The sequence below is a fragment of the Alkalibaculum sporogenes genome (assembly GCF_009362815.1).
In the GTDB taxonomy this organism is placed as follows: Bacteria; Bacillota; Clostridia; order Eubacteriales; family Alkalibacteraceae; genus Alkalibaculum_A; species Alkalibaculum_A sporogenes.
Genome location: NZ_WHNX01000012.1, coordinates 57,672 through 109,457 on the forward strand (window position 1 = coordinate 57,672; position 51,786 = coordinate 109,457).

General features: G+C 35.1%; 67 protein-coding genes and 1 pseudogene (1 of these 68 cut by a window edge). 24 read left to right on the forward strand and 44 right to left on the reverse strand.

The features are described from left to right. The 23 genes from GC105_RS09080 to GC105_RS09190 form a co-directional block, all read right to left on the reverse strand. On the reverse strand, nucleotides 1-2,001 hold the 5' portion of the coding sequence (locus GC105_RS09080) for a hypothetical protein (RefSeq protein WP_152803917.1). The gene continues 783 nt to the left of window position 1, outside the view; only the first 2,001 of its 2,784 coding nucleotides appear in the window; its start codon is at nucleotides 1,999-2,001; its stop codon lies off the left edge, out of view. Between the two features lie 12 nt (nucleotides 2,002-2,013). Then, nucleotides 2,014-2,376, reverse strand: a complete 363-nt coding sequence (locus GC105_RS09085; RefSeq protein ID WP_152803919.1) for a DUF6711 family protein — start codon at nucleotides 2,374-2,376, stop codon at nucleotides 2,014-2,016. A gap of 5 nt (nucleotides 2,377-2,381) precedes the next feature. After that, complete coding sequence (locus tag GC105_RS09090; RefSeq protein ID WP_152803922.1) at nucleotides 2,382-5,024, reverse strand: phage tail tape measure protein; 2,643 nt, start codon at nucleotides 5,022-5,024, stop codon at nucleotides 2,382-2,384. Beyond that, entirely contained in the window at nucleotides 5,014-5,262 is a 249-nt protein-coding gene (locus tag GC105_RS09095) for a hypothetical protein (RefSeq protein WP_152803924.1), read from the reverse strand. Before GC105_RS09095 ends, GC105_RS09090 begins: the two co-directional genes overlap by 11 nt. Nucleotides 5,263-5,306: 44 nt before the next feature. Then, a complete protein-coding gene (locus GC105_RS09100) occupies nucleotides 5,307-5,705 on the reverse strand; it encodes a hypothetical protein (RefSeq protein WP_152803926.1) in 399 nt (132 codons plus the stop codon). Between the two features lie 13 nt (nucleotides 5,706-5,718). After that, the gene (locus GC105_RS09105; protein WP_152803928.1) at nucleotides 5,719-6,114 is read right to left on the reverse strand and encodes a phage tail tube protein; all 396 of its coding nucleotides are present in this window, start codon (nucleotides 6,112-6,114) and stop codon (nucleotides 5,719-5,721) included. A 3-nt stretch (nucleotides 6,115-6,117) separates the two neighbouring features. Next, nucleotides 6,118-6,465 carry a minor capsid protein gene (locus tag GC105_RS09110; protein WP_152803930.1) on the reverse strand — a complete coding sequence of 116 codons (348 nt, stop codon included), beginning with the start codon at nucleotides 6,463-6,465 and terminating at the stop codon, nucleotides 6,118-6,120. Further along, nucleotides 6,462-6,941, reverse strand: a complete 480-nt coding sequence (locus GC105_RS09115) for a hypothetical protein (protein WP_152803932.1) — start codon at nucleotides 6,939-6,941, stop codon at nucleotides 6,462-6,464. Before GC105_RS09115 ends, GC105_RS09110 begins: the two co-directional genes overlap by 4 nt. Continuing rightward, nucleotides 6,941-7,225: a hypothetical protein gene (locus tag GC105_RS09120; RefSeq protein WP_152803934.1), complete on the reverse strand. Its 285-nt coding sequence runs from the start codon at nucleotides 7,223-7,225 to the stop codon at nucleotides 6,941-6,943. The genes GC105_RS09115 and GC105_RS09120 overlap by 1 nt, the downstream gene beginning before the upstream one ends. Continuing rightward, on the reverse strand, nucleotides 7,219-7,704 hold the full coding sequence (locus GC105_RS09125) for a DnaT-like ssDNA-binding protein (protein WP_152803936.1): 486 nt from the start codon (nucleotides 7,702-7,704) through the stop codon (nucleotides 7,219-7,221). Before GC105_RS09125 ends, GC105_RS09120 begins: the two co-directional genes overlap by 7 nt. Beyond that, the gene (locus GC105_RS09130; RefSeq protein WP_152803937.1) at nucleotides 7,688-7,945 is read right to left on the reverse strand and encodes a hypothetical protein; all 258 of its coding nucleotides are present in this window, start codon (nucleotides 7,943-7,945) and stop codon (nucleotides 7,688-7,690) included. The genes GC105_RS09125 and GC105_RS09130 overlap by 17 nt, the downstream gene beginning before the upstream one ends. Nucleotides 7,946-7,948: 3 nt before the next feature. Continuing rightward, entirely contained in the window at nucleotides 7,949-8,797 is an 849-nt protein-coding gene (locus GC105_RS09135) for a hypothetical protein (RefSeq protein WP_152803939.1), read from the reverse strand. Between the two features lie 21 nt (nucleotides 8,798-8,818). Further along, nucleotides 8,819-9,466, reverse strand: a complete 648-nt coding sequence (locus GC105_RS09140; protein WP_152803941.1) for a hypothetical protein — start codon at nucleotides 9,464-9,466, stop codon at nucleotides 8,819-8,821. A gap of 41 nt (nucleotides 9,467-9,507) precedes the next feature. After that, a complete protein-coding gene (locus GC105_RS09145; protein ID WP_152803943.1) occupies nucleotides 9,508-10,026 on the reverse strand; it encodes a hypothetical protein in 519 nt (172 codons plus the stop codon). A gap of 121 nt (nucleotides 10,027-10,147) precedes the next feature. Continuing rightward, nucleotides 10,148-10,564, reverse strand: coding sequence for an HD domain-containing protein (locus GC105_RS09150; RefSeq protein WP_152803945.1), 417 nt, complete (start codon nucleotides 10,562-10,564; stop codon nucleotides 10,148-10,150). Beyond that, nucleotides 10,561-10,767, reverse strand: a complete 207-nt coding sequence (locus GC105_RS09155; RefSeq protein WP_152803947.1) for a hypothetical protein — start codon at nucleotides 10,765-10,767, stop codon at nucleotides 10,561-10,563. Before GC105_RS09155 ends, GC105_RS09150 begins: the two co-directional genes overlap by 4 nt. After that, nucleotides 10,764-12,392: a phage minor capsid protein gene (locus tag GC105_RS09160; RefSeq protein WP_152803949.1), complete on the reverse strand. Its 1,629-nt coding sequence runs from the start codon at nucleotides 12,390-12,392 to the stop codon at nucleotides 10,764-10,766. The genes GC105_RS09155 and GC105_RS09160 overlap by 4 nt, the downstream gene beginning before the upstream one ends. A gap of 132 nt (nucleotides 12,393-12,524) precedes the next feature. Beyond that, the gene (locus GC105_RS09165) at nucleotides 12,525-13,928 is read right to left on the reverse strand and encodes a phage portal protein (protein WP_152803951.1); all 1,404 of its coding nucleotides are present in this window, start codon (nucleotides 13,926-13,928) and stop codon (nucleotides 12,525-12,527) included. 8 nt (nucleotides 13,929-13,936) lie between these two features. Further along, nucleotides 13,937-15,205 (reverse strand): PBSX family phage terminase large subunit, encoded by a 1,269-nt coding sequence (locus GC105_RS09170; protein WP_152803953.1) that lies wholly within the window; start codon nucleotides 15,203-15,205, stop codon nucleotides 13,937-13,939. Further along, nucleotides 15,183-15,731, reverse strand: a complete 549-nt coding sequence (locus GC105_RS09175; protein ID WP_152803955.1) for a terminase small subunit — start codon at nucleotides 15,729-15,731, stop codon at nucleotides 15,183-15,185. Before GC105_RS09175 ends, GC105_RS09170 begins: the two co-directional genes overlap by 23 nt. 63 nt (nucleotides 15,732-15,794) lie before the next feature. Then, nucleotides 15,795-16,232 (reverse strand): hypothetical protein, encoded by a 438-nt coding sequence (locus tag GC105_RS09180; RefSeq protein ID WP_152803956.1) that lies wholly within the window; start codon nucleotides 16,230-16,232, stop codon nucleotides 15,795-15,797. A gap of 112 nt (nucleotides 16,233-16,344) precedes the next feature. After that, on the reverse strand, nucleotides 16,345-16,884 hold the full coding sequence (locus tag GC105_RS09185) for a hypothetical protein (RefSeq protein ID WP_152803958.1): 540 nt from the start codon (nucleotides 16,882-16,884) through the stop codon (nucleotides 16,345-16,347). Nucleotides 16,885-17,037: 153 nt separating this feature from the next. Then, nucleotides 17,038-17,547: a hypothetical protein gene (locus tag GC105_RS09190; RefSeq protein ID WP_152803960.1), complete on the reverse strand. Its 510-nt coding sequence runs from the start codon at nucleotides 17,545-17,547 to the stop codon at nucleotides 17,038-17,040. 113 nt (nucleotides 17,548-17,660) lie between these two features. Here GC105_RS09190 and GC105_RS09195 point away from each other — a divergent pair, with 113 nt between their 5' ends. Beyond that, the gene (locus GC105_RS09195) at nucleotides 17,661-18,437 is read left to right on the forward strand and encodes a DUF4393 domain-containing protein (protein ID WP_152803962.1); all 777 of its coding nucleotides are present in this window, start codon (nucleotides 17,661-17,663) and stop codon (nucleotides 18,435-18,437) included. A gap of 1 nt (nucleotide 18,438) precedes the next feature. Here GC105_RS09195 and GC105_RS09200 read toward each other — a convergent pair whose 3' ends face one another. The 19 genes from GC105_RS09200 to GC105_RS09270 all read right to left on the reverse strand — a co-directional run bounded on the left by GC105_RS09200 (nucleotide 18,439) and on the right by GC105_RS09270 (nucleotide 29,676). Continuing rightward, nucleotides 18,439-18,621 carry a hypothetical protein gene (locus GC105_RS09200; RefSeq protein ID WP_152803965.1) on the reverse strand — a complete coding sequence of 61 codons (183 nt, stop codon included), beginning with the start codon at nucleotides 18,619-18,621 and terminating at the stop codon, nucleotides 18,439-18,441. A gap of 60 nt (nucleotides 18,622-18,681) precedes the next feature. After that, nucleotides 18,682-19,068 (reverse strand): hypothetical protein, encoded by a 387-nt coding sequence (locus GC105_RS09205; protein WP_152803967.1) that lies wholly within the window; start codon nucleotides 19,066-19,068, stop codon nucleotides 18,682-18,684. A 27-nt stretch (nucleotides 19,069-19,095) separates the two neighbouring features. Continuing rightward, complete coding sequence (locus tag GC105_RS09210) at nucleotides 19,096-19,338, reverse strand: hypothetical protein (RefSeq protein WP_152803971.1); 243 nt, start codon at nucleotides 19,336-19,338, stop codon at nucleotides 19,096-19,098. A 3-nt stretch (nucleotides 19,339-19,341) separates the two neighbouring features. Beyond that, on the reverse strand, nucleotides 19,342-19,494 hold the full coding sequence (locus tag GC105_RS16845; protein WP_193708348.1) for a hypothetical protein: 153 nt from the start codon (nucleotides 19,492-19,494) through the stop codon (nucleotides 19,342-19,344). A 5-nt stretch (nucleotides 19,495-19,499) separates the two neighbouring features. After that, the gene (locus tag GC105_RS09215) at nucleotides 19,500-20,012 is read right to left on the reverse strand and encodes a RusA family crossover junction endodeoxyribonuclease (RefSeq protein WP_343030002.1); all 513 of its coding nucleotides are present in this window, start codon (nucleotides 20,010-20,012) and stop codon (nucleotides 19,500-19,502) included. A gap of 298 nt (nucleotides 20,013-20,310) precedes the next feature. Then, the gene (locus GC105_RS09220) at nucleotides 20,311-22,524 is read right to left on the reverse strand and encodes an AAA family ATPase (RefSeq protein ID WP_152803981.1); all 2,214 of its coding nucleotides are present in this window, start codon (nucleotides 22,522-22,524) and stop codon (nucleotides 20,311-20,313) included. Next, nucleotides 22,521-24,101, reverse strand: a complete 1,581-nt coding sequence (locus GC105_RS09225) for a DEAD/DEAH box helicase (protein ID WP_152803983.1) — start codon at nucleotides 24,099-24,101, stop codon at nucleotides 22,521-22,523. The genes GC105_RS09220 and GC105_RS09225 overlap by 4 nt, the downstream gene beginning before the upstream one ends. A gap of 2 nt (nucleotides 24,102-24,103) precedes the next feature. Beyond that, complete coding sequence (locus GC105_RS09230; RefSeq protein ID WP_152803985.1) at nucleotides 24,104-24,571, reverse strand: DUF669 domain-containing protein; 468 nt, start codon at nucleotides 24,569-24,571, stop codon at nucleotides 24,104-24,106. Beyond that, on the reverse strand, nucleotides 24,572-25,645 hold the full coding sequence (locus tag GC105_RS09235) for an ATP-binding protein (protein ID WP_343030003.1): 1,074 nt from the start codon (nucleotides 25,643-25,645) through the stop codon (nucleotides 24,572-24,574). An 11-nt stretch (nucleotides 25,646-25,656) separates the two neighbouring features. Then, a complete protein-coding gene (locus GC105_RS09240; protein ID WP_152803989.1) occupies nucleotides 25,657-26,949 on the reverse strand; it encodes an AAA family ATPase in 1,293 nt (430 codons plus the stop codon). Nucleotides 26,950-26,997: 48 nt separating this feature from the next. Continuing rightward, complete coding sequence (locus GC105_RS16850; protein WP_193708349.1) at nucleotides 26,998-27,156, reverse strand: hypothetical protein; 159 nt, start codon at nucleotides 27,154-27,156, stop codon at nucleotides 26,998-27,000. Between the two features lie 34 nt (nucleotides 27,157-27,190). Next, the gene (locus GC105_RS17470) at nucleotides 27,191-27,319 is read right to left on the reverse strand and encodes a hypothetical protein (RefSeq protein ID WP_281350104.1); all 129 of its coding nucleotides are present in this window, start codon (nucleotides 27,317-27,319) and stop codon (nucleotides 27,191-27,193) included. Between the two features lie 43 nt (nucleotides 27,320-27,362). Next, nucleotides 27,363-27,506, reverse strand: coding sequence for a hypothetical protein (locus GC105_RS16855; RefSeq protein ID WP_193708350.1), 144 nt, complete (start codon nucleotides 27,504-27,506; stop codon nucleotides 27,363-27,365). Nucleotides 27,507-27,527: 21 nt separating this feature from the next. Next, on the reverse strand, nucleotides 27,528-27,776 hold the full coding sequence (locus GC105_RS09245) for a hypothetical protein (RefSeq protein WP_152803991.1): 249 nt from the start codon (nucleotides 27,774-27,776) through the stop codon (nucleotides 27,528-27,530). Beyond that, nucleotides 27,766-27,957 carry a hypothetical protein gene (locus GC105_RS09250; RefSeq protein ID WP_152803993.1) on the reverse strand — a complete coding sequence of 64 codons (192 nt, stop codon included), beginning with the start codon at nucleotides 27,955-27,957 and terminating at the stop codon, nucleotides 27,766-27,768. Before GC105_RS09250 ends, GC105_RS09245 begins: the two co-directional genes overlap by 11 nt. Beyond that, nucleotides 27,954-28,190 carry a hypothetical protein gene (locus tag GC105_RS09255; RefSeq protein WP_152803995.1) on the reverse strand — a complete coding sequence of 79 codons (237 nt, stop codon included), beginning with the start codon at nucleotides 28,188-28,190 and terminating at the stop codon, nucleotides 27,954-27,956. The genes GC105_RS09250 and GC105_RS09255 overlap by 4 nt, the downstream gene beginning before the upstream one ends. A 15-nt stretch (nucleotides 28,191-28,205) precedes the next feature. Then, nucleotides 28,206-28,604 carry a hypothetical protein gene (locus GC105_RS09260; RefSeq protein ID WP_152803997.1) on the reverse strand — a complete coding sequence of 133 codons (399 nt, stop codon included), beginning with the start codon at nucleotides 28,602-28,604 and terminating at the stop codon, nucleotides 28,206-28,208. Continuing rightward, nucleotides 28,582-29,436 (reverse strand): ParB N-terminal domain-containing protein, encoded by an 855-nt coding sequence (locus GC105_RS09265; protein ID WP_152803999.1) that lies wholly within the window; start codon nucleotides 29,434-29,436, stop codon nucleotides 28,582-28,584. Before GC105_RS09265 ends, GC105_RS09260 begins: the two co-directional genes overlap by 23 nt. A 24-nt stretch (nucleotides 29,437-29,460) precedes the next feature. After that, nucleotides 29,461-29,676 (reverse strand): helix-turn-helix transcriptional regulator, encoded by a 216-nt coding sequence (locus tag GC105_RS09270; RefSeq protein WP_152804001.1) that lies wholly within the window; start codon nucleotides 29,674-29,676, stop codon nucleotides 29,461-29,463. A gap of 135 nt (nucleotides 29,677-29,811) precedes the next feature. Between GC105_RS09270 and GC105_RS09275 the strand changes: the two genes are divergently transcribed. From GC105_RS09275 to GC105_RS09325, 11 genes are all read left to right on the forward strand, one after another. Next, nucleotides 29,812-30,177 (forward strand): helix-turn-helix domain-containing protein, encoded by a 366-nt coding sequence (locus tag GC105_RS09275; protein ID WP_152804003.1) that lies wholly within the window; start codon nucleotides 29,812-29,814, stop codon nucleotides 30,175-30,177. A 2-nt stretch (nucleotides 30,178-30,179) separates the two neighbouring features. Further along, nucleotides 30,180-31,319 carry an ImmA/IrrE family metallo-endopeptidase gene (locus tag GC105_RS09280; protein ID WP_152804005.1) on the forward strand — a complete coding sequence of 380 codons (1,140 nt, stop codon included), beginning with the start codon at nucleotides 30,180-30,182 and terminating at the stop codon, nucleotides 31,317-31,319. Between the two features lie 16 nt (nucleotides 31,320-31,335). Next, nucleotides 31,336-32,844 (forward strand): recombinase family protein, encoded by a 1,509-nt coding sequence (locus tag GC105_RS09285; protein WP_152804007.1) that lies wholly within the window; start codon nucleotides 31,336-31,338, stop codon nucleotides 32,842-32,844. A 235-nt stretch (nucleotides 32,845-33,079) separates the two neighbouring features. Continuing rightward, nucleotides 33,080-34,078 carry an ABC transporter ATP-binding protein gene (locus tag GC105_RS09290; protein ID WP_152804008.1) on the forward strand — a complete coding sequence of 333 codons (999 nt, stop codon included), beginning with the start codon at nucleotides 33,080-33,082 and terminating at the stop codon, nucleotides 34,076-34,078. Nucleotides 34,079-34,080: 2 nt separating this feature from the next. After that, nucleotides 34,081-35,079, forward strand: a complete 999-nt coding sequence (locus tag GC105_RS09295) for an ABC transporter ATP-binding protein (protein WP_152804010.1) — start codon at nucleotides 34,081-34,083, stop codon at nucleotides 35,077-35,079. 40 nt (nucleotides 35,080-35,119) lie between these two features. After that, nucleotides 35,120-36,712, forward strand: a complete 1,593-nt coding sequence (locus tag GC105_RS09300) for an ABC transporter substrate-binding protein (protein WP_152804012.1) — start codon at nucleotides 35,120-35,122, stop codon at nucleotides 36,710-36,712. A 115-nt stretch (nucleotides 36,713-36,827) separates the two neighbouring features. Next, the gene (locus tag GC105_RS09305; RefSeq protein WP_152804014.1) at nucleotides 36,828-37,847 is read left to right on the forward strand and encodes an ABC transporter permease; all 1,020 of its coding nucleotides are present in this window, start codon (nucleotides 36,828-36,830) and stop codon (nucleotides 37,845-37,847) included. Further along, on the forward strand, nucleotides 37,848-38,684 hold the full coding sequence (locus GC105_RS09310) for an ABC transporter permease (RefSeq protein WP_152804016.1): 837 nt from the start codon (nucleotides 37,848-37,850) through the stop codon (nucleotides 38,682-38,684). 16 nt (nucleotides 38,685-38,700) lie between these two features. Next, on the forward strand, nucleotides 38,701-39,777 hold the full coding sequence (locus GC105_RS09315; RefSeq protein ID WP_152804018.1) for a M24 family metallopeptidase: 1,077 nt from the start codon (nucleotides 38,701-38,703) through the stop codon (nucleotides 39,775-39,777). A 1-nt stretch (nucleotide 39,778) separates the two neighbouring features. Further along, on the forward strand, nucleotides 39,779-40,363 hold the full coding sequence (locus tag GC105_RS09320) for a peptidylprolyl isomerase (protein WP_152804020.1): 585 nt from the start codon (nucleotides 39,779-39,781) through the stop codon (nucleotides 40,361-40,363). A 130-nt stretch (nucleotides 40,364-40,493) separates the two neighbouring features. Next, on the forward strand, nucleotides 40,494-41,042 hold the full coding sequence (locus GC105_RS09325) for a helix-turn-helix domain-containing protein (protein ID WP_193708351.1): 549 nt from the start codon (nucleotides 40,494-40,496) through the stop codon (nucleotides 41,040-41,042). A 440-nt stretch (nucleotides 41,043-41,482) separates the two neighbouring features. Here the strand turns inward: GC105_RS09325 and GC105_RS09330 are convergent, their stop codons facing one another. Beyond that, entirely contained in the window at nucleotides 41,483-41,836 is a 354-nt protein-coding gene (locus GC105_RS09330; RefSeq protein ID WP_152804023.1) for a nucleoside triphosphate pyrophosphohydrolase family protein, read from the reverse strand. Between the two features lie 365 nt (nucleotides 41,837-42,201). Here GC105_RS09330 and GC105_RS16860 point away from each other — a divergent pair, with 365 nt between their 5' ends. Then, complete coding sequence (locus GC105_RS16860; protein WP_193708352.1) at nucleotides 42,202-42,369, forward strand: hypothetical protein; 168 nt, start codon at nucleotides 42,202-42,204, stop codon at nucleotides 42,367-42,369. 51 nt (nucleotides 42,370-42,420) lie between these two features. Here GC105_RS16860 and GC105_RS09335 read toward each other — a convergent pair whose 3' ends face one another. Then, nucleotides 42,421-43,443 (reverse strand): potassium channel family protein, encoded by a 1,023-nt coding sequence (locus tag GC105_RS09335; protein ID WP_152804025.1) that lies wholly within the window; start codon nucleotides 43,441-43,443, stop codon nucleotides 42,421-42,423. Nucleotides 43,444-43,653: 210 nt separating this feature from the next. Here GC105_RS09335 and GC105_RS09340 point away from each other — a divergent pair, with 210 nt between their 5' ends. The 11 genes and pseudogenes from GC105_RS09340 to GC105_RS09375 all read left to right on the forward strand — a co-directional run. Further along, entirely contained in the window at nucleotides 43,654-44,475 is an 822-nt protein-coding gene (locus GC105_RS09340) for an ABC transporter substrate-binding protein (RefSeq protein ID WP_152804027.1), read from the forward strand. Nucleotides 44,476-44,543: 68 nt separating this feature from the next. Further along, nucleotides 44,544-45,203, forward strand: coding sequence for an amino acid ABC transporter permease (locus GC105_RS09345; protein WP_246169805.1), 660 nt, complete (start codon nucleotides 44,544-44,546; stop codon nucleotides 45,201-45,203). An 11-nt stretch (nucleotides 45,204-45,214) separates the two neighbouring features. Continuing rightward, nucleotides 45,215-45,967: an amino acid ABC transporter ATP-binding protein gene (locus GC105_RS09350; RefSeq protein ID WP_152804029.1), complete on the forward strand. Its 753-nt coding sequence runs from the start codon at nucleotides 45,215-45,217 to the stop codon at nucleotides 45,965-45,967. 189 nt (nucleotides 45,968-46,156) lie between these two features. Continuing rightward, the gene (locus GC105_RS09355) at nucleotides 46,157-46,816 is read left to right on the forward strand and encodes an HAD hydrolase-like protein (RefSeq protein WP_152804031.1); all 660 of its coding nucleotides are present in this window, start codon (nucleotides 46,157-46,159) and stop codon (nucleotides 46,814-46,816) included. 405 nt (nucleotides 46,817-47,221) lie between these two features. Next, nucleotides 47,222-49,249: a penicillin-binding transpeptidase domain-containing protein gene (locus GC105_RS09360; protein WP_152804033.1), complete on the forward strand. Its 2,028-nt coding sequence runs from the start codon at nucleotides 47,222-47,224 to the stop codon at nucleotides 49,247-49,249. Nucleotides 49,250-49,562: 313 nt separating this feature from the next. Beyond that, complete coding sequence (locus tag GC105_RS16865; protein WP_193708356.1) at nucleotides 49,563-49,700, forward strand: hypothetical protein; 138 nt, start codon at nucleotides 49,563-49,565, stop codon at nucleotides 49,698-49,700. Nucleotides 49,701-49,912: 212 nt separating this feature from the next. After that, nucleotides 49,913-50,065, forward strand: a complete 153-nt coding sequence (locus GC105_RS16870) for a hypothetical protein (protein ID WP_193708353.1) — start codon at nucleotides 49,913-49,915, stop codon at nucleotides 50,063-50,065. 245 nt (nucleotides 50,066-50,310) lie between these two features. Continuing rightward, nucleotides 50,311-50,613, forward strand: coding sequence for a nucleotidyltransferase family protein (locus tag GC105_RS09365; RefSeq protein WP_152804035.1), 303 nt, complete (start codon nucleotides 50,311-50,313; stop codon nucleotides 50,611-50,613). Further along, the gene (locus tag GC105_RS09370) at nucleotides 50,603-50,989 is read left to right on the forward strand and encodes a HepT-like ribonuclease domain-containing protein (RefSeq protein ID WP_152804037.1); all 387 of its coding nucleotides are present in this window, start codon (nucleotides 50,603-50,605) and stop codon (nucleotides 50,987-50,989) included. The genes GC105_RS09365 and GC105_RS09370 overlap by 11 nt, the downstream gene beginning before the upstream one ends. 327 nt (nucleotides 50,990-51,316) lie before the next feature. Further along, a complete protein-coding gene (locus GC105_RS16875) occupies nucleotides 51,317-51,496 on the forward strand; it encodes a hypothetical protein (RefSeq protein ID WP_193708354.1) in 180 nt (59 codons plus the stop codon). A 25-nt stretch (nucleotides 51,497-51,521) separates the two neighbouring features. Next, nucleotides 51,522-51,719, forward strand: a pseudogene (locus tag GC105_RS09375) (IS256 family transposase); the annotation flags it as partial. Between the last annotated feature and the right edge of the window lie 67 nt (nucleotides 51,720-51,786).

Consider the following 51,786-nt stretch of genomic DNA (forward strand, 5'->3'; position numbering starts at 1 on the left):
ATTGCCAGTTCCACCATCAACTCCACCCCATAAAGCGGCACCGAAATAACTATTGCCTTTTACATCTAAAGAACCTCTTTCCCAGTTTTTCATAATACCAACACCACCATAAGCATAGGCATCTATAAGCGTTGTATCTCCTGACCAAAAATAATTACCTCCAAGCCTCATACCAACTTCATTTACCATTAATCCTGAAATACCATTATTTGAAATTGACTCTAATGTAACATTCCTAGATTGCAATGTCATAGTATTATATATATCTTCATTTGTCTGTACGGGAGTGCCGATTAAAAACGTTCTTTGAAATTCATCCAAAGCATCTGCACCCACTCTACCAGTCTCAGTTCCGTATTGGTCATAGAAATTTAAACTATCATAGTCCAGAGAAACTCGTTTAATATTATCAGCATAACTTTTAAGTGAATTACTATCTAATTGAACCCTATCACCATCACTAGAGGTTTTGATTGTAGCACCTATTACTTCACCTGCTGTGACAACACCTAAGTTAGCACTAATTGCCGACAAGTCCGCGACATTTAATTTATCAGCATTAATTGTGCCTGCTTGAATTATCTCACCATTTATAGTACCAGCAGTAATAAAATCAGCATTAATAGTACCGTCCATAGTCATTGCTATGTTGTACGTTCTAGCAGGGTTGTCTACACCAGTAACATTATCCGAGTACCCGAGCCCGCCCATATTCCAACGCCAAATTTTAGTAGCCTGTTCTGGATCCGCGCTATCCATAATGAGTATTTCATTTGTTTCTTCGCTATCCTGGCGAATTAATACGTTTCCACCGATAGCGTCATTAATCAGCTGTGTAGATTGATTTGCTGCTTGCGCTAATTGATTAGCTGCATTTGCAATACCTACAATTGCAGATACAGCTTTTGCTTCTTGACTTGAATATACACCTTTTAACATTCCAGATTTACCTGCTGCTTTGATACTATGATTACCTCTGTATTTCCATGTAGAATGAGAAATGAGAGTTTTAACAATGCCGTTTTCATCTGCGTTAGGGTAGGTATCTGAACCTATATCTACTTTAATATCTACAAAATCTCCAGCCTGCAAAGCAGGGTCACCTGTAAAATCAGTACTAAATGGTATATACTCTGCAAGGTTACTAAGGATATTTGCTAAAGCATCGTTGATCTCAAAATCCTCTTTTTCTAATAACAGAGGATTTTCTTCAAGTACCATGTCCATTCCCTGTACACCTTGAAAATATTCTGTCTCACCTATCTTCATAGATAGTTTAGTCACCTGTACATAAAAGTCAGATATATCACTTGTAAATCTTTGATCTGGTTCTATAGTTCTTACTGATTCATTATTTGACATAGGTACAACCTCAAGCTGTCCCATGCGATTCATACGTGCAAAACAACCAAGTAACTGGCATACCCACATTAATAGATCCCGGCAGGTTTCAACCTTTGATTCTGCCGGCAGAGATATACTCATGCTTGCGTTAGGGAAGGTGTTCCAAGTTGCAGTATTGGTTGAAAGTGTAATCCCTGATTTGGAACATATTGAGAGTACTACAGTTCTTGATGTGCCACTTGTGTCTACCCCGGATAAGTCTGTATCAAACAAGATCATCCCATCTAAGGCTTTTAAGTTTACGCTACGCGATTTCCGGTCAATCTCCGTCACATAATAATATCCTAAGGGTACCCATTCCCATGATGTAGGAGAGACTTCTAATCCGAAATTTAAAAGGATTCTAGCTCCATCAAGGGTATAAGGATTAACTATATCAGTTATGAGCGATAGTCCCATCTCTGAGGCGTACACACTGCCTAAATCTATATCTTCACCAGAAAAGCATTGTTCAGAAAAATACAGGCTCCCTTGTACAATGTCATCAGAGGTAATGTTTATAATTGTTGAATCTTTTAGAGCGATAGTTCCTTCTATTTTTGTGTTTCGTTCATCTTGATTTATTGCTTCTACGTAACTCCCTGATACTGGGTACAATTTGCCACCTCCTTAATATTCTGTCAAAGAAAAATTTATATCCCAATAACTCTGGGCTCCTTCTTGTAAATAAGTATTTAGTTTACCGGTTCGATCACCGGCATACATTTGTGCAGTAGGATTACTTGCACTGGTAGGATCAAAGAATTGTACGGATACCTTTGCAGGTTTCAAGGCATCGGTTATTAATTTTAACTGTGCCCTGGTTAAACCAATCCACCCAATTTCTATTTTATAGACACCCGCTCGAAGCCTCTCTCGACTCAAGCGAGCAGTTTCAGACCTCTTTGTGTTTTCTGAGTCTATATCCTGAAGAACTACAGAATATTCAGAAGGATTGGGAAGAGCAGTGCCACCGATTGTTATCATAGCCATGTCATTTACCTCCCATTACTCCTAGTATTTCTGCGATCAGAGGATTTATATATGTAAGCATCCAGTTGATCATTTCCTATTTGTACATATGTATCACCGTTATTTGCTGCTGAAATGGACTGCATTTTACTAAGTAAATTATCCATCTTTAAAATCATATTACTAACTCCGCTTGACTCAACATCCATTGTACTTGCAATCGACCTACCTATTATTCCTAAAACTTTATCAGTCAAAGGAATTGCTGCTTCAGGTCCTGCTTCTCCGAATCCTTGTAAAGTGTTGCCACTTATTCCACCGATTGTAGGTTTTGTAAAGAGTGCTCCTTTTGCATTCCATTTCAGTCCGAAACTAGGTACACTGGGAGGAGCTAAGCTGAATTTACCTGAAATACTAATGCTAGGCATTTTTAGTTTTGGCAGTGACCACTTAAAATTCATAAAGCCTTTAATTTTATCAATAGCGGTTTTCACGGCGTTACGCGCAGAGTTGATAGGATTTGTTATGGCGTTTTTGATGTTATTCCAGATAGATACAGCTTTTGACTTAACTGTATCCCAATTTTTATAAAGTGATACGCCGATAGCTATTATCGCAACAATGGCGATGATTGCTATACCTATCGGTGAAGTTAAGAATGCGATGGCCGCACCAAGAGCAGATGTAACTGTAGTGGCAATAACACAAATAGCATTCCAAGCAACGGTTGCGGCAGTCATAGCTAATTGGGCTACTTTGCTTGCAATCATAGCTGATTTTTGCGCTCCCCAGGCAATCACACTTTTACCAAGTGCTAGAGTACTCTTTGCTAATGCTACCACTCCTTCTCCGATCCATTTTGCAGCTCCTACCGCTTTTGAAGCTACTTTAGCAGCCTTTTCTGCTATCCAACCAGCAGTATTTTTAGCAAGTTCTGCGGTACTTTTTGCAAGTGAAACTACAAAATCTTTCGCATACATAGCTGTTAACAGAATAGTTTCTTTTTTGCTTGCAATTTTTGCAGATGTTTCCGTAAATAGGGCAGCTGTAATTCTTGATAGAGCCGCAATGACTCCTCCGGACTCTCCAATAAAACTTAAAAGCTGTGTGATTTTCCAAGCAGCAAAAAAACCTGCTACTGTTGCAGTCATCGCTTGAACAATACCTTGATTATTACTCATCCAATCACCGATTCGACTTAGTGCATCAGCTAATACGTTGAGTATGCCAACAATTACTCCGCCAGTCCATGAGGCAATAGGGAGTAGAAAATTATTCCATAGCCAAAGAAACTGAGGTTTTACTGCATCCAGTATAGGATTAAGTATTTTAAAAACTCCTGCTAGCACATTTAAAAACGCTGGTAATGAATCGTTTATAACCCATACTGCAAAAGGAACTAGTACATTTTCAAACAGCCATCTTAATCCATCCCCGATTTTTGCAGAGATAGGCTGTAAAGCCTTTTTCAAATTCTCCCAAGATTCTGTTAAGTTTGTGAAATCAAAGAGCCCCTTTAACTTATTAAAAGAGGCTTCTAAGTTACTTGTATCTATTTTTGGAGCTTCGTATTCTGGCATGGCAATCGAGTCAAAAGATCCAGGAGATATACCCCCACCACCTCCAGATCCACCTGAACCACCTGAGCCACTATCACTAGAAACAGGAGAGGATGGAAGGATATTTAACTCATCGAAACCAGCTATACCTCGCATTGCTGCAGCTGCTTTCTTTGCAGCTTTTGCTTGTTTACCTAATGCTTTAGCTGAATCATTAGCTCCACCCGCAAGATTATTTTGAGCCGCGGCAGCTGCTCCGGTAGAAGATGCAAGTGTACCCTCTATTTTTAAACCGAAAAGATTAGCTAAGGCTTTTAATCCTGCAGTCGCCCAAGTAACAAGACTACCTAAAGCGTTTATAACAGGCTGTAATCCAGCAGTTACAAACATTCCTGCATAAGCAACTAGATCTTTAAATGCTTGACCTAAACGTGGTAGAGACCAACCAGCTATTTGAGACACACTATCTCCATACTGATTAGTAGCCTGTTCGAGTATAGCGAGTACCCTTATTTGTTGCTGTTCCTGATAAGTCAACTGATCCCAACTTTTACTACCTGCAATCTGTTTGAAAGCATCTGTGGTTCTTATCATAGCTACGTTGGCATATATACCAAGAGATTCTATCGCCTCTGTATTACCGAGAATTCCAGATCTTATTCTGTCATTTACATCTTCCATTGTCCTACCAGTTTTACTAGCTATTACAGCACTGGCTTTCAAAGTTGCTATTGTAACCTTTGCATTTTCGTCAGTATCTCTAGTAATGCCTTTAAACAGGTTCCCATATGTCATTGCATATTCATAAGCAGTAGTTTCAGCCATACCAAATGCTCGAGCTGTGTTATCAGCAAAATAATTAATATATTTATTCGACTCTTGAAATAGCTCGTTTGTGCGTTGGACACTATTTCTTAGTCCACGATAAGAGTCCATAAGCTTTACAGCTCCAGCAAGTCCAACGGTTAAACCTGCGAGCCCTAGACCTGCTTTTACGAGTCCCGATATACTTGATTTCATTCCTGTGATACCAGACTGTACAGATTTAAGTCCTTTGTTAAAACCACGGGTATCAGCATCGAATACAACTTTTAAGTTCTCAATCGACATGTTTAGCCCTCCTTTCCGCTTTGGCCAAGCGTTTTTCAAATTCTTTCTTATTCACTTTTGGTGATACTTTTTTATTTCCTTCTTCTTTAAGATAGGTATCTAGTTTTTTAAGTTTGCCAGCAAATGCAGCTCCAGTAAAAGAGGCTGTCTGCCAGCTCGTAGAAATTAATTCTTTTCCTTGTTCAGCTTGTCGTTTGTTAAAAGCCTTTACACAACAGTTAAATTCCCATAGCTCCATTTCCCATAATTGGTTGGGAAGAATGCCTATGGTAAAAGCATGTTCTATAATTCGTTCCCAGTTGAATCCTCTGTTTTGTGAACTGGAAGCCCCAACGCTTTCCGTATTTCGTTTTTTTGATTCTCTGGGAGTTGCAGCTTCTGTAACTTTTTTTCATTTTGTTCCGGTGTACCCGAGAATTGTAATTCAATTATGTAATCTTGTACGGCAATATTCAAATCTCCGTAATCAAAATTATCAATAACTAGATTTTTAAATTCTTTTAATTCTTCCCCTTCTTTTTGGGTAGCGATAGCCAATATGTCTATTAATTCATCAATTTCAGCTACGTCTAACTTACCGAAAATCTGACCAATAGTAGACTTGAATCTTTTTTCAATTTTCTTTGCTACGCCTAATTTAGAGTGCAGCTCAAACTGTTGTTCATCTACTTCTAAATACATTTTTCATTCCTCCTTAGGGTGTTGGTAAAGTTAATAAATTTGCGCCACTACCAGCAAGACTAATATCAATCTCAGCAGATCCATCTGCAGCATGTGAGATTGAAAGACTTTCAATATAGCATGTTCCACTAAGAAAAGTAGTTTCATCAAGATAAAAGCTTGATTGAAGAGGTGCTCCACTTTCAAAAGCGGCGTGCAATTCCTTTTGTCCTCCATCTTCTTCGAAGTCTGCGGCTCCATCTGCGCTAGCAGTCCAGTCTTTAATAGATGGGATTTTTTCTTTGTAGTCGTTGCCAAAACTAACTACTTCAGTTATGTCCTTAGTTAATTCAACTGACCAGTTTGCAAGATGGACAATATCATTACCACCAATCGAAATTTTTCCAGTTACTCCTGAATAAAGTGCCATAATTTAATACCTCCTAATTTCAAAATTTACCGTGTATTCTTGACGCTGTGGATTAGCATTATCGTATCCAATATCAAGTATGGGTGTAGACTGTAGCACGCTAATTTCATTGTCATGGTACCGGTTTAAAATAGAAACAACCGCCTTTGCTTTTGCATAAGCGGCTGCCGATGTTGTGTCTCTTGTGCGAACTTGCACATTTTCAATTATATCTGTGCCTGTGAAATGATGATCCGGTGGGCTTCCTTGATACTCAAATAAAGCAGTAACCCCATCCGGTTTATCTGGGAGATACCCTAGTTTCACATCAGGCATATCTAACACAGATTTAATCTTGTCTAAGATATTCATTTTAAACACCTCGCAATGATCTGTTTAAAACGGTTGATGTATCTTTGTTTTCTTTCCCTGAAAGGTCTTTCCAAAAACTTAGCTTCTCCACCAGCAACCATGTTGACCGTTTGTCCGGCATTCTTTCCAGACATTATTCGGTAGCCATCTGTGCGGTCGTGCCTCATGGTTAAATCCTCATGTTGTCGCGCTGCATAGGGGAGAGAATATCCAACTTCACCAGTAGCCTTTAAGTTTCCTGCAACTTGAACGCCTTTCTGAGATTGATTCTCGTATATGGTGGCGTTGTTTAGCTTAGCATGACAGTTATTCCGGAGATCTCCAGATTCAATAGGAGCTCTCTTCGCACTTTCTCCCGCAAGGTCAAGCACACAATCAGTCATTGCCCTTGTCGTTTCTTTTGGCGCTACTTTCATGGCCTGTTGGATCTTTTTATTTAGGTTCTTATCATCAATGGTAATTTTAACTCTTGCCATTACATCACTGCCTTATAGCCTATTTTTTCACCAAATAGATCAACCCAGTCAGCTACAGCCATAACGACTAAGCCGTTAAGCTTATCACCCTCTTGTATGGCGTCTTTTGTATAATACACATGTTGAGCCTGTAACATTTGACCAGTAGAGGTTACTATATTCTGTATCTTACTTTGATACCGACAGGGAATACTAAGAACTTCACTATAGATAGGTTGCCCTCTATCATCTGTACCTGTTCGCGCTGAAAAGTCGACTGTTTGATTGAGGTACCCATCTAACATGTCTCAAACCCTCCATTCAGATATGGAGCAAGCAAAGATTTAGCTTTAGGACACATCAAAGGAGTGGGAGTTTCTCCGGATCCATCTTTGTAGCTTTCTGATAGATCACCAATGGAGAAACTATTTACCCCCTGATTTTGAAGCTCTTTGCGTTTAGACTGTTGTTCCAGTTTTGCATCGTCTGACAACCATAAAGCAAGCTCTATTTGAGCCTTCTTCACGTTGTCAGGTGCCCCCTCATTAGTTTTCCCGTACTGTATTGGCAATCGAGGAAATGACATAGCTTGATCTCTAAATGCTTTTCGACCGGTGAAAGAGAGTAACTCAATTTCGGCACAGGCATTAACAAGAAGAATTTCCTTATCCTCTTCTGATAAAGCCCCCCATCTAGTACGGTTAGGATTATTGCTTCGATAATAGTTTTCTATGTATGTATTTGCTTCTTCTATAGATACGTAACTGTTAATCCCCGTTTCCATCAATCTCACCGCCCTCAATGAGTTTTACTATTTCTGCATTTGTAGCACCTTCGGGAATTTCTATTCCTTGTTCAGTAGCGATAGCTACAAGTTCAGCTTTATTCATTTTTGATATAGGCTTTTCTTTCACTTTAGCTTTTTCTTCATATGCTATCCAATCTTTAGATAAAGAAAAGGTTTGAGCCGTCATATCAGTTGACGGCTCTACAATGGTTCCTGTTCGGATGTTCTTATATTTCATATTCTATCCCTCCGATGGTGTATTAAGTTTAAAAATCAGATCAGGAGTCAATGCTTTTACTCCATAATCATAAAATAAAGCAGAAGCAAAGTCGTTAGACAATGGAATCTTTTCAGGTTCGCTATACTGGTTAGAAACTACAGGCTGTGCTACTGATCCAGTAGCCATGATAAGAGCATCAATACCAGTAGGTAGGTTTAATCCGTTATATACTCGAATACCATGATACATAGCAAATTCCTCTGCTGCAGTATCTACATTGCTATTAGGTAAGCTATCAAGAGCAGTTCTAATTTCACTGTAAAAATGAGGAGTAACTACTGCAACAATCATATTACGTGGAATACCACGAACATAATCGTTTTTGACCGTCTCTAAGGTAATAACTGCTTCTTCTAGCTTAGCAGCCGCTACAGTAGATATTGGGGTAACTTCCGTAGCAGCTGTTCCTGCTGCTGAAAAGAACGCAATATCTAAATCCGTAACCATAGTGTCTATATGATTAGCTGCACGTCTTGCCATGATAGATCCAACGCCGAAGGTGTCGAGGTCAAACTTAGCGATTTCCTCTACAATTTCTCTGTGGATATCAAGATTTACAGTAATTGGTGGTGCCGTGATAACATCACCTTTAGCGGCAGTTCTTGCAGTACCGTATGTTTTAGCAGAGGAATTTACAAACCTCTTAAATTCTACTGATCCTGCTGCCGGGTTACCTGTGTAAGATTGGGATTTTAACCCTGCTGATAATGTGTCTTTCATTACATTGTCGATGACAATGCCATAAATCTCTTTTAAGTCTGCTTTTACTCCTGCTGCTTGTAAAAGTGATAATGCTTTAGTTCTTGCCATGATAAATCATCCTTTCATTTTTTAAAATATTACCATTCCACTTGGGAGTGGTGTTTTTTCTGTTCCTGGTGTAGGTGGTGGATTTCCTCCTGTTCCAGGAGTACCGTTTTCTACAACAGGGAAGTCTTTTAAAGCTAGCCCTAAAGCTTTTTCAAAGTCTGTTTTATCATCCATGTAAGCTTCTGCTAGTTTTATATACTTATGTGCTTTGTCAGCAGGAATACCTTTGCTAACAGCCTTGAATTTCTGTTCAAGCAAGGTCGCTTTAGCTTCGGCTTCAGCTTTTGCTTGTTCCAGTGTAGTGAGATTGCCAGTAACTTTTTCAAGTTCAGTTTTCTGGCTGTCTTGCCATTCTTTAAAAGCTTGCATAGATGCTTTATAGTCGCCTTCAGGTGCAATGCCTGCTTCTTTTAAAAGTTTCTCGACAGCTGCTTTACTTTCTCTTGCCACGACATTATTAACATCGTCCTGTGTAAATGTTTTGGTATCCTCCTGCTTAGATGATTCTCCGGATCCTCCTGCAGGTGGGTCAGGATCAGTTTTGTCCTCCGCGAATAATTGTATATTCATCGGTATTAAATCTAAATTTTTCATTATATTCTCCTCCTGTTTATAGCCTAGGTGGCTTACTTCCATTGTTCTTTTAAGCCTGCAAGGATAAAAAGGCATAAAAAAAGCACCTACCTTGTAGTAAGCACTTCTCTATTTATTCATTTTTTACCGGCCCAAAATTGATGACCGCATTTTAAGCATGTTACTCTTACTTTTTTAGCATTCATATTACCTGCAATAGCTCCTATAATACCTCCTCCTATAGGAGCAGTTAATGAAGCACCAATAACAGCCTTTCCAATACCAAAACCTTTTTTATGAGCAGTCAGGCTCGTGGAATGGCATTTAGGGCAATATGCAATACCTTCTCTATCCATTTGAGAGATGCGTTCTTGTTGTGCCTGTTTTTCTTGAGCATTTGCCCTATTAATCTCTTGCGCTTGTTCATTTAAATTTGCCCAAAATCCTGATTTTTTTTCTAAAGTATTTTTTTGCCATTGTGGTTTTAGATTCCCTTTGGGACACGGAACGCCTGACACTATTTCGCTAATTCTCACTTTATCGTTCTTATCAATTAAAGGAAAATCTTTATCTTTAGTACCACATGTAGGACATTTCTTTGCCAGAACAAGAAGCTTATCACCGCAGTTTAAACAAATTTTTATAAGTTCACTCATGGTAACTCTCATCCCCCTTATACAATCGTTTATAAAATCATACCATATTTAGGGAAATCTTGTCACATATTAACGATAGATTATTGCATTAAAAAACCACCCTCGCAAGTAAAGAGTGGTATTATTTTTTTAAATACTCAATTGCATATTCATATTTTTTTAATCTTTCATAGTCCTTTTCTGTAGGATTTTTTATCCTGGACAAATCCATATTATGTTTTAGATCCTCAAGTTTAACATCAAGTGCTAAAGAGTTTAATTTAACTTTTTCTAGATAAGTATTATAACCTTCATCATTTTTGGTAAGAGCCATTAAAGCCTCTATTACTTCAGACGAAAATCCATAATCAATTAGATCTTGAAATGTGATATCTGAGTCCTCTAATACGTCATGTAAAATTGCAATGCTATATCTTAAATCGTCTTCAAATGCTGATGCAACTGTCAATGGGTGATTGATGTACGGTTTACCCGCCTTATCAACTTGATCTTTATGTGCGGATTCAGCTATCTTTAGAGCAAGTTCTTTTAAACTCATGAAATACCTCCGACATGCTTTAATGCTTCTAATTCTGTTATTTCTTCGTATCTGTCATATGTATCACTATCTGGCCATTGGTAATCAAGCAGAATTCCACTTTCAATCCAGCCTTTACCTTTAATATATTGCTGTTGGCTACGGCCTTGCGCACGGACTATTGTATTTATATTTTTGGGATCAAGTAACCGGTAATATTTCATTTTTTATCTTCAACCCTTTCTATCTGGTAGGGAACGGTTAATCCATCTGACAAATCAAACATTTCATTACGTAATTTTATATATTCTGGGGAAACTCTATCCTCAATTAGTCTAGACTTTTCATATAAATCATGCATTTTTCCATCCTTAAGCTCAAATGATTCTGGTGTATGATATTGCATTTCGAATTTTTGACCGTTAGGAGCGGTTAAGGTTGTATTTATACCGTTATATGGATTTGTATCATCAAGCCAATAATTTTTAATCTCAATTGTATTATACACTTTTTTATTGTACTCAACAATGCTTGACAATGTTTTTTCTGACAAGCTACTAGATGGAGAAATATAAGTATATCTCAATATATCTTTTACTTCATATTCGGTACCTCCAGGGATGTAATTACTTTTTATTTTACGTAAATATGACTCTTTGCTTTTAATTTTATATTCTAAACCAGCAGTTTTGATACCCAGCTTATCAGCAATGTCAGTAACCACTTTAGTGATATCAGGCTCATTTTTAATTGCTTTATTATAATAGCCCATCCCTTTATATTGCGATTCTAAGACGCCCCAATTATCACCACCAGCTTTCTTCATTCTTCTAAAAGCACTAAACGTTTTGGGGACGTCATTTCCAAGACGTTGTTTATACCTCTCGTACTGGTAAAGGTCTTGTCTCATCTGTCTGTTTTGTTTTTGCTGCTTATTATATAGATTAATCTGTTTTTGGTCTCTGATATCTATAAAAGGCTGATTACTATCTATAATAGCCAGTGCTATTTCTTCATTAGTTTGCAAGTTTTCAATCCAAGGAACGATGATATGTCGACAATTAGGATGAATATTTCTGTACCCACTAGCAAAGGCTTGTGATAGAGGAGGGAACCTCTTGTCTTTACCAGAGATTGAATATACTCTACCTTGAAACTTAGCACATATATGGCAAGTTGGGTAATGCGTCGACATCTGAACTAGGTCATAGTCATTATCTATAAGTTGATTCTCTCTGGCGAGATTTCCTGCTTCTCTAGTAGTTGATCTAGCGACCATTGAAGCATATGAATCAAGTGATACCTGGTATGCATTTTTACCCTGGCCGTACTGTACAGTCATAAAACCTTCATCTTGAAGTTTCTCTACGAGATTGTTTTTCATGTCCTGGATAGTAGATCCACTTGCAACCTTTTCGGCTGTTGCTTCTAAACCAGCAGCTCGTAAAGCGTTATCTCTTGATTCGTCCAGGTATCTAATGACTTGTCTACCTGCTTGTGCTATCCCTTCTTGGACTTGGTACTGCATCTCACGAGAGAGGGCATACACAGCGTCCATATGAATATTAGCAAACATACTGGGCTTATTCATCATCAAGTTGTTTTTAATAAAATAGCTGTATACCTCATCTATGCCCGTTTGATATTCTTTTGGGATCTCAGTATTTATGTAGAAATTGGTTTCAGTGTTTAATCTTTCAATTTCAGCGTTAAGTTGTTTTAAAACCGTGTTGTAATACGTCTTTGTGCCGACACCCTGATAATTAATGATGGTATCCAGAAGCTTTTCTCTGGCAGATAGGTATACCTTCTTAAGATTCTCTAATTGCTTATCATTTAACTTAGCCATATGTAGATCACCATGATGGAGTTAGCGATAAGCCCGATACCACAACTCAAAACATCAATCATCCTGCAAGAAGCTATTCTGTCTTTAGAGATGTGAAGCAAGCCTATCAAAAGAGCCAATGACCACAATAAACTAATCCATTTCATCTTGATCACCTTCTCCCGGCTCATCTAAGGTATTAGAATCTATTGTGCTTAATTGCAGCGGCATACTGGAAGCTCGTTCTTCTTCCATTTGTTCCATTTCTGCCTCCACTTGATCATCAGTCAGTCCCATAGATTTTAAAGCTGAATACTGACTCATAATCGCTTTGCCACCTGTGGCAGTTACTAATCGGTTTGTTTCCTCAACCTCGTCATCGGGCAACCCGTCATTCCACGTAATAAATAGCCCGTTGTAATCAATCGCAATGCCATTCACCTGGGCGAGCATAGAAATAATCTGTTTTACAGTAGCAGCATTAATACTTGCTATCCTACCAGCTTTTATCCTAGGGGATACCATTCTAAGTTTTAGAGCAGTGCCTGAAGAAGCTTCTCCACCGCCACCACCCTCCATAAATGCTTGACCCATTTCAGATAGAGTATAAAGTTGATCAAGAAGCTTTTCTATTTCCTTAAATGAGCTCTCTAAGTTACCGTCCCAGGTAATGTATTGCATGTCTGGATCCTCTTTGTTATTTCTCTGAAAATAATTAGCTAGATCAAGAAAGTATTTGCCTGTGCGCTCATCATAACTTAAAGCTGAAGCAGGCCCTGACATACTCGGTTCAGAATGTTTATCAAGCACCGTATCTGAGCAGTGTAGTCTCCACATAATTTTTGCAACAATACTGTTTATAATTGCATAATCATCTATACCGAAAATACTTCCGGAATGAGTAATATTAGTAAGTGTCTGTACTGCGAAGTCTTGTAGCCCAGTATTTTCAGTTTTAACGCTCTTTTCATTTAGCTCACCAATTTCGTGTTTCTCACCATTGTAGGTGTACATTCGCTGCTCTATTTTACCAATACTGTGGATCTCAACATACAACTCTGTCATATTTCCTTTATCATCGGGAGTAATAGGATAAGCTATTACGTGTTGTATGATCTCCTTTAAATCTGACGGATCCACGATTGGAAACCAAAATAGTGGAGAAACTGCTGTAACCTTTTTACCTACAATTTTCAGAATCGCATTACCATAGCGACTTACGTCAATAATGGATTCATAAAGCCGGGTATTAAATCGCTGTTTTTCCATCAACTTAATAAGCCCATCTGTGTCCTGTTCTGTCTCTAGGGTAGGAGGTTCTCCACAAACAAAATCAGCAGTCTTTTTACTTAAGAGCTGCTGATAATTAAATATCGTTTCCACGTCATGATTTTTCTTTTTAAGCCTTCTTGAAATTTCTTGAAAGGCTTCTTTCCATACCTCGGAATGCTTTGTTAGGAAGAGCTGTTCATTTGCTTTGTATGTATCAATTCTTTCCTTTTCTACTAATGGGGGATAAGGGGAGTCTTTGTTTAACCAGTTTAAATTTGTTAGCATGTTTCACCTCACAGTTGTACATTGATAAACCTTGAATTTCTAGGTCTTCTTATATCTTCAATCGAATACCTTAGCATTGCCATAGCATCGTCCATAAACTCTACAGGTTCATCTCTGTACGTATTTGTCTTTTCATCTTTCTTCCATTTCCACTGTTGAATCTCTTTTATGGTATTTACACAAGAGGGATGAATATGTATTGTTCTTTGCTTTAAGTAATCTATTTGAGCACTTACACTACCAGGTTCTTTTTTAACACCTCTAGCTTTATATCCTGCTTTATTCCACATTTTTATCCTATCGGGTTCAGCACTGTCACAGTGCATAGATAATCGCTTATTAAATTTAATCTTAGCAGCTTCCTGGATAATTTCTTCTGTGTCCATTTCAAAAACATATAACTCCCTGCATACAAATAAATCCCCATCTTTGAAGCCAACTTCACCTAAACAATTAGCATGATTGAAACCAAAGTCTTGAGAGTTCACCATGTGATCAAAGAAAGAAGGAGAAATATCAAAGTCATGGATCTTATAATTAGTTAATATTAGTCCTCCAGTTTCGCCCCATTCGCCTAGTCCATACACCAGGTAGCCATCGGGATCACGCTCTTTACGCATTTTCATACGACGATGATATGCTGCATCAATAAAACGATTATCTAAGTAGGTGCTGTGATGAGTAAATATATCTGGATGTTCTATGTCAAAATATTTTGCTTTTATAAAATGCATAGCAGAAACCGGATTAAAAGAAAAAGTGATCTGATAGTACAAGTTTGGGTTTATTGTACTAAGATCACCTCTTAATCTATCATCTAGTATATCAATGTCGGACTCAAATAATTCTGTTGCTTCTTCAATCCATATCCAGGTTAGTTTCCCTTGCTTGAAGGTAATAGACTTAACTTTTTCTCTCTGTCTTGCATCTGCCATACCTCTAAATATTATTTGATTTCCTGTAACCTTAGATTTTAATTCTAGAGGGTTTTCTTTAATATCCCAGTACAAGGGAGTTAGATCTCCATAGATCTTATATATAGCACTCTGTAGTTCAGCAAAGGTAGAGTCTTTGTTACTGGCTTCAATCTTTCTTACTACTAGAAGGTTAGCACCTTTATACTTAGGATCAGCAAGTTTAAGTACATAGTCCTGAGCAATGTTAACAGATTTACCAGAACCAGCAGAGCCTTTAGCTAATCTATAACGCTTGGTACAATTATTGAAATCCCTAAATATAGGATTAAAACCTAGCTTAACTTCCTTTATCGTCGCCATAATCGACAATCACCTTTAATCCTATGTCTCCAGATATTTCAGTTTTATCAGTAAACATGCCTAAATGTTTACCAATGTCAGTTAATGCTCTTTGTTTATCGTAAAGCTTAAATTTAAATGTTCCATCTTTGCTTATTGATACCTCCTGAATAATGCTTGTATCAACATTTTTACTATCTATCACATCTATAATTTGACTATAATCAATTATTGGTTCTCCTTCTTCATATCCGACTACTGTTTTGGCTGTTTTATATTCAAGATAGTCTTTAATATCTGCAAATCCTATTTTTGCAAGTTCTTTTAATACTTTATCTTGAGTTATCTCTGTCCGCTTTTCACGTTCTTTCATTTGCGCATCTAAATAATCAATGATCTTTTGCTTTTTAAGTAGCCTACTTGAGTTAGCCCTAGCAGTTTCATCTTTCTTAGTGCTCTTGTAGACCTCCTTATAAGCCCTAGTGGCATTAAGGTCGATAAGGTATTCATTTATAAATAGTTTTTGTTTTTCAGTTAGATTGGACAATAATGCTCACCTCGCTTTGTTGGTTTTGGGTATGAAAAAAGAGCCGTTAGGCTCTTAAACGTGTTAATCTTGAAAAGAACGTATAAAATAATTTGCTTTTTTATATAAAGTAGGAAATACATCTTCCCATTTTAATAACTCATAGCAAAATCTTGCGTATGATTCACAAAAATGATAATCAATTGTATTGTCGCTTACAATAGATAGTATACTTGATTCGAATTTTAAACCACTAACTTTTTCACCTTTGGAAATCATAGTTTGAAATTCAGCCATAACTGATTCCAATTGATTATTTTGATATTTTGTAATATCCGCTTGATATAACAACCTTGATAAATTATTGTTTTCAAATAATAAATCCATTTTAAATTCTATATTTGCTACTTCCATACGGATTTCTTCGTGGGTTGCACTTAGTTCTTCTATGAATTCTTTATTTAATTGCTCATAAAGGCTATCATACAGCTCTTCATAAAGATCCTTGAATTTCTTATCCATATTATCATCCCCTTCACATAACCTAATTCTACAAAACATTCCAAAATCCTTCTTTTTCTGTAAAATATATTTAACCCCAGGCGCGGATTGCCCAGGGCAAAGGAGGGCAAAATCAAAATTCTATGGTTTTTGCAAAATCCTCAAGGGCTTGACCTGCATACTTCTTTCTGTTTTTCTCAGCTAATACCATTAGTTCTCTGATGTTTAACTCTATTTTATTTGACTTAAATTCTTTATCGGTGGTATCCATGGCCATTATTCTAATTTTTTTGTCTTTATTATTCGACGATCTGAATAAGTCCCACATAGTGTCTAACTCTACAGCGATTATAAATTGATCTCTTGATTTTAATTGAATAGGATATTCTAAATTTCCTTTTTTAGGTGAAATCATATACTTAGTATCCCCATCAACTTTTTCTGCTAATTTAACATAAATCTGAGTTATATAGATATCATAAATAGATTTATTAGTAACCCTTATTCCTATAGCATAATCTGCATATAGAACGCCTTTCCCTTCAAGTGCTTCTCTTCCTGCATACACATTAGCAGATATTTTCACTCTTGGAACTTTTTCTAGTATCTGTATAATGATTGTCCACACAAGTGTAATAGTTGAAACTACTGCTGCATATATTGCAATACCCATATATTAATACCCCCTTTAATTTATTATAGCATAGGGAATAAATTAAAAAAGAACCGCCTATCTCATAAGCGGTTCCTCTGATCTATACATTTATTTCACACTACCATATTATAACATTCAACCTACCATGTAAACTCCATCTTTTTACCATCATTACACCATATCCCTTATACCATCTATCCCAAACAGCAATATACTTAATTCATTTAACATCTGACCCATCCAGCGCCTAGGTGTATTGGCTCCACAGTTATATTTCATAACAATATCATCATAGGGGATACCTTTGATATAAAACATTTCTAATGCTTCATACTTCTCAGGCATATGTAACTTAATTTGCTTATGCTTTAAACTGGCAAGTGCTGCATCGATATGCGCAATCATGATTATTGTTTTAACTTTGCTCTTTTTTATTGATAAAATATATAGATCATCTTTGTCCATTTCGTCGATTGCAATATTATCAAAGTCTATTGCGTTAATAGTTTCTACTGCTTTTAACGCGTGCTCTTGGAGGTCGTTGTAGTGCTTAAGGAGTAACTTAGTATTATGTAATACGCTTTTATTTTGTGCCGTTGCTTGCTCCTTAGTGTATAGCTTTATCGCCCTATAGGTCGCTTGATCTATTAAATCATTTATGTTCGTTCCGATTTTTGACATTTGGTACTCCTTTCTATTTCGTATTTTTCTTGAATTAATACTGTATTATTAACTAACCATTTTTCCATTTTTAACCTTTATCTGATATAATATTATAAAAAAGGAGTGATTTCATGGAATCTTTTAGCATTATAAAGTGTCCTCAATTTCTTGAAAACGCTATTTCCCCTCCAGCAAAAGAAATAGGCACAACAGTTGCTAATGTTTTTCACTTAGTTTTTAGTCCAATAAACTATAATGTCGAAAAATTAAGAATTAAACAAGCCGAAAACTTAAAAATGTATGGAAGTGAAATTGAAAAAGAACTATCAAAAATCCCAGAAGAAAAACTTATTGAACCTCCAATTAGTATTATCGGTCCTGCTTTAGAAGCGTCAAAATTCTACATAGATGAAAAAGAAATGCGAGAAATGTTTTCAAAGTTAATAGCATCTTCAATGAATATGGACACTAGTTCAAAAGCTCATCATTCTTTCGTAGAAATAATAAAACAATTAAGTCCTATGGATGCTTCAAATTTAAAAATAATTTCAAATTCCAAAGGAGGATTGCCAATTGCTGAGTATAAGATAAATGTAAATACAGGGGGTTCAAATACTATTTTTACTCATGTCTTTCTTTCTAATCCTATTTACGATAACAAAGATGAAATTGCAGCCTCAATCAGTAACTTAATTCGTTTGGGTTTGATCTCTGTAACTTATTCTTCTTATTTGATCAACCCAGAATTATATTCTATATTTGATAATGATTTAATATATAAAAATATTGTTAAAGAGGTTAATACTCTCGCGGGTAAACTAAATTATCCTTATACATCTGCTGAATACCAAAAAGGAGTTACTATAATTACACCACTAGGTAAAACCTTTTCTACCATTTGTTTTTGATCTATTTAACAATGTTTTTAATACTCTCAATAGTCGCATTTTTTATGTCGCATAAAAAAGCTTGATTTTGTTTATCTACTAGATCTAAATATTTGTTAAATTCAAGTCTAATGTAAATATAGGCTGTGATTATTGATAGTATAATGCTAATCATTACAGTCCCAAAGTTAATTTCGTGAAACATATTAATCTCCTTTCTTAATTTATTTAACTACAGCCGCTGGCGTTTAATTTGGATTTCTACTCATTGATCTGCCCCCTGACACCTGCTGCATAGATCATCTGCTACCCAGTAGCAGCCACCAGGGCAAGCGTTGTTCCATGTGCAGCCGCATACTTTGCAGGTTTGTTCTTCAAATGGATTTATTCCTGTATCATACTGTCCTTCCATTTGTCCTGAAAGGCTGGAATAAGGGCTAAGACATATTGGGGGATGAGTAGGGGCAACACATACAAAATATATTACTCCTGTTTTATTTACTTCTTCTAGCTCTTCAGGAGATAGTTTCCAACAGCTCTCTACTCCAACGTTCCCATCTCCATAATTTATCCGAGTAATTGGTAAATCTATCACATCCTCAAAGTTGCTTGTGAGTATTGAATTTGTTGTTTCAGTTATTATCGGTTTCATTTCTCTCACTCCTATTTATTTTATTAGTTAGCATTTGTTATCCGCTCCTAGTAAACTCAGTTGCTCAAATCGTTCTATATTATTACACCATTCTCTGTAAATTGGGAATAAGTACGTATTACTACTCATTTGCATCTCACCATATTTATATTTTGAATCTTTAAAATGCACGTCCTTACCATCCATTTCATCAAGATGTTTAGAGTATGCTTTAATATGATATTCGTAGACATCGGATTGTTTAAACTTCTCTTTGCTAAATACATACATTTGTTATCCCTCCTCAATCTCAAACTCCCTGGCATCCTTCCACCCGATCAGCGGGATATGTACAGCAATGATTTCATTTGATTGATTACGTCTTACATCATCTGCCATGGCTCTGTATCCATCGGTTTTATGTTTAAGCTTATATAATTTATTCATAGCCCTCACTCCAAACTTTCAATGCTTATATAAATCCCTGGTATCATTGCCCAAAACTTTTCTATAATCTCTGAAGCTACCAAAGCATCATCTTTCCAGAATCCTAAATCGGTCATTACGTCTTTGAGCATCTTTTGCAAATTATCGGTGTCTGGCTTAGATGTCTTATATTCGCCGTCTTGATGCTTACCCGAGATAGGGAAACACCACTTTGTAACTAATCTAACTGCACTAGTATATTTTTCATCTGGCACATGCCTGGATAAGTGAGCGGTAAGCTTGGAACGTACTGCTTTTAGTTCTGCTGGCTCGTAGAATACTGGTTTGCCTTTTACCACTCTCACCTTTTTCATTTGATGAGTTGAAGTAGGAGGCAACATATGCAAGAAAAACTCAATCGCCATATTATCAGCTTCAAAATCTTCGGGCCCCATATTTTCTAGACTTTCATCGTAAAGACCAGAATTTTGTAGATCTTCGTTAATTATCTCTTCCAAATGTTCTGGATACATTCCCATTTGAATCACCTTCCTTTTATTTACATTTAATTATTGTGAGAAAAAACTCTTTAGTCATTGGATAGGGGAAGGAGTCGTCGTGCTTGCTTTACGCACGACTACTTACCCCCATGACCGTCAGGGAAGAAAAAAAATGTTATATATATATAGTGTTTTTTTCTTCCCTAGGGAAAATAACTTAATTCATGTTTTTTTCCGTCAAAATTTCCGTAGGGAAAATAACATACTTTCTTCCTTTCCCTATTAGGGAAAATAACTTGTTTATGTTTTTTTCTTCCCTAGGGAAAGGAACGTAAATTTATGTTTTTTTCCCTACAATACCCTCGTCAATCCAAAATCCTCCGTGTTCTTTTACTCGACTTCTCACCGTTTTATCGGTAACACCCATGTATTCAGATAAGCTTTCGACAGTTACACTTCCATCAATTCCACAAGCTTCAAATGCTGTTTCAAAGGCTTCTTTGCGCTCTTTTGCCTTAGCTTCTTTCGGCTTTCGTTTCTCTATAGCTTTCTGCCAGGGAGCCTTTTCGCCCTCAGTATCTACATCCTTAAGGCTACCTACAGTGTCTACATTATGAACAGGATAATCAAACCACAGATTAACTGGTGGGAACTTTGGAAACTCTCGTAAGGTACCCTCGATTCGCCATGCTGACCGTTGATGTGCTGACTTTTCGGCTTCGAATAAATCGTTTTGCATTGCTCTGTAAGTGTTAGAATTCATAAGATTTTTGCAATGGTCAATCATGGCACTTTGAGAGCATAAATCATCTAATGACACCTCTTTATCCCAGTTGGGGACATGTTTTCTTAACCAGTTTTCACATACTTTACAGACTACTTTATTGGTCTCTTGTTTTAAGATCGCATCAGTTAATTCAAGTTCTATTAAGTCCATAAGCACATCAGGATCCCGAGCAAATACTCCAGATCCTGATGCTCTGTCCATACTTCTTTTACTACCTTGTGATCCTTTACTATGATGATGGCAATAAATTACGGCTGCACCTAGTTCAGTACATACGCGGTCAAACTGATTACAGAAGTTTGCCATTTGATCAGCGCTATTTTCATCCCCTGTGATGACTTTGTAGATGGGATCTATGATGATAGCTATGTAATTCTTTTTTTGCGCTCTGCGAATGAGCTTTGGAGCTAACTTATCCATGGGAACCGATTTTCCTCTTAGATTCCAGATGTCTATATTATTTAGGCTTTTAGGTTGCCAACCTAAGGCATTATATACATCTTTAAATCTATGTAAGCAGCTTGCTCTATCAAGCTCCAAATTAACATACATAATCTTACCCTGGGTACAATCCCAATTCATCCATTGTTTTCCTTCAGCAATGGCACAACATAGTTCAATGAGAGCGAATGATTTACCCGCTTTTGATGGACCTGCTAGTAACATCTTGTGACCTTGCCTTAGTACATTATTTATAAGAGGAGGGGCTAGATCGGGAAGATTATCCCAAACACTTGACATGCTTTCAGGTTCGGGTAGATCATCATTTATCCCTTCAATCCATTCCTGCCATTCCTTCCAGGATTCTTTACCCATATTTGTATCAACAAGAAATTGTTTCTTTCCACTACGCATAACGCCAGGCATCCTGGATAAACGGGAAGGGTTACGATTTTGATTGTCAACTTTTAGTCCGTTTTTTTGACATACATTATATAAATAATCAACTCTTTTGCGGTATTCATCATAATTGGCTGCATCTATTTTAACAATTGCATGAAGGCTCTTTTTGCCACTATGAACAAGGCACGCTACAGGAAGTTCGAGTTCTCTAATAATAGCGTTCTGTTGGTCAATATCCATAGTGTCAGATTCTACTAAAGCGTATTTAAACTCTGTTACATTTTCGTTTTTAACACCTTTACCATCTAATGGATTAAATCGTATCCATGCGCCAACCTCTGGTTTATAATCACCTAGTACCGAACCTATATCACCCTTGCATTGATTAAGTTGTTGAATAAGTTCACCTGCAGTACGATCCCAACAACCTTTATTAGGAAGATACTTCCCGTCTTTTTCCCAACTCTCAGTAACATAACCAACATTTTCAGAAGCTTCAAATATGATTTCCAAGTACTTCACTAAGTGATTAACAGCATCCCAATACTCAGGCTCAATAACTTCTTTGCATTCAACCCAGTTTTTATCGACAATAACTAAATCTTCTTTGGCTCCAATAATGTCATCCCATTCTAATTCATGCCCTGACTTTTCAGGAGACCAACCATTATTCTTAGCCATTTGTATAATAGTCCCAGCAGTAACTGGAGAGGAAGTCCCCTGGAAGCTGTCCCATTTCCTAAAACACTCTCCCGTATGATATCTACTAACATCGCTACGGCTCCATGAGTCCCAGTCAGAGGCAGTATAGCCTGCCTCTTTAAGTCCCATTCCAACGTTTACCCACTCTTGATACTCAAGGGAAGAAGGTTCAATATATTCTAATATTTCAAGCAAATTTTTGTTATCCACAATTATCATTCTCCCTTGTACTCAGCAGGATTGATATCTCGAGGTATCTTCCAACCATTAGCAGCAATTCGGTCAATTAAACTTTTAGTACTTTCAAATTGCCAGGTACCTACATGCTTAAAACCTCTACCTTCCAAAAACCTAATTTGTTTTGGAGTAGTTAGTCCATCCCAGCGGCGTTTGTCGAGTCGATCCAACAGCATGGCAGCCTTACCAGCACTTTCAATTTCATCTGGGAAAATCCCCATTTTTTCTAGTGTTTTGATTTGTTTTTGACTAGGCGGTCCCATTTCCCAACCAAACGCAGGAGTATAACTTGATAAGTCTTCAGATTGTATACTCATTTCAAATTGAAGTGGGTCTACTAACTTCCGTTTACGACTTTTCATTTCTTGCAGTTTTTTAGCTAAAGCTTCTTCTCTAGAAGCAACTACATCTTCAGTGGCTTGTAGTTCAGCTTCTTCGATGTCTACTGGGCAACCAGATTCCTCAATGTTTTCAGTCATTTTCTTAGCGATCTCTTCGTTTTCGCAAATTAAGTGCGCTGGATGACAAAGTTCATGCTTTTCTGTATGCCATAAAAAATCTAGGAGTAATAGGTGGTCTTTATCAGGATAGAGTCTAGTTCCACGTCCTACCATTTGACTATATAAGCTTCGTATTTTAGTAGGCCTAAGAACCACCACACAATCCACAGAGGGACAATCCCAACCCTCTGTAAGTAACATAGAGTTACACAAGACGTTGTATTTACCAGCGTCAAAGTCTGCCAACACCTCAGCTCTGTCATGGCTGTTGCCATTGACCTCAGCAGCACTGAAACCTTTTGACGCTAAAATGTCCCGGAATTTCTGACTTGTTTTAACAAGGGGGAGGAAGATAACAGTTTTTCTATCCATGCAGTACTTTTGCATTTCATCTGCTATTTGATGTAAATAAGGATCCAATACGGTACCTATATCACTCATTTTAAAATCACCTGCTTGTTGCCCTACACCTGTTAAATCTAATTTCAGTGGAATTGTTTGTGCTTTAATAGGGGATAGGAATCCATCTTTAATTGCCTTTGGTAAAGTATATTCATAAGCTAAGCTCTCAAAATACTGTCCTAAGTTTTTCATATCTCCACGATCTGGGGTAGCAGTTACACCTAGCACTTTAGAACTGCTAAAATGGTTCAAAACACGTTGGTAACTATCAGATATACAATGATGCGCTTCATCCACGATAATTGAGTTAAAGTAGTCTGGAGGGAATTGGTTTAATCTCTTTTCTCTCATTAAAGTCTGAACAGATCCAACTACTACTCTAAACCAACTACCTAGTGAAGTTTCCTCTGCTTTTTCTGTTGCACATACTAACCCAGAGGCCTGGCCAAGTTTATCTGCTGCTTGATCTAATAATTCTCCACGGTGAGCAAGTATTAAAACACGCTCACCATTTCTAACACAATCCTCTGCAACCTTTGAAAAAACGATTGTCTTACCTGTGCCTGTGGGTAATACTAATAAAGTTTTCTTATTTCCTTTTTCCCATTCGGCTTGAATAGCTTCCTTTGCAGCCTCTTGGTATGGTCTAAGTTGCATAACTAAAACCTCCCGGGCTCAAAAGTTTGTTGCTGTGGAGTTGATGTTTCAGTAGGTTCGTAAAATCTCTTAATTTCATTAGAAGATCTTTCTTCACCGTCATCTGTTTTCCACTTTCTAATTCCAAGTTTGCATCTCCCGGTAGAACCTACAACCAAATTCCAGTTCATAGTCACACGTTCACCTTTCTTCTTTTGACCAATTCCTGTAAAAAATGCTGATAACATTCCCTCTGTAATAGTGTGTAAGAATAAATTATGCTTAATTGTAGAGATTCCTTCAGGGGTTTCAATCTTAATATGTACTACAGCTTTATTGCATGGTGGAAGCTTCTCACTTCCTGCGTGTCTGGCTCTTTCAAAATCAGTTATTACAAAATCGTAATCCCCTTCTGGTAGTGTTATAAAATCCGGACTATCTTTTTCTATTTCATCTTCCCAACCTATTTCATTTCCCATATCAGTATTCATTTATTTTTCCTCCTCATTTCTTATGTCTAAAATTATTTTAAATACTTGTGCCCATGCTCCGACTAATACTCCAGATATAAAATCAGGGTCGTAATTTTTAAATGGAGTATTGGGAGGATAATATCCTCGTAACTCAACTGCTTTTTGAATTTCAGCTAAAGTTACCTTTCCATTTTCCATTAGATCTGCCAAAGGTTTGGGGACAAAATCTGAATCAGCTTCCACAACTTCTGTAAAACCATCTATTTTATTATCTTTATTTGTTATTATCTCTGTTTGTGTATTAATTGTTTCGGCAACTTGAACAACAGGTTCAACAACTGACTTTTCTGTTTGATTTAAGGTGGGGATACAGTGAGCAATCTCCTGGTATTTGAATTCAAGCTGTTCTTTTAAATTATCCCTATTCTTTGCATCCCAACAAGGGTGGTGGGTGGTATACATTACACGGTTACCACCTTGTGCTTTATTTTTTCCTTTTTGCACGCCTTGATTGTCCACGTTAACTACATAAGTTTTATAATTCGCAAAGAGAACCATATCAGCCCATTCTTTTAAAAGAGGGGCAGTCTTTTTTTGTAATTTCATTTCCCATCGATCATAAGATCCTAATTCATCCGGTTGTTCAAATTTTCGCATTTGTGCATGAGCATTAATTACAACGTTTATTCCTAATTCAATAAGTTCTTCTAGTAAATTTAATAAACGACCAAACTCTTCAGCTAGATATGTATAACCCTTGCCATATCCAAAATCTTCAATACCAATGATATTTTCTTTTCCTTTTGGAGGCAGCTTGTTTGCACATATATACTCAATGCATAATATTTCTGCCCAATCTGCTGTATCTATAACTAAAGTATCTAATGCCTGAGAGTTTGATTTTAAATATCTAATTTGTTCAATCAACAGAGTCCAGCTGCTAGGTCTGGGTGTTCTGGCGACGTCTAGATGTTTTGTGCTTCCTTCGGTATCTATAAAAATAGGGTGGGGGAAATGGGAAGCAAAAGTTGACTTGCCAATTCCCTCCGGTCCATAAACAACAACTTTTTGGGCACTTTCAATTTTTCCCATTGTAATTTTCATCAAAATTGACCTTCTTTCCATGTTAAGATTTCTTCTTTTATTGGTTCTTGTTGAATTGCTTCTATTTGGGTGCCTGAAATATATCCATCTTCAATGATGATAGAGCATTCGTTGCCAGTACTAACTCGTGTTGCAATAGCCTGTAATCCTTCGGCTTCTAACCATTCTCCAAACTCTTTCAAAGTATCTAGATCCATTTGTTCTAACTTATCTAACAAGACAAAACCACATTTTGGATTAAGCTTTCTTACAATAGCAGTAGATACTTTAAGTTGATCGGATCCTGACATGTTGTCCCATTTATATCCGTTATAAAGCAATTCGCCATCCTCAACGGTTAGTCCAGGTAGGGGAAGATCTGCACCCTTAAGAAGATCAGTTTTATTCTGTCTTATAGTATCTATCTCAGTTGATAATGCTCTATATTGATTGTCGTAAGAAAGTGCGTCTTCTTCGGCTTTGTCTTTGTCAAGATTGGCACGAACTTTGCGATTTATTTCTTCTATATTAGTAATGTTTTGTTCTAATTCTTCTGTAGATTCATCGTGTAAATCAAGTGCGGATTTTTGAGCAATCTCTAGATCGATGAGTATAGTTGATTGTTTTGCAATGAGCTCATCTATTTGTTGTTGGATTGTTCTTGCTTGGTTTTCTAAGTATTGAAGATTTTGGCGTTTGCGTTGGTTCTCACCATTGCGAGCTAGTATATCTTGTTGTTGTTTTATTAATTCCGATGCAGAAACAAGTTCTTTAGGAGCATCAGGGTGATATGGCTGCTCTTTAGCAAACTTTTTTTTCTGATCTGCAATCTGTCCGATTGTCCTACGGCGATTATAAATTTCCTGTTCTTTTTGTTCTAGCTCGTATAACTTATTTCCTACGCCAATGATTTGTAATAAAGTATTAGCCTTTTCTTTTCCTGTAGATTCCATGAATTTAGGGAGATTAATAGCTAGTTGCTCGACAAATTCATTTAATAGCTGTTGTCCACCTTTCTGTCCATTAATATCAATAACCTTTAAATCACTGTTTTTTCCTTTTCGTTCGACTACTAATCCATTTGATAAAACAATATGTAAGTGGGGAGGGATAACTGATCCAGCGCGGTGTGATTCAGAAGGGCGATATTTCTCTCCCCCAAGAGCCCAGGCTATAGAATCTAATACTGAAGTTTTCCCTTGTTTATTTTTACCTCCAACGATTGTAAGCCCATTTTTAGTAGGTTCTATTTTTATGGCTTTAACACGTTTGATATTTTCTATTTCAAGTTTATTTATTTTGATAGTATCCATTGTTATTTTCCTCCTTATTTGTGGTATAATGATATTGAATTTAATTAGTTACGAGTCCTGTTCAGCGCCAACTGATAGGGCTTTTTCTTTGTCAAATTGAATATTAAAACCGTCTGTTACAATAGTTGCAATTTTCTCGTGCTTGTACAAATCATTTGCTATACCTACAATAATTGAATCAGCATAATTGTATTTATTTCCTAGCATTTTCTCACCTCGCCATATATTTTTTGTTTTATCCTCAACTTTTTACGAAAACATCTTCGTAGAATTTTTCCATACATGCTATAGCAATATCTAAGGCTTCATTTTCTCTGTCATCTTCGCTAAGCATAGTTTTAAGTACTTCTATTGATTCGTGAATAGTCATTCTTTTAATAGCTCCTCTCTATATTTCATTAAATCGTTATTTACTATTTTGATTTTTCAACACTTTCAATTTTTCTCAGTGCCTTAGTAATTGATCTCAAATATTCATCTTCGCGGTTCCAGTCCACGTTAATGACTTCATCGGCTAATTGATTTAGAATTATTTTTGTTTTTTCTTGGTTAGTCACTTAATTTACACATCCTTTCTCTTATATGCTTTGTGTATCATTTAATGCCTCACTAATTATTTTTGTCGCAATTTTAAAGCCTTTAATATAACCTTGAGTTTCATATGCAACCATAACAGCGCCTACAAGTGGATCAACTTCCATATAGGCTTTTCTGTCTAATACTTTAGCTAAGTAAGCTCCTAAATCGTTAGCGGTTTGTTTTACTTCTTTTGTTTGATCATCTAAGGAACCTTTGTCGAGAGCAAGGTATGTTTTTTCAATTATCATCAGGGTTTCCTCCTTTCCTTGATTCTCTTTCCTTCAACCACACTTCATATTTTTCTTGCACTCCTGGTTGCTTGAAATAGTCTGCTATGATTTGGATCAGGGGGTGGGAAAGATTGTTTAGATCATGTTGATTTATTTCTGATGCGTTAATTGATATATCTGAATTTACAATAGTGCTCATGAATAAATTCCTCCTATTTGTTTTAACTTTTTTCCCTTAATAAGTTTGTGCTTTAAAATATTTTTCTTATAGATTGGTAAATTTCCATCGACAACTATACCTATGTAATCATTTCCTTTATATCTATAACCTCCGCCCGTCTTTTGAAAAATAGAATTACTATCGTATACTTCAAGGAGCGCAAACTGTTGTTTGTTATACTTAAAGAAAGATACTTGTCCATTTACGTTCATAATCTACGCCTCCTTTTACGCTTCTTTTTCAAATAGTGATATTTGTCCTGGTAACTGACTTCTTCTTTTTCTAACCTTATTTATGGATTCATTTAAACCGATGTATTTTTTCTTTAGCTGCTCTTCAATTTGATTTAGAACCCTAACATCTTTTGTTGTACCTACATACGCGTAAGTAGATTCGCCATCAGGATTCTTATAGTTAAAACAATCCCTTGTTCCGTCATCATCTTTTATCTGCGAAATAATACTATTGGCTTTTCTTTTAAGTTCTCTTTCTAGTGCTAAATCCTTATCAAACATATAGTGAGGTCTAATTAACTCAACAATTTTATCGCGTGTTATTACCCCTGATTCTTTTACTTGTGATATAATCATTTCTTTAGCTTTCTTATCTAGTGTTTGTGTTCCCACGAGCTTTCGCCTCCTTCAGAAATCTTTGTATTTTTACTAACTTAGGTATTAATTCTTCCACCATCTCTACATATCCGCATATTAGTAGTTCATCGAGGAGCTCATTCCATTCCTGTAATGCTGTTTCGCTTGTATCTAAATTCAATAAGCTATATAAAGATTTATTGTAAGCAAGAGCTGTCTTTTTACATTTAGATAAATACTGATTGTAGTTTTCATCTTTGTTGAAATTTATTGCTACGATATTTTCGTCATTATCCATTTTCTTAGCGGTCTCTATTGCTTTGTATTTTGGCAGATCTCCTAATTCAGGGTACTTGCCTACTGCTTCAACGTGCTGTTTGGCATCTCTTAAAGTAGACCTTGGGATGTCTATTGTCTTCACTATTTCCCGCTCCGATATATTTGCTGGACGGAATCCGTCCACTACGTTATTATTTTCAGCATTTTCATTCTCGTTTTGTTCGGAGTCCGAACGAAACTCCATTTCAGACTTTTCTCTTAACTCTTCTGCTTTCAGTTCTGCTAATTTTGTGAGCGCCCTCGACTTCTCAATCTCAGTAAAGTCTTTTCTTTTGATGTTCTCTTCTAGTTCTAATATTTTTATTTCTCGCTTAGATAACTCACCTAACATTTTTACATCGATTTCCTTCATTTTGTTTCTCTCACAAGCCAGTAACCTTCTTCCTCCAGCAACAAGATTGTAATTAGAATCGACAACTATTGGATGAAGTAGACCATGTTCTCGGATACTGTCGGCGAGCTCTTGGATATCTCCGTATTCTTGACGTATTCGGCTGCCAATGTTGATTTTATTAATTGATATAAGCATTAAATCACCTCGTTATACATATGATTATTTTTGGTGTTCGTGTATTACATTAAGGCCTAAAAAAATATCTTCTACGGAAGCATTTAACGCCTTTGCTATTTTTAACATCGTATTACCGTTAGGGACTTGATCTCCGCGCTCTATATTGCTTATATTAGGTCTAGACAAACCTGTGAGTCTTGAAAGATCTTCTTGAGATATTTTATTGATTGCCCTATATACTTTAATCTTATTATCCATTTATTACACCTCCTTTGTACATATTGTAATACACACATGCCATAATGTCAACTATGTAATTCATAGTCCGTGTAATATCCATTTTACATTTTGTTATTTATGTACTACAATTAATTAAAAAGAGGTGTATTTTTTATGGAATTTAAATCTTTTTTAAATAAAAAAAGAGTAGAAAAAAATTTGAGCTTAAGAGCGGCAGCTGAGTTAATTGGTATCAGCCACACATATCTATCTGCATTAGAAAAGGGTATAGATAATAGGGGATTACCTGCGCAAAATCCCACTCCGACTACTTTAAAATTAATAAGTGCTGCTTATGAGATAGATTATGAGTACTTACTAGAATTATGTGGGTATGTTGACGAAGATTATAATGAGGATCCTGAGATAGAACTAATTCAAAGAGCCCATAAAAAGATGGACATTAGTCAACGAAAAAAAATGATGAAAATACTTAAAGCCTCTTTTGACGAATTATTTGACGAAGAAGAGGATGATTAATATTGAATCCAAACTATACTAAAGCGCTTAATCAATCTATCAAAGTACTTAAAAAATATAGTATAAGGCGAGTTCCTGTTGATATAATGCAAATTATACAACAACTCCTAGATGTTAAAACATATAAATACTCTGAATTAGCTAAAAATCGCAGATGTACAATAGAAGAAGTAATTGAGTTCTTCGGAACAGACTTAGGCGCAATTGCAAGAAATGTAAGTAAATCTAAAAAAGTAAGATATATAATTTATTATAATGATACTAAAAATAATACAGGGCTAGATCGCTTTACGATTTCTCATGAATTGGGACATTATTTTCTCGGGCATTTTAAGTTGATTACCGAAGATGTTCTTAATAGAGGAGGCTTCTCATTAAGACAATATGAAGCAATAGAAAAGGAAACTAATTGTTTCGCGCGTAACCTATTATCGCCGGTACCTTTATACAATAGAATCATAAAGGATCCTATGACTCTGCAACAAAGAGTTATGAGCACATTTGACATTTCTTACAAAGCATCACGCGCGAGAATTGATCTTTTAACAAATGACAGCTACAGGGTAACAGACGAGCACATTAGCTACTTTAATACCTATGAAATGCCCTGCTTTGACTATTGCTGTACCTGTGGAAATCCTATAACAATTAAATTAAATTTCTGTAAAATCTGTGGAGGGAATAGCATAAAAAGTATTTGGAACGCGGACTATAGCAGTGAATATATTTGGGAATTAAAATACGTTGGGGATATTAAAAATTTTGGGAGGAGAAATTATATGTTTTATGAAGGAATTGGAGTAGATGAAAACTCAAAAGCTGTTATCTGCCCTACATGCGACAACCAACAGATAGACGAGGGGGAACATTGCCGTATATGCGGTGAGCATTTGGTCAACAGGTGCACTAATGTAGATCATTACAACAGAAGTGATTTTGACGGTCCAATATGTGGAGCTTTACTACAAGGAAATGCTAGATATTGCTCGCATTGTGGGAACCCATCTACTTTTTTACAGAATAGTTTATTAAAACCGTGGGATAAAGTCAAAAGTGGAAATGAAATTCTTCAATTTCTTGAAATTGAAGAGTTGGCTACGTATGAAATTGATGATGATGATGATGATGACCTTCCATTTTAGAAAGGACTGATATTATATGAAAGCAGTAATATATGCAAGATACTCCCCAGGACCACAACAACGTGAAGAGTCCATTGAAGGACAATTAAGAGAATGTAAAGAGTTTGCCAAGGCGAATGAAATAACCGTAGTTGGAGAATATATAGATCGTGCCTTGACTGGAAGGAACGATAATAGGGCAGACTTTCAGAAGATGATTCGAGATAGTGAGAAAAAGATATTTGATGCAGTAATTGTATGGAAAGTTGACCGCTTTGGACGTAGCAGGGAAGAGATTGCTATTAATAAGGTTAAATTCCGTAAAAATGGCGTAAAGGTTCTTTATGCGAAGGAACATATCCCAGATGGTCCTGAAGGTATTATCCTTGAATCAGTCCTAGAGGGCATGGCTGAATATTATTCTGCGAACCTATCTCAAAATATAAAACGTGGTATGAAAGAGAATGCTTTAAAAGGAAAGATTACGGGAGGTAACATTGCCCTGGGATACAAAGTTAATGATGATAAGACCTTTGAAGTAGATCCAGACACAGCGCCTATTGTTATACAGATATTTCAGATGTACGATGAAGGGCATACCATAACTGAGATAATTACACATTTAAACAGCAAAGGCTATAAGACATCTAGGGGGGTACCTTTTAATAAAAATAGCCTTCGGCCGATACTTACTAATGTAAAGTATATAGGTCTATATAAATATGAGGGTATATACATGCAATCTACTGTTCCAGAGATTGTAGATAAGGATCTCTTTGAGAGGGTGCAAGTAAAGATGGTCAAGAATAAAAAAGCTCCGGCCAGGGCAAAAGCTAAAATCGAATATCTATTAACAACAAAACTATTTTGTGGTCACTGTGGATCTAACATGGTAGGGGAGAGCGGATCAGGACGTAATCAAAAATACTACTATTATATATGTACGAAAAAGAAGAGAGAAAAGGCATGCGATAAAAAGACTGTAAAGAAAGATTGGATTGAGGATCTAGTTATCAATGAAACGGTAAATAGAGTTCTTCAGGACGACATTATAGAGTTGATCGCTGATAATGTTATTAAAATCCAAGAATCAGATAAGGAAAGTAGTTCCTTAAAATACCTGCAGGGTAATTTGAAAGAGACGGACAAAGGTATTAAAAACATAATGAAGGCTATAGAACAAGGGGTAATCTCGGATGCTCTCACGAACAGGCTAATGGAATTAGAGGGTCAAAAGGCAGAGATTGAAATCAATATAGACCAGGAGAAAATTTCTAATGTCATTCTCACTAAAGAGCAAATTATCTTTTGGCTAGAACAATTTAAGAACGGTGATGTTAATGATCTAGAATACAGAAAAAGAATCATTGATGTGTTTGTAAATGCTGTTTTTTTACAAGATGATAAGGTTATAATCACATATAATTATACTAATGGTACAAAGACTATTAATGTTTCGGATTTGACTGTGTCACCTCCACCAAAATATGCTTCCTCGCTAAAAGCGAGGGAGCATATTTTAGTTGAGATAAGCGGTGGTAGTTGAACCCTAAGAGGGAGTTGGCGGATCAAGAGATATGCTAAAAAAGCATATTTCGCCGTCGACCGCACTACAATTTGACATATTTCACAAATAACATAATTTATCAGGGAATTATGTTGACATTGTAAAAAAACATTGATATTATATATTCAATTATTAATGAGAGATTGTAAGAGCGAGAAGGGCAATGAGGTCATTTCCAAACAGAGGAAATGACTTTTTTTTACAGGAGGATGCGATGAATCAGAAGGAACCATTATTGAACATTCAAAATTTAAGTGTTGAATTTAGGACGATAGAAGGCACGGTATATGCAATCAATGACTTATCATATACCCTCAATAGCGGAGATATATTAGGTATTGTTGGGGAGAGTGGTAGTGGAAAAAGCGTTTCCTCATTAGGAATTATGAAATTAATCCCTAATCCACCGGGCAAAATCGTTAACGGTAAAATTATTTATGAAGGAAAAAATCTGGTCAACATATCTGAAAAAGAGATGGAGCAAATTCGTGGCAATGATATTTCTATGATTTTTCAAGAGCCTATGACATCACTTAATCCAATAATAAAATGTGGAAAGCAGATTGCTGAATCATTGATTTTACATCGTGGGCTTAAGAAAAAAGTAGCTTTTGAACAAGCAGTAGAAATGATGCATTCTGTAGGGATAGCAAACCCTGAACAAAGAGCTCATGAATATCCACATCAATTATCAGGTGGAATGAGACAAAGAGTGATGATTGCAATGGCTCTTGCCTGTAAACCGAACATATTAATATGTGATGAACCTACAACAGCATTGGATGTTACTATTCAAGCTCAAATATTGGATCTTATTCGACATTTGAATAAGGAAATGAATACTGCTGTGATTATGATTTCTCACGATCTTGGTGTAGTTAGTGAATTATGTGAACGTGTCATAGTTATGTATACAGGTTGCATTATTGAAGAATCATCTTCGCAAGAACTCTTTGAGAATCCACTACACCCGTATACCATCGGATTGATTAAAGCGATTCCTAAGATATCAAAAGATAGAGAGCCATTACAGACGATTGAAGGAGTTGTACCAAATGCCATGGAGAAAACTGATGGTTGTAGCTTTTGGCCACGATGTAAAGATGTTATGCTGAGATGTAAACAAGAGTTACCACCTATGATACAAGTAAAACAAGATAGAAAAGTAAGATGTTGGAAATATGTAGTTGGCAATAGACATGAAGGGATTTGATTATGGTAAAAAGTAAAAAAGTAGATAATCTATTGTTAAGAGCAGAAAATGTGAAAATTTATTTCGACCAACGAGGAAATGGAAAGAACGTAGTTAAAGCAGTCGATGGTATCAGCATAGATATTATGCGTAATGAAATTTTCGGCATTGTTGGTGAAAGCGGTTGTGGAAAAAGTACATTTGGAAGAGGCTTAATCAATTTATTACCTTTAACAGAGGGAACAGTTTACATAGATGACAAAGATACTACCCAGTTAAGCAAAGAAGAAATGAAGGATATGAGAAAGAGGATGCAAATAATATTTCAAGACCCTTCTGCATGCCTGAATCCTCGTAGAAAAGTTAAAGAAATACTTATGGAACCATTCAAAATTCATGGTATTCATGACAAAGACGTTATTAATGATCGAATTATCGAGTTAATGGAACTTGTGGGATTAGCAAAATATCACTTAAATCGATATCCACATGAATTGTCTGGCGGTCAAAAACAGCGGATCGGAATTGCAAGAGCATTAGCCTTGGAACCTGAATTCATTGTTTGTGATGAAGCAGTTTCTGCTTTGGATGTATCAGTTCAAGCACAGGTTCTAAATTTATTATCTGATCTAAAAGAAAAACTCGGACTTACATATTTTTTTATATCCCATAATCTCAATGTGGTTTATCAGATCAGTGATCGCGTAGGGGTAATGTATTTGGGAAAAATGGTTGAAGTAGCACCTTATAATAGCTTATATAATAAACGGTATCATCCTTATACAGAAGCATTGCTATCAGCAATACCACAAGTAGATAAAGATGAACAGAAACAACGAATTATTTTAAAAGGTGAAGTTCCCAGTCCTACTAATCCACCGCCGGGTTGTTCTTTTCATACTAGATGTCCTAAAAAATTTTCTAAGTGTGTAACTGAGATTCCTTTGTTACTAGAAGTAGAAAAGGATCATTTTGTGGCTTGTCATCTATATGATTCTTTCCACGAGATTCATAACAGGTAGGTATTAATTAAATTTACATAAATAAAAGGAGGAATTTTTAATGAAAAAGAAAGTAATCGTATTGTTATTGACCTTTGCAATGGTATTTATCGTTGCCGGTTGTAGCTCAAAAGATAATAATGAAGGAGCTTCTGAAAGTGTCGTGGTTATCGCTATGGGGTCTGGTTTTTCAACATTAGATCCAGGATTTATGTATGAGCAAAATCCTACATTAGTCGCTAATGCATGTTATGAAACATTATTCAAATTTATAGATGGTAGTGATGAACCCCAAACTAGTTTGGCTGAAAGTTATACTTTTTCAGATGATGGGTTGGCACTAACCATTGTATTAAAAGAAGAAGCCACTTTTGCAAGTGGTAATCCGGTAACGTCTGAAGATGTTAAATTTTCATTGAATCGTACTAAAAATTTAAAAGGCAACCCTTCATTCATAGCTGACACAATTAAAAGTATTGAGTGTCCAGATGAAAGCACTGTTGTAATCAACTTAACAGGTCAAGATAGTGCCATTTTATCTAAACTAGGTTATGCTTCTTGTAGTATTTTAGATAGCAAAGTTGTTAAAGAAAATGGTGGAACAGATGCAGAAGATGCAAATACGACAGATACTGCTCAAGTGTACTTGGATGCAACAAGTGCAGGTTCAGGTATGTATGTGCTAAAAAGTTACACACCAGATGAAGAGATTATTCTTGAAAAAAATGAAAACTATTGGGGAACAACAACCAATGTAGATAAATATATTATCAAATTGCAAGGTGATGCAAATACTCAAATGATGGGACTTTCAAGTGGTGATATCGATATTGCATTAAACTTAACAGATGATACCATAATTGAACTTGAAGGAAAAGAGAATGTAAAAGTTCAAAATGAATCAACAAAGACAGTAGGATTCTTGATGATGAATGAAGATGAGAAAATTGGAGGACCTGTTGCAAATAATAAGGTACAAAAAGCGATTAGTTATGCAATTGATTATAAAGGTATCCAAACAATTTGTGGTACTGGATCAATAACACCAGAATCTATCATACAAGTTGGATTCATGGGTAGTAAAGGTGAGAAAGACGTATCAACAGCAACTGATTTAGTGAAGGCAAAAGAACTTTTAAAAGAAGCTGGTTATGAAGATGGTTTTGATATTGACTTAGAAATGAGTGAATTAGATATGGAAGGTGTGCCATTGCTTGATTTAGCTCAAATAGTGAAAGAAGACTTATCTGAAATAAATATTAATGTAAACATTGTACAACGAGATTGGGTTGCAGGATATGGTGATGACTATCGTGATGGAAAAATGGGTATGACTATTATTTATTGGGGAATTGATTATAATGACCCAAATGTTCAATTAGTCTTCTTACCAGGACAACAAGTTGGGCTTCGTGCTAATTGGAAAGAAAAAGGGTATGAAGATATAACTAAAAAATACAATGATATTCTTGCAGAAACGGATAGTAGTAAAAGATCTCAATTGTTAGTTGAAGTACAAGACATGATCGAAGAAGATAGTCCATTTGTAATGCTTGCACAAGCTTCCTGTCACATTGGTTATAACAGTAAATTGACAGGTGTTAATTTTTCAGATACTTATCGAGTTGATGTAACAGAAATTAATATTCAATAAGGACGAAATGACTTAGAATCAGGGCAACAATATATGATAGTTGTTGCTCTGATAATAACTCAAATAAATGTCATAAATGATTGATAAAAGATGATTGAAGAAAAAGAGGTGCACAATGGAACGACTTAGATTTATAATTAAACGATTTGCTCTGCTCATTGTTATGCTCTTTGGTGTGGCAACAATTGTTTTTGTTCTCACTAAGCTTGTTCCTGGGGATTCGGCAGTAGCTAACTTGAGTCAACGTAGTTTAAGTGATCCGAAAATTGTTGAAGCATATAAAGTTAAACATGGCTTGGATCAACCGGTTATTATCCAGTATTTCATACATATAAAAAATGTCTTTAAATTAGATTTAGGTACTTCTATGAGAACCAATCAATCCATTTTATACGAGTTGAAACGTTGCTTCCCAGCAACGATAGAATTAGCAACTTTAGCAATATTGTTATCAACAATATTTGGAATATTTTTTGGTATCATATCTGCAATGAAGAGAAATAGTATCGTTGACCAAATTGTTAGAGCAATATCTGTTCTTGGTGTTAGTATACCCAGCTTTTGGTTTGCATTAATTATGCTATATGTTTTTTATTATAAACTGCAAATTCTTCCTGGACCAGGACGCTTAAGCGCAAGTTTTAGTGCGCCTGTGGCTGTAACGGGATTTTATATGATAGATAGTCTTATTGAAGGTGACTTTTTAAAATTTATTGATGCTTTAAAGCATCTGATTTTACCGGCAAGTGTACTTGCTGCATTTACTATGGGACTAATTACTCGTACCACACGTTCAAACTTATTGGATGTCATGTCCACCGATTATATACGAACGGCTAAAGCAAAAGGGTTATCAAAGGTGTCAGTCATTGTATCTCATGCATTAGGTAACGCGCTTATACCAGTACTTACAGTAATTGGACTAGGTTTTGGAAACTTATTAGGTGGAATGGTACTTGTTGAAACAATATTTAATTGGCCGGGATTGGGTCAATTTGCTTATAACTCCGTAAAATCCTTGGATTATCCTGGAATCATTGGGGTATCTTTGCTGATAGCGTTAAATTATATGCTAATTAATACGGTTATAGATATTTTATATGGAACGATTGACCCTAGAGTGAGGTGTAAATAAATGATTAGATCTATTATTAAATTAATGAAGTCAAACTATTTGTTTACTTTAGGATGTTTCATCTGTCTTTGTTGGATATTGGCTGCAATATTTGCAGACTTTATAGCGCCCTATGGGCCAATTACTCAAGATTTAAGTATACGATTGAATTCACCGAGCTTAGAACATTTATTTGGAACAGATAATTTTGGAAGAGATATCTTTAGTCGCGTCATATATGGTGGACGTTATTCTCTCCTTGCAGGTTGCGTAACTGTTTTATTAGCAGGAACTATTGGCTCGATATATGGTGCTATTGCTGGCTATTTAGGTGGTGTCGTTGATGATATAATGATGCGTTTATCAGAGATGATTCTATCTTTTCCTTCCTTGATTCTTGCTATGTGTATTAATGCGGCTTTGGGATCAAGTCTTTTCAATACGATGTTTGCCCTTGTAATTGTGGCATGGCCAACTTATGCTCGATTGATGCGGAGTGTTGTCCTAACAGTCAAAGAAAATGAATACGTGGAAGCTGCAAGAGCTTTAGGAGCTTCAAAATGGCGAGTGCTAATTACAGAAATTATACCTAATAGTGTCGGTTCAGTACTTATTATGGCTACAACGGATTTAGGTAATCAGATATTGATGTTTTCTACGCTGAGTTTCTTGGGATTGGGTTCAGCACCACCTACGCCTGAATGGGGTATGATGGTATCCGATGGAGTAAATTACTTTAATAAGTTTTGGGTTGCAGGATTTCCAGGTTTAGCAATTTTAACTATGGCTGTTGGATCCAATTTTATTGGTGACGGGTTAAGAGATTTAATGGATCCAAAACTCAGAAAAGAATTTTAAAAAAGAGGTTTATATTATGAAAATAAAACGAGTTAATAATGTACTTGAAATTATGAAGGAAAGAGGATTATCCCAGTTACTAATCAATGATATATATTCAATTTATTACTTGACAGGTGTCTATATAGATTCCGGTGAGCGATTTTTCTCTTTGTTATTGAAGACGAATGGAGAGCATAAGTTATTTGTGAATAGACTGTTCTTGCTACAGGCAAATTGCCTTGTTGATAAAGTTATTTATTCTGACACAGATTCTATTATGAATATTGTATCAAAGTACTTAGATTCAAATACACCTTTAGGTGTAGATAAAGAATTACCGGCTAAGTTTTTATTACCATTAATACATGGTGGTGCCGCAAAAGAGTATAAAATAGGATCTTTATGTATTGACCAAGTTCGAGGCATCAAAGATAAGGAAGAGCAAGATAAGATGCGGATCGTATCTAAAATTAATGACTCTGCGATGGAACGACTAAAAAACATAATCATACCAGGAATAAGTGAAAAAGAAGCTGCTAATAAATTATTAGACATTTATTATGAATTAGGAGCAGATGAGTATTCGTTTGAGCCACTGATTGCTTTTGGAGAAAATGCAGCAGAACCACATCATAGCGTCGACAATACAATACTCAAAGATGGTGATTGTATACTATTTGATATCGGATGTAAAAAAAATATGTATTGTGCGGATATGACACGTACTTTTTTTTATAAGCAAGTATCAGAAGAACATCAAAAAATATATGATTGTGTAAAGCAAGCGAATGAAAAAGCTATTCATCAAATTAAACCAGGTATAAGATTTAAAGATATTGATCAAGTTGCGAGAACATATATTGAAGATGCAGGTTATGGTGATAAATTTACTCATCGTTTAGGTCATTTTATCGGTATCGAGGTTCATGAGTATGGTGATGTTTCAGAGAGTAACTCTGATATTATTCAGGAAGGCATGATTTTCTCAATAGAACCGGGCATTTATATTCAGGGAGATGTGGGAGTACGGATAGAAGACTTGGTTATGGTTACAAAAGATGGCTGTGAGTTGCTAAATTACTATTCCAAAGTATTGGAGGTTATTATATAACATGAATCCAACAGCCACCCTTGTTTTGAATAATGGTAAAAGTATTGTAATAGAACTTCTGCCTGAAGCAGCACCGAATACTGTCAATAGCTTTATTTTTGCAGCATTAAATGGAGTATATAATCAACATGCTATTGAGAGAATCGTATCTGGAAACTGGATTGATATGAGTTATTCAGCTTTTCATAATGAAAAAGCTAAGTACTTGATTCCTTATGAATCGCAATTGCATCCCGAGATAGAACCCTTACCATCTATAGCAGGTTGTGTCTGTATGGGCGGCTATGATGAATTGGGTTTGTCTGGTTGTGAATTCTTTTTTACATTACGAGATTGTCCCGAACATCGAGGAGTATATCCTGTTTTTGGAAGAGTCATCGAAGGGATAGATGAATTATATCGACTTGAAAAAGTAAAGACAAAGCCGATTACTGATTTTCCGTATAAGAATGTAGAAATCAATGAGCCAATTCAGCCGGAGATCATCCGTAAAGTCGAAGTGGATCTAAAAGGATTTAAGTATGATAGACCGATTAAACTACCAAGCCAAGTATTGCCAAAATGTTGGGCTATGGAATATAGGTAGAATCGTAATACTACATTTTGACATAAGTATGAACATAGTATTATAATAATTAAGATATAGAATGATGTAAGTTCATCGTGGGTAGAAGCGTTTAGATTTATTATATTTATGAAGGCGAGATAAGATGGTAATGGAAGAAGAAGTATATTTTAAAATTAAAAGTATTCGAAAAAAGCAAAAAATGACATTAAAGAATATGAGCGAGAAAACAGGGTTTTCTGTGAGTTTTCTCTCTCAAATGGAGAGAGGGATATCTCCAATTACGATGACATCTCTTAAGAAGATTACTACAGCTCTAGGGATCCCTATGAAAATACTATTTACAGAAACAGAGACTAGAGAAGAATATTATCGAAGCGATTCCCATGAAGCCCTTCATGGATTGCAAAAAAATTATAAGTATATTCGAACACTTAGTGGTCGTTTTCCAGAACGTATTATGGATAGTTTCTTTCTTGTCATGGAACCCCATGCTACAGGATTTGAAGCAGGAAATCATGATGGAGAAGAGTTCTATTATATAGTAAAAGGCTGCGGTATATTTATCATTGATGGTTGTGAACATGAGATATGTGCAGGAGAAACTATCCATTATCCATCAAGAAAGACCCATTTAATTCAAAATAGAGAAGACGAAGCATTAGAAATGATATGTGTCATCACACCACTTATTTTTTAACAGAAGAAAATAGTACGAGACTCCTATTTACTGGATAGACGGTGGGTGGCACATATGTAACGCGCTACTACTTACAAATCAGATGTGATGATTTCTATCGATTTAATAAAGACTATATTTATACATGTAAAGGAAGGTAGCTTATACTTAAATACCCTTCCAACTTAATCTACACTTATGCCTATAATCTTCGAGTGACTTTGTACATTCAATTCGGTAAGCTCCGCCTTCGCCAAATAAAACAACAAATTTGATACAATAGAAACCCTTTGAAACCAAATATAGTGTGGTATAGCCTTTAGGTTGGTGGTTTTAGCGCAATCCTTATGGGCGATAACCACCTTCTGTTAGTTCGTTTTATATACTTAATTTTGCTTTAACCTTAATTTAAGTGTAGAGACGCTTAGCTTTGAAACAGCTAAGTCTCTACACTTTATTATTTAATCTGCACCCATGCTGTATTCATCTTCAAGAGGTTTTTTATACTCGTTTAAGTCTTTTAAATCTTTAAAATCCTTTGGGTGTTTTTTTATTAAATTTCTGATATTCATCTCTAACACTTCATCAAAGCTAATTCTCAGATTTGTGCACATTAGAACAATAAACCAACACATTTCTCCTAGTTCATTCATAACAGATTCCTTGTTCAACTCATCCCCTTGGAATTCGTAAGCTTTAATAATTTTAGCTACTTCTCCTGACTCTTGACATAAACCTAATGCACTATTTAATAACTTATTATTTGTTGGGTTTGCTGTTTTCATTGCTAATAGTTGATACTGATTTGCTTTCATAATTTACCCCTCCTTTTAAGTAACACTATGATGAGACACATACTTATTAAGTATAATAGAATGGTATTTTATAATGTTGATTCTAATTAAAAAGTTGTTCTTGAAATTACATTATATTTTGTGAGTTTAGAAGTAAATTAAATATATAATAAACAGCTTTAATAGTATTCTTACTTTTATATATGTGCCACTAATAATAGATGTACGTATTTTTGCTTAATTACTTAATTGATTTTTTTATCAGTTATTTTTTTTATTTAAGTTATATCTTAAAAATAATTTGAAAAATATTGGAATAATAGAGTTTTAATAAGGTGCATATACTAAATTCATAAAATAATTTAAAGATTATAGGAGGATTTAGTATGGCATCATGGAGAGAAACTGAAGAAGACTACAACTATACTTTAGATCAAGTCTTGAAAAAAATAGATACAACATATAAATCAAAAATAAATTTACGAGAACGAAGTGATTATGATTTGTTTGATGAAGAAATAAAAAACGAGTTTGACGATTTATATTGGCAATAGTTAAATAAAAGAATACAGAAATAGGAGCTCCTTTTCATAAAGGAGCTCCTATTAAGGAATCACATAATTTTTTTTATATATACTCCAATTCTTATCGACGTGTCTATTTTCTATTTGATATATACATGTAAGGCTATCTCGCTTGGGTATATCTTCTGGAAATAAAATCTCTTGCAATAGTTTACACAAGATATAAAAATCGTTGTCTTTCATCGTTGCATACCAGTTTTTTATAGAACTAGATTTATATTTTTTTTGAACTTGTGGAAGGTCACGTGTATTAGAAAAAGTAAGTTGAGTACCGTGAATATAATACTCTTTTATGAAGTATGCCTCACTTCTTGTATGAGAATCAACACCATGAATACACAATTTAAATTTTGGGTCATGCAATTTGTCTATTTGATTTGTGATGGCTAAGTATATTACTTCGTAGAGTATCATATAGTTTTCGTCTTTAGAATTTTCTATTGAAATTTCAAAATCACAAAACCAAATTTTTTTAAACCAAGTAGTATATGAATTAATTAGACTATACCTAGAAACGATGTTTTGTTGATTGCACAGAGTAAATGATAGTGCACCTTGCATTTCATAAAACATATACCCTTTATTAACAATAGGGAAAGAAAGATTGAATGAACTTCCATTATAACAAATGTATAATTGATCACTATAAGAGATATCATCTCTTCTAACGAAGAATATAGGTATTATAAAACCAGAAAATAATGTTAAAATAATAAATGAAAAAAATTCTTGTATTATAACAAGCGTTTTTCCAAAGTTAGTATAAGGTATAATATCACCAAAACCCAGAGTGAAAAAAGTAATAGCGCTAAAATAGTAGCAATCTAAGAAAGTAATAATATCCTCAGAGGTATTATTAAATCTCAATCCATTAGTAATATAGTAGATAGTAGAAAATACTAATATAAATACACCTACAGTAGGAATATAATATCTTATAATAATAGAAAGAATCTTTTTTATTCTAAATTTATAAAAGCTTATAAATTGTGTGATATTTAGCATTTCTTTTATGTGATTATAGATTGACTGAAATAAATGCATATATTATCCTCCCAAATCCTAATATTATATAGTATGTATTATATTAGAGTGAATTATTTAGAAGATAATATGGAAAAAGAAAAATTGGTAAACATAGTAAAGGCAAGGGTATAAAGATACCACAAGCTAAAAAGTTATGTATTTATATGCAAATTTATGATATACTTTTCATATTGTAATGAAACAAAGGATTGAATTAGGGGGAGAAAAATGAAAAAAAGTATTTTAATTATTACAGTCTTATTAAGTGTTTTATTATTATTTGCTGCCTGTACATCTGATGCGGAAGAAACAAGTGGAGATAATGGAGACGTAAAGAAGGTTTTAACGATAGGTGTAGATGACACGTATCCACCAATGGAATACAGAGATGAAAACAATGAATTAGTAGGATTTGATGTAGCATTAGCTAAGGCTATTGGTGAAAAGTTAGATATGGAAGTGAAGTTTATTTCTACTGGATGGGACGGTATATTTAGTGGATTAAAAACTGAAAATTACGATGCAATTATCTCATCAGTTAGTATTACACCTCTTAGATTGAAAGAATTTGATTTTTCAGATGCTTATTTATCTAATGGACAAGTAATAGTTGTTAAACCTGGAGATACTTCTGTCACAAAACCAGAAGATTTAGCAGGAAAGAATGTTGGGGTTCAGATTGAAACTACGGCTGATGTTGCAGCACAAAAATATAAAGAAGAAAATGATTTCGAAATTATTAGGTATGACGAAATTATTCAAACCTTCAATGCAATGAAAGCAGGACACGTCGATTACATAGTAGTAGATTACCCCGTGGCAATTGAATACGTGAAAAACGACGTTAGTAGTTTTGAAATTTCTACAGCACAGTTAACAAATGAACCTATCGGAGTTTGTTTGCGTAAAGGTGACAAAGAATTACAAGAAAAAATAAACGGTGCACTAGAAGAATTGAGAGCTGATGGAACTTTAAAAGCAATTTCAGAAGAATGGCTAGGATCAGACTATACAACTGATATTGACTTAGAATTAAATGTGATTGAATAAACTGATATAGGCTTGCTTCGATTATCGTAAGCAAGCCTATTTTAAACAATTGAAAGGAAGAGATTAGTTTGTTGACAGAAGCACAGATGATGTCTATTCTTAATGGTACGCTTTTAACCGTTAAAATTACTATATTTGCAATGATTGCGGGTGTATTGTTGGGAATGATTATTGCATTAGGTAGAATCTCTAAAAATAAAATATTAAATGCAATTTCTTGGTTTTACGTATGGGTATTTAGAGGAACGCCCCTTTTACTACAATTATTCGTTGTATATTATGCACTGCCATTGCTTACATTAGATTTGTTTGGCTCACCTATAAAGTTGCCTGGCTTAACTGCTGCTTATTTAGCTTTTACTATCAATACAGCAGCATATCTAGCTGAAGTATTTAGAGCAGGAATTCAATCTATAGATAAAGGTCAATTAGAAGCAGGAAAGGCTCTAGGTATGAGCTATAATCAGACTATGTTTAAGATTATAATACCTCAATCTATACGTAGGCTGATTCCACCTATGGGTAATGAGTTAATTATGCTAATAAAGGATACTTCCTTAGTCGCTTCAATAGCCATGTTCGACTTACTTAGATCTGTTAATCAAATGGCCAATGCTACTGGTAAAACACATTATTTTTTATACGCAGCGGGAATTTATTTGTTCTTTACTACTATAATTCAGTATGCATTTGGTAAGATTGAGAAGAAATATGCAGCATATGAATAGGAGAAAAGTAGATGATTAAATTAGAACATGTGTATAAGTCCTTTGGAAAATTAGAAGTATTGAAAGATATTAATTTAGAAGTCAAGCAAGGGGAAGTAGTATGTGTTATTGGACCAAGTGGATCGGGAAAAAGCACTATGCTTCGTTGTTTAAATCACTTAGAGCGAATAACTAGTGGTAAAGTATATATAGAAAATGAGATTGCAGATGAACGGTTAAACGATAAAGATGTATTAAAGATATCCCAAGAAAAAGTTCAACAACTTTGTACTGAATTAGGGATGGTTTTTCAAAGATTTAACTTATTTCCTCATTTAACGGTTCTAGAAAATGTAATGATAGCACCAAAAATTGTTAGGAAACAAAACCAGGAAGAAATCAAGAGTATAGCTTTAGATTTATTAGATATGGTTGGTTTAGCTGATAAGAAAGATGAATACCCTTCTAGACTATCAGGTGGACAACAACAAAGAGTTGCGATAGCTAGAGCTTTGGCTATGAGGCCAAAGATAATGTTGTTCGATGAACCAACATCTGCATTAGATCCAGAACTTGTAGGAGAAGTTTTAGAAGTAATGAAGAAATTGGCACATGAAGGAATGACCATGATAGTAGTAACACATGAGATGGGTTTTGCAAAAGAAGTAGGTACACGTGTGATATTTATGGACGAAGGTAGGATAATTGAAGAAGGAAATCCAAAAGATATATTTGATAATCCAAAAGAAGATAGAACAAAGAGTTTCCTAAAAAAAATCTTATAAAAGGCAGTTGGAACTGTCTTTTTTTTTGAGTATGAATGTGATGATTTTCTACTCAATAAAAATAGAAAGGTTATAGGGAAAATACCCATATCGTATTTAGGTGGGTGTTTAGGCTGTAAAGCCACTTTTTTTATATAATAGACACGAGAAAAGAGCGACGATAATAAAACAATTGGTCAGGAGATTGAAATGAAAGATTATAATACTATATTATTTGATTTAGATGGAACTATAATAGATTCTGCGGCAGGTATAACAAAATGTGTCCAATTTGGACTTTCCAAGATTGGAATATACGAAGATAACTTAGATAAGTTTAGAGTTTTTTTAGGTCCTCCTATGATTGATTCTTTTATAAAGGTATGTGGATTAAGTAAAGAAGATGCATATAAGGCTATGGATTATTCAAGAGAATATTTTTCTAAATACGGTATATATGAAAGTGAACTATTCTCAGGTATTGTTGAAATTTTAGATGTCTTAAAAGACAGAAAAAAGAAACTTATGGTAGCGACAGCAAAACCAATTCACTTTGCTTTAGATTCGCTAAAGCATCATAAACTAGAAAAATATTTTGAGTTTGTAGCAGCAAGTCCAGCGACTGGTAACGAGGATATGAAATCTAAGATAATTAAGAAAATATTTAATGAGTATCCTCAGTTAGATAAATCAAGTGCAGTTATGATTGGGGATAGAGAACACGATATAATTGGAGCAAGAGAAAATACTATTGATTCTATAGCCGTCACATATGGATACGGATCTATTGAAGAGATAACATTGGCCAAACCAGATTTTACAGTCGATTCAGTCTATAATCTAAGACAAACACTATTAAGCAGAATCTGAGAAAAACCTGCATAGATTAAGTATGCAATAGACATAACTACCATAATTTATGATATAATATTCGAAACAGCAGATTGTTCGCAGAAGTCATATGGTTTTCCGTGCTTGCACGAGAAAAACAAATGACTTCTATGAACGAGTGCCAACGACCGAAACCCTGAAGGGGTTGAGGATAATCTGCGTAGGATAAAGTAGATCGCTAAGTGCGACTACTCAAATATATGATATAATATTCGAAACAGCAGATTGGCTCGCAGAATTCAAACCATTTTCCGTGCTCGCACGAGAAAATGAGAGGAATTCTATGAGCAAGTGCCAACGACCGAGACAGCATGCTGTCTCGGTGAAATCTGCGTTGGGAAAATAAAATAGTGACTATTTTCACTTAATTTAGGAGGTACAGTAATGTTTAAGAAACATATTATAGTTTTAATAGGTCTATTAATTATGCTAATATTTACTGGGTGTGTTAATAAAAGTCCTGTTAAAGAATTTGAACAGTATGCTAAATCATGGCAAAAGCAAGAGTATGTTGATATGTATGAAAAACTTTCAATTGAAGATAAGGAAGCAATATCTTTAGAAGAATTTGTTGTAAGCTATAAAGAATTTTATAATAACTTAGGTATTAAATCAATTAAAGTTGAGGTTCTTACTGATGAAAAAGAGTTGAAGGATGAAATAGAGCATAACGATCAAGTTACATTACCTTTTGAAGTGAACTTGGAAACTTTATATGGAGAAAAGTCATATAGTATGGATGGGATCGTTCTTAGAGAAGAAGTGGATGGTGGTAAAGAAAAGTGGAGCATTGACTGGGATTATAATATGATATTTAAAGATATGGAAGAGGGAGACACTATCGTAACTAGAAGTGTAACTCCTGCAAGAGGCGAGATATTAGATCGAAATAATAAAAAAATTGCCGAGAATAGTAATGTAATACAAGTAGGAATAGTTCCGGGTAGACTTGGAGAAATGAAGGATGAGATAATTAGTGATTTATCTAGTGCATTCGATATAACTACAGAGTATATTAACAGTAGATTAGAGCTATCTTGGGTTAATGATGATACTTTTGTTGATTTGATAAAGATTCCCAAAGGGCAGTTAAATGTTATAGAAAAATTAAATAATAAAAATAATGGTGCTACATATAAAGAAATAGGAGATAGGGTATATCCTTATAAAGAAATTGCGGCGCATTTAACTGGATATCTAGGGTATCCAAGTGAAGACGATATGAAGGAACTTGAGCCACTTGGCTTTACTGCTAATGATAGGATAGGGAAGACTGGCCTTGAAAGAATTTTTGATGAAAAATTGAGAGGTATCCCAGGGATGAAAATTGCTATGGTTAGTGCAAGTGGCAAGGAAAAAGAAATTTTTTCTGAAGAGCCTGTTAAAGATGGAGAAGACCTAAAGTTGACTATCGATATTGATATGCAAACAAAACTTTATAATCAAATTAAAAACGAAGAAGGAACTGCTACGTCAATGGACTACAAGACTGGTGAGGTAATGGCTTTAGTAAGCTCGCCTTCATATGATCCTAATAAGTTTATTTTAGGTATTAGTGCTGAGAATTTGGCATCACTTCAGGAAGCTGAAGACAAACCTTTGTTAAATAGATTTACTAAAGTTTACTCGCCAGGATCTACTTTTAAGCCAATTACTGCTGCAATTGCACTTAATGAAAAAAAGATAGATCAAAATTTTTCTATTGATACTAGAGGGCTACAGTGGCAGAAAGATGCTTCATGGGGAAGCTATTCTATCACAAGGGTAACAGACCCAGGAGGGTCGGTAAATCTAGATAAAGCTATGATTTATTCTGATAATATATTCTTTGGTAGGGTTGCATTAGAGATTGGTGAAGATACTTTTGTTGAAAAAGCCAAGGATTTTGGAATAGGAGTAGATCTAAATATAAGATATGGAACTGATAAGTCCCAATTGGCTGCTAGTGATGATATTTCGAGTGAGGTATTATTGGCGGATACTGGCTACGGTCAAGGTCAGGTATTAGTTAATATACTAAATATACCTAAAGCTTACTCCGCTTTTGTAAATAAAGGTAGTGTTGTTGAACCAAAGTTAATAATGGATAGTGAAGAACCTAAGTTTACGAATATTATAGATGAGGATATAGCAGAAAAGATATTTAATATAATGATTAGGGTAGTTGAAGATAGTGCAGGTACAGGTCGTGAAGCACGTATTTCAGGAAAAACTATTGCAGGAAAAACAGGGACTGCTGAGGTAGGGACTATTGAAAATTCAACTACAAAAGAAGAACTTGGATGGTTTGCTGCTATTGACAAATCTGATGAACAACCGTATATAACTGCTGTGATGATTGAGAATGTTCATGGTAGGGGAGGAAGTCATGTGGCTATTCCTTTGGTTAGAAAGTTTATTGAGAGTTATTAGAGATGAAAGAATAAAGATGAAAGAATAAAGATGAAAGAATAAAGATTAAAGAATAAAGATTAAAGAATAAAGATTAAAGAATAAAGATTAAAGACGTACATTATAGAGTTAGAGATAGCGTATTTTTAAAACAAACGCAAACACGCTGTCGCATACTGTATGAAAGAACTCGAAGATAAACTAAATTTTTGAAACTCGCTACGCTCAAACAGTCAAAAATTCTTAACGTTTATCTTCTCCTTCTTTGAATTTAGCGAAGCTATCGTATTGCTAATGTTTTTAAAATACTCTATATATTTTTGTGCTTTGTTCTATGTTTTTGAAGATAAAGACCAAAGACAAAGACAAAGACAAAGACAAAGACAAAGACAAAGACAAAGACAAAGACAAAGACAAAGACAAAGACAAAGACAAAGACAAAGACAAAGACAAAAGACAAAACCTTACATGATAGAGTTAGAGGTTAGAGTATTTTTAAAACAAACGCAAACACGCTGTCGCAGACTGTATGAAAGAACTCGAAGATAAACTAAATTTTTGAAACTCGCTACGCTCAAACAGTCAAAAATTCTTGACGTTTATTTTCTCCTTCTTTTGAATTTAGCGAAGCTATCGTATTGCTAATGTTTTAATAATACTCTATATGTTTTTGTACTTTGTTCTATGTATTGGAAGACAAAGACCAAAGACAAAGACCAAAGACCAAAGACCAAAGACAAAGACCAAAGACAAAGACCAAAGACAAAGACCAAAGACCAAAGACAAAGACCAAAGACCAAAGACAAAGACCAAAGACAAAGACAAAGACCAAAGTAAAGACTCACTTCCAACCTTCTCACTTTCCATTTACCCATCCTATAACCGTCGGAAAAAGATATTGACATGGTAATAAAGTGAAAATTTTCAGTAGGCGTTTTTTTAGGTAAAAAACAATTTGAAAAAAATTCGAGTACTCTTATCCAAGAAAAAGCAGAGATTATTTGGGAATGAAAAAGTAAGGTTTGTAGACAATAGGATTGGAAATGGTTATAATATAAGAAAGTTAGGAGGGCAAATGTGTTATGGGACAAGGACGATATTCAATTGATGATTTGAAAGAAATTATTGTACCAATTGCAGAAAAGTATCATATATCTAAAGTTTATCTTTTCGGCTCATTTGCTCGTGAAGATAATAATGAACAAAGTGATATAGACCTTCGGATTGAAAAAGGAGAACTTAAGGGAATGTTTGCTTTGTGTGGATTTTATGCAGAAGTAGAAGAGGCTTTGAAAATGAAAGTGGATATATTAACCACTGGAAGTTTAGATGAAGAATTTTTGAAAGAGATAGAAAAATATGAGGTGATGTTATATGCAGGGTAACAGAAATGCATATGTTCTGAGCCATATAGTGGATTATTGTAATGAAATCAACAATACTATAGAACGGTTTGGAAATAATTATGAAATTTTTTCAAACGACAGTGTATATCAGAACGCAGTAGCCTTATGTGTATTGCAAATTGGGGAACTAACAACGCAATTCACTGAAGATTTTAAAAACACATACAATGAAATTCCGTGGAACCAGATTAAGGCATTAAGAAATATGGTAGCACATAATTATGGTAAAATTGATAAAGAGATTTTATGGGAGACTATCTCAAACGATATTCCAAATCTAAAATACTATTGCATTAGAATCAAAAAACAGTTTGAATCTATATTGCAAGAATGCAAAAGTGAGGAAAAAGAGTAACTTAATTCTGGCTTTTATTGTTTTGTAATTTGCAGGGCTATCGCATGAAAAAATATAGAAAAGATAGTAATAGAGTTTCTATTACTACCTCGACCCACATCTCATACCGTACATGATAAAGTTCGCGTTAGCGTATTTTTAAAACAAACGCAAACACGCTGTCGCATACTGTACGAAAAGAACTCGAAGATAAACTAAATTTTTGAAACTCACTACGCTCAAACAGTCAAAAATTCTTGACGTTTATCTTTTCCTTCTTTTGAATTTAGCGAAGCTATTGTTTTCTAGTGTTTTTAAAATACCCTATATGTTTTTGTGGTTTGTTCTATGTATTCGAAGAAAAAGATAAAAGACAAAAGACAAAAGACAAAAGACAAAAGACAAAAGACAAAAGACAAAAGACAAAAGACAAAAGACAAAAGACAAAAGACAAAAGACAAAGGTAGTGTAATTAATCTTGTGTCTATGGTAAAAAACAACTCTTTCTTGGCAAGAATTCAGATATGAATTTAATCAAGAAGGAGTTATTTTTATGGCAATTGCAAAAGAACAGCTAAGAGAGATTATTAAAGAGAATGGAATCGATAATGTAAATGACATTTATTCATTCTTCAAAGAGAGTTTTAAAGATATGCTACAGGAAATGTTAGAAGCTGAAATGGATGTATCTCTAGGGTATCCTAAAAATGATAAAGGAGTGTATTTGTCAACTGAAAAGTGGTCCAAATATTAATTCAAAAACGGTCCACTACTTCTTTCCATTTATCCATGCAACTGTTTCCTCATAACGATGACTT

Coding starts and splice junctions, on each gene's coding strand:
- GC105_RS09085 (WP_152803919.1), bottom strand. CDS start 2,376: ATGGCTATGATAACAATCGGTGGCACTGCTCTTCCCAATCCTTCTGAA.
- GC105_RS09090 (WP_152803922.1), bottom strand. CDS start 5,024: ATGTCGATTGAGAACTTAAAAGTTGTATTCGATGCTGATACCCGTGGT.
- GC105_RS09095 (WP_152803924.1), bottom strand. CDS start 5,262: ATGGAGCTATGGGAATTTAACTGTTGTGTAAAGGCTTTTAACAAACGA.
- GC105_RS09100 (WP_152803926.1), bottom strand. CDS start 5,705: ATGTATTTAGAAGTAGATGAACAACAGTTTGAGCTGCACTCTAAATTA.
- GC105_RS09105 (WP_152803928.1), bottom strand. CDS start 6,114: ATGGCACTTTATTCAGGAGTAACTGGAAAAATTTCGATTGGTGGTAAT.
- GC105_RS09110 (WP_152803930.1), bottom strand. CDS start 6,465: ATGAATATCTTAGACAAGATTAAATCTGTGTTAGATATGCCTGATGTG.
- GC105_RS09115 (WP_152803932.1), bottom strand. CDS start 6,941: ATGGCAAGAGTTAAAATTACCATTGATGATAAGAACCTAAATAAAAAG.
- GC105_RS09120 (WP_152803934.1), bottom strand. CDS start 7,225: ATGTTAGATGGGTACCTCAATCAAACAGTCGACTTTTCAGCGCGAACA.
- GC105_RS09125 (WP_152803936.1), bottom strand. CDS start 7,704: ATGGAAACGGGGATTAACAGTTACGTATCTATAGAAGAAGCAAATACA.
- GC105_RS09130 (WP_152803937.1), bottom strand. CDS start 7,945: ATGAAATATAAGAACATCCGAACAGGAACCATTGTAGAGCCGTCAACT.
- GC105_RS09135 (WP_152803939.1), bottom strand. CDS start 8,797: ATGGCAAGAACTAAAGCATTATCACTTTTACAAGCAGCAGGAGTAAAA.
- GC105_RS09140 (WP_152803941.1), bottom strand. CDS start 9,466: ATGCCTTTTTATCCTTGCAGGCTTAAAAGAACAATGGAAGTAAGCCAC.
- GC105_RS09145 (WP_152803943.1), bottom strand. CDS start 10,026: ATGAGTGAACTTATAAAAATTTGTTTAAACTGCGGTGATAAGCTTCTT.
- GC105_RS09150 (WP_152803945.1), bottom strand. CDS start 10,564: ATGAGTTTAAAAGAACTTGCTCTAAAGATAGCTGAATCCGCACATAAA.
- GC105_RS09155 (WP_152803947.1), bottom strand. CDS start 10,767: ATGAAATATTACCGGTTACTTGATCCCAAAAATATAAATACAATAGTC.
- GC105_RS09160 (WP_152803949.1), bottom strand. CDS start 12,392: ATGGCTAAGTTAAATGATAAGCAATTAGAGAATCTTAAGAAGGTATAC.
- GC105_RS09165 (WP_152803951.1), bottom strand. CDS start 13,928: ATGCTAACAAATTTAAACTGGTTAAACAAAGACTCCCCTTATCCCCCA.
- GC105_RS09170 (WP_152803953.1), bottom strand. CDS start 15,205: ATGGCGACGATAAAGGAAGTTAAGCTAGGTTTTAATCCTATATTTAGG.
- GC105_RS09180 (WP_152803956.1), bottom strand. CDS start 16,232: ATGGATAAGAAATTCAAGGATCTTTATGAAGAGCTGTATGATAGCCTT.
- GC105_RS09185 (WP_152803958.1), bottom strand. CDS start 16,884: ATGGGTATTGCAATATATGCAGCAGTAGTTTCAACTATTACACTTGTG.
- GC105_RS09190 (WP_152803960.1), bottom strand. CDS start 17,547: ATGTCAAAAATCGGAACGAACATAAATGATTTAATAGATCAAGCGACC.
- GC105_RS09195 (WP_152803962.1), top strand. CDS start 17,661: ATGGAATCTTTTAGCATTATAAAGTGTCCTCAATTTCTTGAAAACGCT.
- GC105_RS09200 (WP_152803965.1), bottom strand. CDS start 18,621: ATGTTTCACGAAATTAACTTTGGGACTGTAATGATTAGCATTATACTA.
- GC105_RS09205 (WP_152803967.1), bottom strand. CDS start 19,068: ATGAAACCGATAATAACTGAAACAACAAATTCAATACTCACAAGCAAC.
- GC105_RS09210 (WP_152803971.1), bottom strand. CDS start 19,338: ATGTATGTATTTAGCAAAGAGAAGTTTAAACAATCCGATGTCTACGAA.
- GC105_RS16845 (WP_193708348.1), bottom strand. CDS start 19,494: ATGAATAAATTATATAAGCTTAAACATAAAACCGATGGATACAGAGCC.
- GC105_RS09215 (WP_343030002.1), bottom strand. CDS start 20,012: ATGGGAATGTATCCAGAACATTTGGAAGAGATAATTAACGAAGATCTA.
- GC105_RS09220 (WP_152803981.1), bottom strand. CDS start 22,524: ATGATAATTGTGGATAACAAAAATTTGCTTGAAATATTAGAATATATT.
- GC105_RS09225 (WP_152803983.1), bottom strand. CDS start 24,101: ATGCAACTTAGACCATACCAAGAGGCTGCAAAGGAAGCTATTCAAGCC.
- GC105_RS09230 (WP_152803985.1), bottom strand. CDS start 24,571: ATGAATACTGATATGGGAAATGAAATAGGTTGGGAAGATGAAATAGAA.
- GC105_RS09235 (WP_343030003.1), bottom strand. CDS start 25,645: ATGGGAAAAATTGAAAGTGCCCAAAAAGTTGTTGTTTATGGACCGGAG.
- GC105_RS09240 (WP_152803989.1), bottom strand. CDS start 26,949: ATGGATACTATCAAAATAAATAAACTTGAAATAGAAAATATCAAACGT.
- GC105_RS16850 (WP_193708349.1), bottom strand. CDS start 27,156: ATGCTAGGAAATAAATACAATTATGCTGATTCAATTATTGTAGGTATA.
- GC105_RS17470 (WP_281350104.1), bottom strand. CDS start 27,319: ATGACTATTCACGAATCAATAGAAGTACTTAAAACTATGCTTAGCGAA.
- GC105_RS09245 (WP_152803991.1), bottom strand. CDS start 27,776: ATGATAATTGAAAAAACATACCTTGCTCTCGACAAAGGTTCCTTAGAT.
- GC105_RS09250 (WP_152803993.1), bottom strand. CDS start 27,957: ATGAGCACTATTGTAAATTCAGATATATCAATTAACGCATCAGAAATA.
- GC105_RS09255 (WP_152803995.1), bottom strand. CDS start 28,190: ATGAACGTAAATGGACAAGTATCTTTCTTTAAGTATAACAAACAACAG.
- GC105_RS09265 (WP_152803999.1), bottom strand. CDS start 29,436: ATGCTTATATCAATTAATAAAATCAACATTGGCAGCCGAATACGTCAA.
- GC105_RS09270 (WP_152804001.1), bottom strand. CDS start 29,676: ATGGATAATAAGATTAAAGTATATAGGGCAATCAATAAAATATCTCAA.
- GC105_RS09275 (WP_152804003.1), top strand. CDS start 29,812: ATGGAATTTAAATCTTTTTTAAATAAAAAAAGAGTAGAAAAAAATTTG.
- GC105_RS09285 (WP_152804007.1), top strand. CDS start 31,336: ATGAAAGCAGTAATATATGCAAGATACTCCCCAGGACCACAACAACGT.
- GC105_RS09290 (WP_152804008.1), top strand. CDS start 33,080: ATGAATCAGAAGGAACCATTATTGAACATTCAAAATTTAAGTGTTGAA.
- GC105_RS09295 (WP_152804010.1), top strand. CDS start 34,081: ATGGTAAAAAGTAAAAAAGTAGATAATCTATTGTTAAGAGCAGAAAAT.
- GC105_RS09300 (WP_152804012.1), top strand. CDS start 35,120: ATGAAAAAGAAAGTAATCGTATTGTTATTGACCTTTGCAATGGTATTT.
- GC105_RS09305 (WP_152804014.1), top strand. CDS start 36,828: ATGGAACGACTTAGATTTATAATTAAACGATTTGCTCTGCTCATTGTT.
- GC105_RS09310 (WP_152804016.1), top strand. CDS start 37,848: ATGATTAGATCTATTATTAAATTAATGAAGTCAAACTATTTGTTTACT.
- GC105_RS09315 (WP_152804018.1), top strand. CDS start 38,701: ATGAAAATAAAACGAGTTAATAATGTACTTGAAATTATGAAGGAAAGA.
- GC105_RS09320 (WP_152804020.1), top strand. CDS start 39,779: ATGAATCCAACAGCCACCCTTGTTTTGAATAATGGTAAAAGTATTGTA.
- GC105_RS09325 (WP_193708351.1), top strand. CDS start 40,494: ATGGAAGAAGAAGTATATTTTAAAATTAAAAGTATTCGAAAAAAGCAA.
- GC105_RS09330 (WP_152804023.1), bottom strand. CDS start 41,836: ATGAAAGCAAATCAGTATCAACTATTAGCAATGAAAACAGCAAACCCA.
- GC105_RS16860 (WP_193708352.1), top strand. CDS start 42,202: ATGGCATCATGGAGAGAAACTGAAGAAGACTACAACTATACTTTAGAT.
- GC105_RS09335 (WP_152804025.1), bottom strand. CDS start 43,443: ATGCATTTATTTCAGTCAATCTATAATCACATAAAAGAAATGCTAAAT.
- GC105_RS09340 (WP_152804027.1), top strand. CDS start 43,654: ATGAAAAAAAGTATTTTAATTATTACAGTCTTATTAAGTGTTTTATTA.
- GC105_RS09350 (WP_152804029.1), top strand. CDS start 45,215: ATGATTAAATTAGAACATGTGTATAAGTCCTTTGGAAAATTAGAAGTA.
- GC105_RS09355 (WP_152804031.1), top strand. CDS start 46,157: ATGAAAGATTATAATACTATATTATTTGATTTAGATGGAACTATAATA.
- GC105_RS09360 (WP_152804033.1), top strand. CDS start 47,222: ATGTTTAAGAAACATATTATAGTTTTAATAGGTCTATTAATTATGCTA.
- GC105_RS16865 (WP_193708356.1), top strand. CDS start 49,563: ATGTTTTTGAAGATAAAGACCAAAGACAAAGACAAAGACAAAGACAAA.
- GC105_RS16870 (WP_193708353.1), top strand. CDS start 49,913: ATGTATTGGAAGACAAAGACCAAAGACAAAGACCAAAGACCAAAGACC.
- GC105_RS09365 (WP_152804035.1), top strand. CDS start 50,311: ATGGGACAAGGACGATATTCAATTGATGATTTGAAAGAAATTATTGTA.
- GC105_RS09370 (WP_152804037.1), top strand. CDS start 50,603: ATGCAGGGTAACAGAAATGCATATGTTCTGAGCCATATAGTGGATTAT.
- GC105_RS16875 (WP_193708354.1), top strand. CDS start 51,317: ATGTATTCGAAGAAAAAGATAAAAGACAAAAGACAAAAGACAAAAGAC.